The sequence below is a fragment of the Klebsiella sp. K47 genome (assembly GCF_051858335.1).
Classification (GTDB): domain Bacteria; phylum Pseudomonadota; class Gammaproteobacteria; order Enterobacterales; family Enterobacteriaceae; genus Klebsiella; species Klebsiella pneumoniae.
This window is the reverse complement of the sequence record NZ_JBPYUI010000011.1, coordinates 56,276-113,946: the sequence shown is the minus strand read 5'-3', so window position 1 is coordinate 113,946 and position 57,671 is coordinate 56,276. Positions and strand designations below refer to the sequence as shown.

Below are 57,671 nucleotides of genomic sequence, written 5' to 3'. Positions count from 1 at the left end.
GATGGCCTGATTGACGCCTCGGCGCAGAAGCCAGAGCTGATCATCGACGCCGCCACCCTGACCGGCGCGGCGAAAACCGCGTTGGGCAATGATTACCACGCGCTGTTCAGCTTTGACGATGCGCTGGCGAATCGCCTGCTGGCGAGCGCTCAGGCGGAAAACGAAGCCTTCTGGCGTCTGCCGCTGGCCGAGTTCCACCGCAACCAGCTGCCGTCCAACTTTGCTGACCTGAACAACACCGGCAGCGCGGCCTATCCGGCCGGCGCCAGCACCGCGGCGGGCTTCCTGTCCCACTTCGTGGAAAACTACCATCAGGGTTGGCTGCATATCGACTGTTCGGCAACCTACCGCAAATCTGCCGTTGAGCAGTGGTCGGCGGGCGCCACCGGGCTTGGCGTGCGTACCATTGCTAACCTGCTGACAGCTGAGTAATGGCCTTGCCGGGTGGCGCTGCGCTTACCCGGCCAGGAAAACCATATGCCCGCGTGGACGAATGGCCGCCGGGCAATTCATTGTGAAGTAGCCAAACTATGTCAGATACAAAAAATGAATTAGAAACCCTGCTGGAAAAAGCGGCGACTGAGCCCGCCCATCGTCCGGCATTTTTCAGCGCGCTGCTGGAGGCCACCGTCTGGGTGCCGGGCAGGGCAGCCGATGGCGAGCAGATTGTCGAAGATAGCACGCTGGATCTGCAGCATTGGGAAAAAGACGACGGTACCTCGGTGATCCCATTCTTTACCTCGCTGGAGGCGCTGCAGCAGGCGGTGGCGGATGAACAGGCCTTCGTGATGATGCCGGCCCGCACGCTGATGGCGATGACGCTGGGCGAATCGTTATTCCTCAACCCGAAGCTGCCGAGCGGCAAAGAGTTCACCCCACGGGAAATCAGCCATCTGTTAGGCGAAGAGGGCAGCCCACTGAGCACCCAGACGGTACTGGAAGGCGGCGAAGCGCTGCTGCTGTCTGAAGTCGCCGAACCGCCGGCGCAGATGGTCGATTCGCTGACCACGTTGTTCAAAACGCTGAAGACCGTCAAGCGGGCGTTTCTGTGCTCGATTAAAGAGCGCGCCGACGCGCCGGCCAACTTATTGATCGGGATTGAAGCGGAAGGGGATATTGAAGCCATTATCCAGACCACCGGCAGCGTGGCCACCGATACCTTGCCAGGCGACGAACCGATCGATATTTGCCAGGTGGTGGAAGGCGAGAAGGGCATCAGCCACTTTATGATTGCCCATATCACGCCGTTCTATGAAAAGCGCTGGGGCAGCTTCCTGCGCGATTTTAAGCAGAACCGCATCATCTGACAGCGGGGGCGGCAGCCCCCGCTGTTTCTTTCTGCTTCCAGTTCGAGGCACAAAAGCGGGGTGGCAAAAGCTAATGCAGGGCGGCAAAGATTCGCGGATAGGCAGACACCATGTGATAGAGGAGAAATCCCGTCACGCACAGTGTGACAATGCCGTTGAAGAGCGCCATATCCCCGCGCCAGGCCCGGCACCTCTCTTCGCCCAGCAGAGAACGTAGCGCTGCCACCAGCCCGCCGACCAGCATAAACGCCAGTAACACCCCTGCCATTTGCGCGATAACAATGTACCAGCCCAGCGGCGTATTCACGCCCCGGGCGCTCATCAGCGCGATCTGCGCCGGCAAAATCGTCTGGAACCCGAGGGTAAGTATCATGAGAAGACGCAGGTCCGCCAGCTGAGCGTCGAACGTGCGGGCCAGGCGCCGGGCGTCACGCAGGAGCAGCCCCCCTGACGCCACCGCCGCGGCAACGCTGATGTGCTGGAGAATAAAAATATATAACGCCAGGGTTCCGGATGGGACCCGGGACAAAAAGAACAGATTGCAAAAGACCATGACCAGCAGGCCAAATTTTGTGACCCAGGCACGGAATACCTCGCCGGGCCAGCGCCGGCTTGACGCTGGGTTATGCATCATCCACGCGGCAAGGGTAGACTTACCGTAACCGGGCGCGAGCAGCACCATCAGAAAACCCAGCAGCGCCTGATGGCAATAGGTGACTAACGGAACGTCTTCGAGAGTGACCCCGAGAAAGCGGGTATACACGGAGACTGGCGCAGGCACCAGGCTTAGCCATGTCCGGTTCCATTGCGGCCAAAAATAAAGGATCGCGCCGCCTGCCAGCAGGCCAGCTATACCTCCCAGCCAGGGAAGGCGCGGTGAATAAGCCGAATGTGGGTTAGAGACTAATGCCATTTTCACTCCTTGTGGTGACATCAGATTGGGATGGACTGGATGCGCTATCAGCCCTGAGGAATTCTGTACCAGTGCTCTGCCTCCCCATCAGGCAAAGCGAACTCGGCAGGAACAAGCCCTGCGGCAGCACAGAGTAACCGGTTTAGCGAGAAGCAGAAGAAAGTGGGAGAGAAAATCAGAAATTATTTAGTGACCGCGGAACGGGAGGCCCGCGGTCACGCCGTGTTTACGGAGCGGCAGGGGCCGGTTCAATCGGCAGATCGCTCCGCGCGCCCCATTCGCTCCAGGAGCCGTCATACAGGCAGACGCCGTTCACGCCAAGCGTGGTGAGCGCCAGCACGACCACCGCCGCCGTCACCCCCGAGCCGCAGCTGGCGATGATCGGCCGTTCAAAATCGACACCCTGACGTAAAAAGATGTCGTTCAGCTCGTCAACGGTTTTCAGTTCGCCGTTAATCACCAGATCCGTCCACGGTACGTTCAGCGCGCCGGGGATATGCCCGCGGCGCAGGCCCGGGCGCGGTTCGTCGGCCTGGCCGTTAAACCGGGCCGCCGGACGGGCATCGACAATCTGCGCCGATCCTTCATGGCTGACCAACAGGACGTCGGTCAGACGCTTAATTTGTTGAGGATCGAACCGCACGTCGAATTCCCCTTCGGCCACCTCCGGCATCCCTTGTTCCAGCGGCAGTTCGTCGCGCCGCCAGCCCTCCAGCCCGCCGGCCAGAATTGACACCTTCTCTACGCCAAAGGTGCGCAGCATCCACCACGCGCGCGGGGCGGAAAACAGATTGCCTTCGTCATAGACCACCAGATGCTTATCGCTGCAGACGCCCAGTTCGCGCATGGCGACGGCAAACGCTTCGGCCCGCGGCATCATATGCGGCAGCGGACTGGTGTGGTCGGATAGCGCCTCGATATCGAAAAACAGCGCGTTCGGCACATGGCCGGCGCGGTATTCCGCGGCCATATCCCGCAGGGCCTCCTGCCCGGCGGGCGCCATGCGGGCGTCGATAATCTGAATTTCCGGGTCATCAATATGTTCTGCCAGCCAGTCGGCAGCGACAAAAAACGAGGTGGACATAGGTGCCTCCGTTTTATTATTCATGACTGAATTGTCGGCGTTTTAGCTGGCGCTGACAAGTTAAGGACGCCAGAGTGGGGACGGCGTCACGGCACTTTTCTGATTAATCGGCAGAAACCCGCTTCGTCACTGTTGAGAAGCGCCGCCATAACGCATAATAAATGTGACAAATTGCATCAGGCTCATCGGCCGAGGGGTTAGAAGGATGAAACCATTTCGTTTAGCGGCGCTATCACTGGCGCTCCTTACCGCATTTTCATTAACCGGGTGTGATGACAGCGGTACACCGCAGGCCTCGGCCCCGGCGCCAGCCGCGGATAGCAACCCAGGCGCGACGGCAAAACCGGACCGCGCCCAGCTGGCGGCGCTGGCGGAAAAAAGCCAGGGTAAAGCGCTGACGCTCCTCGACGCCTCGGAGGTGCAACTGGATGGCGCCGCGACCCTGGTGCTGACGTTTTCCGTCCCGCTGCAGCCGGACCAGGATTTCTCGCGCAGCGTGCATCTGGTCGACAAGAAAAGCGGTAAGGTGGACGGTGCCTGGGAGCTGGCGCCGAATCTGAAAGAGCTGCGTCTGCGTCACCTTGAGCCAAAGCGCGAGCTGATTGTCTCAGTCGACCCGACGCTGACCGCCCTGAACAAGGCGACGCTCGATAAACCGTTTGAGAAGACCCTGACCACCCGCGATATCGCACCGAGCGTTGGGTTTGCCAGCCGCGGCTCGCTGCTGCCGGGCAACGTGGTCGCCGGGCTGCCGGTGATGGCGCTGAACGTCGATAATGTCGACGTTAATTTCTTCCGCATTAAGCCGGAATCGCTCTCCGCCTTTGTCAGTCAGTGGGAATACCGTAACTCGTTAAGCAACTGGGAATCTGATGAACTGCTGAAGATGGCGGATCTGGTCTACAGCGGCCGCTTCGATCTCAACCCGGCGCGTAATACTCGCGAAAAGCTGCTGCTGCCGCTGAGCGACATCAAGCCGCTCCAGCAGCCTGGCGTCTACGTGGCGGTCATGAACCCGGCGGGCCGTTATAGCTACAGCAACGCGGCGACGCTGTTTACCCTCAGCGATATCGGCGTCTCGGCGCATCGCTACCATAACCGGCTGGACGTTTTTACCCAGAGTCTGGAAAACGGCGCCGCCCAGTCGGGTATTGAGGTGCAGTTGCTCAATGCCAAAGGGCAGACCCTGGCGGAAGCGAAAAGCGACAGCCAGGGCCACGTCACCCTGCAAACCGATAAAGAAGCCGCGCTGCTGCTGGCGCGCAAAGAGGGGCAGACCACGCTGCTCGACCTCAAGCTGCCGGCGCTGGATCTGGCGGAATTCTCTATCGCAGGCGCGCCCGGCTTTAGCAAACAGTTCTTTATGTTTGGCCCGCGCGATCTCTATCGTCCCGGCGAAACGGTGATCCTTAATGCGCTGTTGCGCGATAGCGACGGCAAGCCGCTGGCGGAGCAGCCGGTGAAACTGGAGGTGGTTCAGCCAGACGGCCAGGTGATCCGCTCGGTGATGAGCAAACCAGTGAATGGCCTGTATCAGTTTACTTATCCGCTCGACAGCGGCGCGGCTACCGGCATGTGGCACATTCGCGCCAGCGCCGGCGACAACCAGCCGCGCGAATGGGATTTCCACGTTGAAGACTTTATGCCGGAACGCATGGCCCTGAACCTGACGCCGCAGGCCGCGCCAGTCGCGCCGGATGCCGACGTCACCTTTGGCGTTAGCGGCGCTTATCTCTACGGCGCGCCGGCCAGCGGCAACCAGCTGCAGGGCAAGCTGTTCCTGCGCCCGCTGCGCGACGCCGTCGCTGCGCTGCCGGGCTTCCAGTTCGGCGATATTGCGGAAGAAAACCTCTCCCGTAGTCTGGATGAAGTCCAGCTGACGCTGGACGAAAAAGGCCATGGCGAAGTGACTACCTCAAGCCAGTGGCAGGATAGCCATTCGCCGCTGCAGGTGGTGCTGCAGGCCAGCCTGCTGGAATCCGGCGGTCGCCCGGTGACCCGTACGGTTAAGCAGCCGATCTGGCCCGCCGAGGCGCTGCCGGGGATCCGCCCGCAATTTACGCTGAAGGACGTTTACGATTACCGCACCGATACCACCGTGAAACAGCCGGTGGTGGATGAAAACAGTAACGCCGCGTTTGATATCGTCTATGCCGACGTCAAAGGCGAGAAAAAAGCGATCTCCGGTCTCCAGGTGCGGCTGATCCGCGAGCGGCGCGACTACTACTGGAACTGGTCCGACAGCGAAGGCTGGCAGTCGCAGTTCGATCAAAAAGATCTGCAGGAGGGCGAGGAGTCGCTAGACCTGCAGGCCGGCCAGATCGGCAAAGTGAGCTTCCCGGTGGAGTGGGGATCCTATCGCCTGGAGGTGAAAGGACCGGACGACGTGGTCAGCAGCGTGCGCTTCTGGGCGGGCTACAGCTGGCAGGATAACAGCGAAGGCGCCGGCGCGGCGCGTCCTGACCGGGTCACCATGAAGCTGGATAAACCGAGCTATAAACCGGGCGACACCATCAGGCTGCACATCGCCGCCCCGGCGGCGGGTAAAGGCTACGCAATGGTGGAATCCAGCGAAGGGCCGCTGTGGTGGCAGGAAATTGACGTCCCGGCGGAGGGGATGGACCTGTCGATCCCGGTGGATAAAACCTGGAATCGCCACGACCTCTACCTCAGCACGCTGGTGGTTCGTCCCGGCGATAAATCCCGCTCGGCGACGCCGAAACGCGCGGTGGGCCTGCTGCATCTGCCGCTGGGCGATGAAAACCGTCGCCTGACGCTGGCGCTGGAGGCCCCGGACAAAATGCGCCCCAACCAGCCGCTGACGGTGAAAGTGAAAGCCAGCGTCAAAGAGGGCGAGGCGCCGAAACGGGTCAACGTCCTGCTCTCGGCGGTGGATAGCGGAGTACTGAATATCACCGATTACGCTACCCCGGATCCGTGGAACGCCTTCTTTGGCCAGAAGCGTTACGGCGCAGATATCTATGACATCTACGGCCAGGTGATCGAAGGGCAGGGACGTGTGGCCAGCCTGCGCTTCGGCGGCGATGGCGACGAGTTAAAACGCGGCGGCAAACCGCCGGTCAACCACGTGACGATCGTCGCCCAGCAGGCGCAGCCGGTGGTATTGAACGATCAGGGCGAAGGCACGGTGACGTTACCCATTGGCGATTTTAACGGCGAGCTGCGGGTGATGGCCCAGGCGTGGACGGCGGATGACTTCGGCAGCAGCGAAGATAAAGTGGTGGTGGCCGCCCCGGTCATCGCCGAACTGAACACCCCGCGCTTCCTCGCCAGCGGCGATACCACACGGCTGGCGCTGGATCTCAGCAATCTGACCGACAAACCGCAAACCCTGCAGGTACATCTTACCGCCAGCGGGCTGGTGACCTTGACCGATGGCCAACTGCCGCCGGTACAGCTGGCGCCGGGGGCGCGCAGCACGCTGTTTATACCAGTGAGCGCGCTGGCGGGCTTCGGCGATGGTCAGGTTAATGCCACCATCAGCGGCCTGAGCCTGCCGGGCGAAACCTTCGCCCCGCTGCAAAAACAGTGGAAAATCGGCGTGCGTCCGGCGTACCCGGCACAGACCGTCAACAGCGGCGCAGTGCTGCAGCCAGGTGAAAGCTGGCAGCCGCCGGCGGCGCAGAGCCAGGGCTTTGCCCCGCAAACGCTGCAGGGCCAACTGCTGCTCAGCGGTAAACCACCGTTGAATCTCGCCCGCTATATCCGCGAGCTGAAAGCCTATCCTTACGGCTGCCTTGAGCAGACCGCCAGCGGCCTGTTCCCGTCCCTGTATACCAGCGCGGCGCAGCTAAAGGCGCTGGGCATTAGCGGGGACAGCGACGAAAAACGCCGCGCGGCCATCGATGTCGGTATTTCACGCCTGCTGCAGATGCAGCTGGAAAACGGCGGCTTTGCGTTATGGGATAGAGAGGGGCCGGAAGAGTACTGGCTGACCGCCTACGCCATGGACTTCCTCGTGCGCGCCAGCGAGCAGGGCTATAGCGTACCGGTCAACGCCATTAATAAAGGCAACGAGCGCCTGCTGCGCTATCTGCAGGAGCCAGGCCTGATGACCGTGCGCTACAGCGACGACGCCCAGGCTAGCCGCTTTGCCGCTCAGGCCTATGCCGCGCTGGTGCTGGCGCGTCAGCAAAAAGCGCCGCTCGGCGCCTTGCGTGAAATCTGGAGCCGTCACGACCAGGCGCGATCCGGCTTGCCGCTGCTGCAGCTCGGCATTGCGCTGAAAACCATGGGCGATGCGCCGCGCGGCGACGCCGCACTGAAGCTGGCGGTTGCCACCCCGCGCCAGGATGAGAATCGTTGGCTGGGCGATTACGGTAGCCCGCTGCGCGATAACGCCCTGAAGCTGGCGCTGCTGGAAGAGAATAAGCTGCTGCCGGAGGTGCAAAATCAGCTGTTGAGCACGCTGTCGGAAGAGGCCTATGGCCAGCGCTGGCTGTCGACCCAGGAAACCAACGCCTTGTTCCTTGCCGGACGTACGCTGGCGGACCTGCCGGGCAGCTGGCAGGCGCAAACCTCGCTGCAGGCGGAGCCGCTGGCCGGCGACAAAGCGCAAACCCGCAATCTCGACGGCGATCGGCTGGCGGCGCTGCAGGTGAGTAATACCGGCAGTCAGCCGCTGTGGCTGCGTCTCGACAGCAGCGGCTATCCGCAAAGCGCGCCGCAGCCGGGCGGTAACGTCCTGGGGATTGAACGCACTATTTTCGATACCCAGGGGCAGCAGAAATCGCTGTCTTCACTGCGCAGCGGCGAACTGGTGCTCGTCAAGCTGGAGGTGACCGCCAAACGCAACGTGCCTGACGCGCTGGTGGTTGATCTGTTGCCAGCCGGTCTGGAGCTGGAAAACCAGAATCTGGCCAACAGCAGCGCCAGCCTGCAGGAGAATGGCGACGCGGTGCAAAACCTGCTTAACCAGATGCAGCAGGCGGATATTCAGCATATCGAGTTCCGCGATGACCGTTTCGTCGCTGCCGTCGCTGTCAATGAAGGCCAGCCGGTGACGCTGGTCTATCTGGCGCGGGCGGTGACGCCGGGCACTTATCAGGTCCCGCAGCCGCAGGTGGAATCGATGTATGCGCCGCAGTGGCGGGCGACAGGAGCGGCCAGCGGTCCGCTCACCGTGACGCCGTAAATGCGCGTATTGCCTCGGGTAAAACGCCGCTGGCGCTGGCTGGCGGCGTTTATTTTTCTGCTGTGGCTGGCGGTGCTGGCGGCCGATCGCCTGTGGCCGCTGCCGCTGCATGACGTCACGCCTGCCCGTGTGGTGGTGGCGGAAGACGGGACGCCGTTGTGGCGGTTTGCCGACGCGCAGGGCGTCTGGCGTTATCCGGTCACGCTCGCCGACGTGTCGCCGCGCTATCTGCAGGCGCTCATCCAGTATGAAGACCGCTGGTTCTGGCGCCATCCGGGGGTCAATCCCTTCGCGGTGCTGCGCGCCGCCTGGCAGGATCTTACTTCCGGGCGAGTTATCTCGGGCGGCAGCACGCTTACCATGCAGGTGGCACGCCTGCTTGATCCCCATCCACGCACCTTCGGCGGCAAGCTGCGCCAGCTGTGGCGAGCGCTGCAGCTGGAGTGGCATCTGTCAAAAAGCGACATTCTAACCCTCTATTTGAACCGCGCGCCGTTTGGCGGCACCCTGCAGGGGATCGGCGCGGCCAGCTGGGCCTATCTCGGTAAGTCGCCTGCCCGGCTTAGCTACGGCGAGGCGGCGCTGCTGGCGGTACTTCCCCAGGCGCCCAGTCGTTTACGTCCGGACCGCTGGCCGCAGCGGGCCCAGGCGGCGCGTGATAAAGTGCTTACGCGAATGGTCAGCCAGGGCGTCTGGCCGGAGCAGGCGGTAAAGGAAGCGATGGAGGAGCCAGTATGGCTGTTTCCGCGCCAGATGCCGCAGCTGGCGCCGCTTTTTTCACGCCGCGCGCTGGCGACCAGTCGTGATGAAAAGGTGGTGACGACTCTGGATGCCGGACTGCAGCGGCAACTGGAAGATCTGGCGCTGAACTGGAAATCGCGCCTGCCGCCGCGCAGTTCGCTGGCGATGGTCGTCGTCGACCACACGGATATGAAAGTTCGCGGCTGGGTAGGCTCGGCGGATATCACCGACGACAGCCGCTTCGGCCATATTGATATGGTCTCGGCGGTACGCTCGCCGGGGTCGGTGCTGAAACCCTTTATCTACGCGATGGCGATGGATGAGGGGCTGATTCACCCGGCATCGCTATTACAGGATGTGCCACGGCGTTTTAGCGATTATCGCCCCGGTAATTTCGACAGCGGGTTTCATGGCCCGGTGAGCGCCAGCGAGGCGCTGGTTCGGTCGCTGAATCTGCCGGCGGTGCAGGTGCTCGAAGCCTATGGACCAAAACGCTTTGCGGCTAATTTACGCAACGCCGGGCTGCCCCTGACGCTGCCCGCTGGCGCAGAGCCGAATCTGTCGCTAATCCTCGGCGGCGCCGGGGCGCGGCTGGAAGATATTGTCGCGGCGTACAGCGCCTTCGCCCGCCATGGCAAGGCGGCGCGGCTGCGCCTGAAGCCGAGCGATCCATTGACCGAGCGCGCGCTGATGTCGCCCGGGGCGGCATGGATCGTCCGGCGTATTTTGGCCGGCGAAGCGCAACCGGTTCCCGATGCCTCGCTGCCGCAGGCGGTGCCGCTGGCGTGGAAAACCGGCACCAGCTACGGCTATCGCGACGCGTGGGCGGTCGGCCTCAATGCGCGATATCTGATAGGCATCTGGACCGGGCGCCCGGACGGTACGCCGGTGGTGGGCCAGTTTGGCTTCGCCAGCGCCGTACCGCTGCTCAACCAGGTCAATAATCTGCTGCTGGCCCGCCCGGCGATGAGCCGCGGCGGGCTGCCGAGCGATCCGCGCCCGGCAACGGTCAGCCAGGGGACAATCTGCTGGCCTGGCGGGCAGGATCTGCCGGCGGGCGACAGCAACTGTCGTCGTCGCCTGGCCAGCTGGCTTTTGGATGCCAGCCAGCCGCCGACTCTGCTGCTGCCGGGGCAGGAGAGCGTACGCGGGATCCGCTTCCCGGTGTGGCGCAATGAACACGGCGAACGGGTGGCGGCGGATTGTCCCGGCGCTCGGGAAAGCCAGGTCGAAGTCTGGCCGCTGCCGCTGGATCCCTGGCTGCCGGCCAGCGAAAGGCGGCGCGCGCGCCTGGGACCGGCATCGGAGTCATGCCCGCCGTTACAGACTCAGGATACCGCGCCGCTGGTGCTGTCCGGCATCCGTGATGGGGCGGTGATAAAACGTCTCCCGGGTGAGGCGCGGGTGATGTTGCCGCTACAAACCAGCGGTGGGGAGGGGCGGCGCTGGTGGTTTATTAATGGCGAACCGTTAGAGGCCGCCGGCGCAAGAACCACGCTAATGCTGGATAAACCCGGCGAGTGGCAGTTGGTAGTGATGGATGAAGCGGGTCAGACGGCGGCCGCCAGCTTCACCCTGCAATAACCAGGGTGAATTTGTTGTTGGCAGTTTGTGTTTTCAATAATCATCTTATTTTAACAAAATGTTACCTTCATCCGTAGGCAGGGGCGGGGATGCTCATTATAATGCGCGCCAGGCCATACAATCGTATGTGCAACAACAGAACATTTAATTAGAGGTAATCATGGCTATTGAACGTACTTTTTCCATCATCAAACCAAACGCGGTGGCAAAAAACGTTATTGGCAGCATCTTTTCCCGCTTTGAAGCTGCAGGGTTCAAAATCGTCGGCACCAAAATGCTGCACCTGACCGTTGAACAGGCTCGTGGTTTCTATGCTGAGCACGAAGGTCGCCCGTTCTTCGACGGTCTGGTTGAGTTCATGACCTCCGGCCCGATCGTGGTTTCCGTTCTGGAAGGCGAAAATGCGGTACAGCGTCACCGTGACCTGCTGGGCGCCACCAATCCGGCAAACGCCCTGGCGGGTACTCTGCGCGCTGACTACGCTGACAGCTTCACCGAGAACGGCACCCACGGTTCCGACTCTGTAGAATCCGCTGCCCGCGAAATCGCGTTCTTCTTTGCTGAAGGCGAGGTTTGCCCGCGCACTCGCTAATCTCCTGCGTCTTTCACGCCACAGCATTGTTGGCTTCCTTCGCGCACCCCGGTCACATAGTTATCTATGCTCCCGGGGATTTGCGAACTCGCCGTCTCGCTGTGACCTGAAATACTTTGGAGATACAAACCTCGTCTTTTCGACCGTCGCGGCGTTGGCTGCGCGCGTTCACCCCGGTCACATAGTTATCTATGCTCCCGGGGATTAATGAGAGGCTCCTGCCTCTCACCGGAGGCCAGCCTACGGCTGGTCAAATTCGTTCCCGACGAATTTGTCACTTGCTTGCCGCCTTGCGACAAACGAAAAGCCTTAGAGGATTGAGCAGTCAGTTACAGATTTTTTTTCATTGCTTTGTGCAAACGTGGCAATGATGCGCCAGAATTTGTAGAATATAGCGCCCCTGGACGAGCAGTCGCTCTCCGGGGCGTTTCTTTTTCAACCCACCTGGGGCCATAACGTGTAATAACGAGGCCGGAAAATATTATGTCTGAACAAATTGTCACGCCTGATACCGCCGCTCTGACGGTGCCGAACAAAGATGCCAAAATCAACCTGCTGGATTTAAACCGTCAGCAGATGCGCGAGTTTTTCAAAAACATGGGCGAGAAGCCTTTCCGCGCCGATCAGGTGATGAAATGGATGTATCACTACTGCTGCGACGACTTTGATGAGATGACCGACATCAACAAAGTCCTGCGCAGTAAACTGAAAGAAGTGGCGGAGATCCGCGCCCCGGAAGTGGTTGAAGAGCAACGCTCAACCGACGGGACCATTAAATGGGCGATTGCCGTTGGCGATCAGCGCGTCGAGACCGTCTATATCCCGGAAGAAGACCGCGCCACCCTGTGCGTCTCCTCCCAGGTAGGCTGCGCGCTGGAGTGCAAATTCTGCTCCACCGCCCAGCAGGGCTTTAACCGCAACCTGCGGGTATCCGAAATTATCGGCCAGGTCTGGCGCGCGGCGAAGATCGTCGGCGCGGTGAAGACCACCGGCGTGCGTCCCATTACCAACGTAGTAATGATGGGCATGGGCGAGCCGCTGCTGAACCTCAACAACGTCGTTCCGGCGATGGAAATCATGCTCGACGATTTCGGCTTTGGCCTTTCCAAGCGTCGTGTGACCTTGTCTACCTCCGGCGTGGTGCCGGCGCTGGATAAACTCGGCGATATGATCGACGTTGCGCTGGCGATCTCCTTGCACGCGCCGAACGACACCATTCGCGACGAAATCGTCCCGATCAACAAAAAGTACAACATCGAGACGTTCCTCAACTCGGTGCGCGGCTATATTTCGAAGTCCAACGCCAACCAGGGCCGGGTGACCATCGAGTACGTGATGCTGGATCACGTCAACGACGGCACCGAGCACGCCCATGAGCTGGCGGCGCTGCTGAAAGATACGCCGTGCAAGATCAACCTGATCCCATGGAACCCGTTCCCGGGCGCGCCGTATGGCCGCAGCTCCAACAGCCGCATCGACCGTTTCTCCAAAGTCCTGATGGAGTACGGCTTTACGACCATCGTGCGTAAAACGCGCGGCGACGATATCGATGCCGCCTGCGGCCAGCTGGCGGGCGACGTCATTGACCGTACCAAGCGTACGCTGCGTAAGCGGATGCAGGGCGAAGCGATTGACGTAAAAGCGGTCTGACAAATGATGACCCGTGCAGCGCAGGCGGCACGGGTCATATTTATGGCCGATAGCCAGGCGAAATACGCTGATTCGGTGAATAATTACGGTGCGTTTTTGTCGACTTTGAGGCAGTATGTAGCGGCACAACAACCGCTTAGCATTCAATTTTGATTCGTCTCTGTGATCGCGCGGCTGACAGTCCTATACTGTGAGGCTGACGTAGCACAGATGTCTCGCGGCGCCGGCTTTTTCCCGCGCTGAACTTTAAATTTCACGTACCAGTAGTTGTAGCGAATGAATACTGAAGCCACTCAAGATCATCAAGAAGCAAACACCACGGGCGCGCGTCTGCGTCACGCCCGCGAACAACTCGGACTTAGCCAGCAAGCGGTGGCCGAACGCTTATGCCTGAAGGTGTCCACGGTTCGTGATATTGAAGACGATAAGGCCCCCGCCGACCTCGCCTCCACCTTCCTGCGCGGGTACATCCGCTCCTACGCTCGCCTCGTACATATTCCAGAAGACGAGCTGCTGCCGATGATGGCCAAGCAGGCGCCCATCCGCGCGGCGAAAGTCGCGCCAATGCAGAGTTTCTCTTTAGGCAAGCGCCGCAAAAAGCGCGACGGCTGGCTGATGAGCTTCACCTGGCTGGTGCTGTTTGTGGTTATCGGTCTGAGCGGCGCCTGGTGGTGGCAAGACCATAAGGCGCAGCAGGAAGAGATTTCGACTATGGCCGATCAGTCTTCCGCAGAGCTGAACGGCGGCGACGCCAACAGCCAGAACGTGCCGCTGGATACCAGCGCCCCTGCAGCCCCGACCGCCGATAGCGCCGCGAACAGCGCGCCAACCGATACCGCCAGCGCACCGACCACCAGCGCGCCGGCCCAGACGCCAGCAGATAATAACGCTGTCGTGGCGCCTTCCCAGGCCAATGTCGATACCGCGGGGACGACGCCGGCAGCTCCGGCTACCACCCCAGCCTCGCCGTTGCCGACCGATCAGGCGAACGTCACGACTCCGGCGGCGTCGGCGCAGGATCTGGTGATGAACTTTTCCGCCGACTGCTGGCTGGAAGTGAGCGATGCCACCGGTAAAAAACTGTTCAGCGGCCTGCAGCGTAAAGGCGGTAACCTGAACCTGAGCGGTCAGGCACCGTATAAGCTGAAAATTGGCGCCCCGGCCGCGGTACAGATCCAGTATCTGGGCAAGCCTGTCGATTTAAGTCGTTTTATCAGAACTAACCAGGTTGCGCGTCTGACCCTCAATGCCGAATCATCACCGGCGCAGTAACAGACGGGTAACGCGGGAGATTTTTCATGCATAACCAGGCTCCGATTCAACGTAGAAAATCTAAACGTATTTACGTTGGTAATGTGCCAATTGGCGATGGGGCTCCCATCGCCGTTCAGTCAATGACCAATACGCGCACCACCGATGTGGCGGCGACCGTAAATCAAATCAAAGCGTTAGAGCGCGTAGGCGCGGACATTGTCCGTGTCTCTGTTCCGACGATGGACGCTGCTGAGGCGTTCAAACTTATCAAACAGCAGGTTAACGTCCCGCTGGTCGCCGATATCCACTTTGACTACCGTATTGCGCTGAAAGTGGCGGAATATGGCGTCGACTGCCTGCGTATCAACCCGGGCAACATCGGCAACGAAGAGCGCATCCGCATGGTTGTAGATTGCGCTCGCGATAAAAACATCCCGATCCGCATCGGCGTCAACGCCGGCTCGCTGGAAAAAGATCTGCAGGAAAAATATGGCGAGCCGACGCCGCAGGCGCTGCTCGAATCCGCCATGCGTCATGTCGATCATCTCGATCGTCTGAACTTCGATCAGTTTAAAGTCAGCGTTAAAGCCTCCGATGTCTTCCTGGCGGTGGAATCCTATCGTCTGCTGGCGAAACAGATCGATCAGCCGCTGCATCTCGGGATCACCGAAGCGGGCGGCGCGCGCAGCGGCGCGGTAAAATCGGCGATCGGTCTGGGACTACTGCTGTCCGAGGGGATCGGCGATACGCTGCGCGTCTCGCTGGCGGCGGATCCGGTGGAAGAGATCAAGGTCGGCTTCGATATCCTCAAATCTCTGCGTATTCGTTCCCGCGGCATTAACTTTATCGCCTGCCCGACCTGTTCACGCCAGGAGTTTGACGTTATCGGTACGGTGAATGCTCTGGAGCAGCGTCTGGAAGATATCATCACCCCGATGGATGTTTCGATCATCGGTTGCGTGGTGAACGGCCCGGGCGAAGCGCTGGTCTCCACCCTTGGCGTCACCGGCGGCAACAAGAAAAGCGGCCTGTATGAAGACGGCGTGCGTAAAGATCGCCTGGACAACAACGACATGATCGACCAGCTGGAAGCGCGGATCCGCGCCAAAGCCTCGATGCTCGATGAAGCCCGTCGGATTGACGTTCAACAGGTTGAAGCAAAATAACGTGTTGGGAAGCGATACGCTTCCCGTGTATGATTGAACCTGCGGGCGCGAGGCGCCGGGGTTCATTTTTGTATATATAAAGAGAATAAACGTGGCAAAGAACATTCAAGCCATCCGTGGCATGAACGATTATCTGCCGGGCGAAACCGCTCTCTGGCAGCGCATTGAAGGCTCACTGAAGCAGGTGCTCGGTAGCTACGGTTACAGCGAAATCCGTTTGCCGATTGTAGAGCAGACCCCGTTATTCAAACGCGCGATCGGCGAAGTGACCGACGTGGTTGAAAAAGAGATGTATACCTTCGAAGACCGCAATGGCGACAGCCTGACGCTGCGTCCGGAAGGGACGGCGGGCTGCGTACGTGCCGGCATCGAACATGGTCTGCTGTACAATCAAGAACAGCGTCTGTGGTACGTCGGGCCAATGTTCCGTCACGAGCGCCCGCAGAAAGGTCGCTACCGCCAGTTCCATCAGATCGGCGCCGAAGTGTTTGGCCTGCAGGGCCCGGACATCGACGCGGAGCTGATTATGCTGACCGCGCGCTGGTGGCGTGAGCTGGGCATCTCCGAGCACGTCAGCCTGGAGCTGAACTCCATCGGTTCGCTGGAAGCGCGCGCCAACTACCGCGACGCGCTGGTGGCATACCTGGAGCAGTTTACCGATAAACTGGATGAAGACAGTAAACGCCGGATGTATACCAACCCGCTGCGGGTGCTGGACTCCAAAAACCCGGACGTGCAGGCGCTGCTCAACGACGCGCCGGCGCTCGGCGATTATCTTGACGAAGAGTCGAAAGCCCACTTTGCCGGCCTGTGCGCGCTGCTTGACGATGCCGGGATCCGCTACACCGTCAACCAGCGCCTGGTGCGCGGCCTTGATTACTATAACCGCACCGTGTTCGAGTGGGTGACCACCAGCCTTGGTTCCCAGGGCACTGTCTGCGCCGGCGGTCGTTACGACGGCCTGGTTGAGCAGCTGGGCGGTCGCGCTACCCCGGGCGTGGGTTTTGCCATGGGGCTGGAACGTCTTGTTTTACTGGTCCAGGCAGTGAATCCGGAATTTAAAGCCGATCCTGTTGTCGATATATACCTGGTAGCCTCCGGGACCGATACTCAGTCTGCTGCAATGCGTCTGGCTGAGCAGGTTCGCGATGCGCTGCCCGGCGTGAAGCTGATGACCAACCACGGCGGCGGCAACTTTAAGAAGCAGTTCGCCCGCGCTGACAAGTGGGGGGCGCGCGTCGCGCTGGTGGTCGGTGAATCAGAGATCGCTGACGGAAACGTGGTAGTGAAGGATTTACGCTCAGGTGAGCAAACTACCGTAACGCAGGAGAGCGTTGCCGCGCATTTGCGCACACTTCTGGGTTAATCTCCCGGGAATTATTAGTCAGGAGAAGGACTGCGTGGAAACTTTTAACAACGAGAACGATCAGGTCGATGCGCTGAAGCGCTTCTTTGCCGAAAACGGCAAAGCGCTGGCGGTCGGGGTGATTTTAGGGATTGGCGCGCTGGTTGGCTGGCGCTACTGGACCTCCCATCAGCAGGATACCGCCAGAGACGCGTCGCTGGCTTACGAGAAGGCGACTTCCGCGCTGAAATCGAATACGCCAGAAGTGCTGTCAGGGGCAGAGAAATTCGCGGCTGACAATAAAAATACCTACGGCGCCTTCGCCTCTCTCGAGCTGGCACAGCATTTTGTTGAACAGAACGATCTGCCGAACGCTGAAAAGCAGCTGCAGCAGGGGCTGGCGGCCGCATCTGATGATAATCTGAAATCGGTTATCAGTATGCGTCTGGCCCGCGTTCAGCTGCAAATGAAACAGGCTGATGCGGCGCTGAAAACCCTCGACAGCATCAAAGGTGAGGGCTGGACCGCCATTGTGGCCGATTTGCGCGGCGAAATTCTGTTGAGCAAAGGCGATAAGCAAGGGGCCCGTGCGGCGTGGGAAGCTGGCGTGAAAAGCGATGCTTCTCCTGCGCTCAGCGAAATGATGCGTATGAAAATGAATAATTTGTCCATCTGAGAGGGACTCGATGCAATTGCGTAAATTACTGTTGCCAGGGCTGCTTTCCGTTACCTTGCTGAGCGGGTGTTCGCTGTTTAATAGCGAAGAAGATGTGGTGAAAATGTCACCGCTGCCGACGGTAGAAAATCAGTTTACGCCGTCCACGTCCTGGAGCACCTCGGTTGGCGATGGTATCGGCGAATTTTACTCTAACCTTCATCCGGCCTTTGCCGACGGCGTAGTGTATGCTGCTGACCGTAAAGGCACCGTCAAAGCGCTGAACGCCGACGACGGCAAAGAGGTGTGGTCGGTGAATCTGGCGGAGAAAGATGGCTGGTTCTCGCGCACGCCAGCGCTGCTTTCCGGCGGGGTGACCGTCTCTGGCGGCCATGTTTATATCGGCAGCGAGAAAGCGCAGCTTTATGCGCTGAATACCAGCGATGGTACCGTGGCCTGGCAAACCCGTGTCGCCGGCGAGGCGCTGTCGCGTCCGGTGGTGAGCGATGGCATGGTGCTGGTGCATACCAGCAACGGCCAGCTGCAGGCGCTAAACGAGACCGATGGGGCCGTGAAGTGGACCGTTAACCTCGATATGCCGGCGCTCTCCCTGCGCGGCGAGTCTGCGCCTGCGACCGCCTACGGCGCGGCGATCGTCGGCGGCGATAACGGCCGCGTCAGTGCAGTATTGATGCAGCAGGGGCAGATGATTTGGCAGCAGCGTATTTCTACGGCCACCGGCCCGACGGAAATTGACCGCCTGAACGACGTCGACACGACGCCGATCATCGTTAACGGTGTGGTTTATGCGCTGGCTTATAACGGCAACCTGACCGCGCTGGACCTGCGTAGCGGCCAGATTATGTGGAAACGCGAGCTGGGTTCGGTGAATGATTTCATCGTCGATGGTAACCGTATCTACCTGGTTGACCAGAACGATCGCCTGCTGGCGCTGACCACCGACGGCGGTGTAACCCTGTGGACGCAAAGCGATCTGCTGCACCGTTTGCTGACCGCGCCGGTGTTGTATAATGGCAATCTGGTCGTCGGCGATAGCGAAGGCTACATGCACTGGGTTAATCCGGAAGATGGCCATTTTGTGGCGCAGCAGAAAGTGGACAGCTCCGGCTTCCTGACCGACCCGGTGGTTGCCGATGGTCGACTGCTGATCCAGGCGAAAGACGGTACGCTGTACGCGATTACGCGTTAATTACCGCTGTCGTGAGTGATTAAGAAACGGCCCCTGGCAGACAGGGGCCGTTTTGACTTTTTTAAAAACGTCGTTAAGACGATGTTGCTTAGTGATTGTATGAGGCATTTAACATGATACCTGTGGTCGCGCTTGTCGGGCGCCCTAACGTTGGAAAATCCACGCTCTTTAACCGCCTGACGCGCACTCGTGATGCGCTGGTTGCGGATTTCCCGGGGCTGACTCGTGACCGTAAGTACGGTCGGGCCGAAGTCGAAGGCCGCGAATTCATCTGTATCGATACCGGTGGTATTGATGGTACGGAAGAGGGCGTGGAAACCCGGATGGCGGAGCAGTCGCTGCTGGCAATCGAAGAGGCCGATGTGGTGCTGTTTATGGTCGATGCGCGCGCGGGCCTGATGCCGGCGGACATCGCGATCGCTAAACACCTGCGCTCTCGTGAAAAGCCCACCTTCCTGGTGGCTAACAAAACCGACGGCATCGACGTCGACCAGGCAATGGCGGACTTCTGGTCGCTCGGCCTGGGCGATATCTATCCGATTGCCGCTTCGCACGGCCGCGGCGTGACCAGCCTGCTGGAGCAGGCCCTGCTGCCATGGGTAGATGAGGTTAATCCGCAGGAAGAAGTGGATGAAGACGCCGAATACTGGGCGAAATTCGAAGCCGAGCAGAATGGCGAAGCGGAAGAAGAGCCGGAAGACGACTTCAATCCGCAGGATCTGCCGATCAAGCTGGCGATTGTCGGACGTCCTAATGTCGGTAAATCAACCCTCACCAATCGCATCCTCGGTGAAGATCGCGTGGTGGTCTACGATATGCCGGGCACCACCCGTGACAGCATTTATATCCCGATGCAGCGTGACGAGCGCGAATACGTGCTCATCGATACCGCTGGGGTGCGCAAGCGCGGGAAAATCACCGACGTAGTGGAAAAGTTCTCGGTGATCAAAACGCTGCAGGCGATTGAAGACGCCAACGTCGTGCTGCTGGTGATCGATGCTCGCGAAGGGATCTCCGACCAGGACCTCTCGCTGCTGGGCTTTATTCTTAACAGCGGCCGTTCGCTGGTGATCGTCGTTAACAAGTGGGATGGCCTGAGTCAGGAAGTGAAGGAGCAGGTGAAGGAGACCCTCGACTATCGTCTGGGCTTTATCGACTTTGCCCGGGTGCACTTCATCTCCGCCCTGCACGGCAGCGGCGTCGGCAACCTGTTTGAATCGGTACGCGAAGCCTACGACAGCGCTACGCGCCGCGTAAGCACCGCGATGCTGACCCGGATCATGAACATGGCGGCGGAAGATCATCAGCCACCGCTGGTGCGTGGCCGTCGCGTGAAGCTGAAATACGCCCACGCCGGGGGCTACAACCCGCCTATCGTGGTGATCCACGGTAACCAGGTCAAGGATCTGCCGGATTCCTACAAGCGCTATCTGATGAACTACTTCCGTAAATCCCTGGACGTGATGGGCACGCCAATCCGGATCCAGTTCAAGGAAGGGGAAAACCCGTTCGCTAACAAGCGTAACACCCTGACGCCGAACCAGATGCGTAAACGTAAGCGCTTGATCAAGCACATCAAGAAAAGCAAATAAGCTATCAGCAAGATTTACCCACCAACATGAATCCTTCAAAGCCCGCTCTGCCGGGCTTTTTTATTAAGGCCGATTGTAGCGACGCAACAACGCGCATGATTGGCATGTATATCTGCACGTATCCTATGAGATTTCTCATTTGCCAGCTTCGCTTGCTCAAGCAATTGTTTGAGTACGCTATGATAATATATACGCAGAAAGTTATCGCAATGATACGAGAGAAAACGCATCTGGATATATCGGAGAAAATCCACGGTGTCGCTCTTCTGTAATATGGGAGAAACTGGAGAGTCTACTTTATGGCTGAGTATTGTGGTAAATTGCGGTTCTTCCCAGGATGGGGAAATTAATCGGCAAGGAGCGATTATGTATTACAGCAATGTTGTCATCAGCTATTTACAGGCCAATAAAATTCTCGCAATGAAACTTGATCGCGCTGTTTCAGGCATAGAACAACGGGTTTCCGGTCAGGTTAAAACAATAGGTGCTGGCGTTACTCGAATCCTATATTATACATCCTGTTTTACTGATGAGTATCAGGATGTATGTAAAAAGCAGAAGAATGAGGATGTTAGATTTGCTAAAGGTATCTACCATCTTTTACAGCGTAAGAATATTGTATATGAAATGCTGAAAATATATTTTGAAGAAATATTTAAGCACAAAACAACAGAGCAGTTAGAGCATATTAAAAGAATTCTGATGGCTGTTAACATTCATATCGCTGCAGACTCTCTAACCAAATCTGGATTTGTTTTAGCTACGGCTACCTGTGTTTCGGTAGGCATGAAATTAAGCCTTGATATGGGAGCGATTGCTGGGCGTTCTGCGGGGGTCGCCGTTACAGTGGCTGGCATGTATGGCGTTGTGCAGAGGGCTGCAGATAGCGCTGAGCGTCTCCGAATCTGTTATCCTGCATTCTTTACTATACTATACGAACAAGAACTTGAAATGATGTATTTCCTGGTGGCGCCATTATTTGAACATGCCGACGCTTTTAAAGCCCAATGGGCTTCAGAGGCAGAGCTCGCTAATATCATCGAAAGAATGATTAGGTAGTGATGATGTCATTTATTAAAAGAGCGCTTTTGTGGTTGTTCCAGCAATTAATTTCGCTGTATGCCCCGCCACTTTGCATTGTCATATTTGCAGTGGTTTTTTTTCAAATTTTTCCTGAGGGGCCGGTTTGGCCTGTTGGTATATTCGCTGTACTTATGATTATTATCTTTGGGCGCTATGTGAAATGGTAATTCTAACGTTATTTATGATAAGGAAATTGTATGTCTACTCCCGCACATTTATGGCTTGAAGATGAAAACGGTTCGCCGATCATTGGAAGCTGCATGATGCCAACGCGTCTTGGATCTATTGAGTTAAAATCATTCTCTCATGGTATTACTATTCCAGTTGATCCAAGCTGGGGAAAACTGACAGGTACGCGAATACATCGTCCTGTGTCGATAGTGAAGGAATTCGATCAGACAACACCGCTTTTGTATCGTGCCGTGTGTGAGGGGCGCCCGATGAAGAAGGCGATTATAAAGATGTATCGCATTCTGGAGGCGGGCATTGAGGCCGAGTATTTCAACATCATCCTGGAGAACGTCAAAGTCACTACGGTTGCGCCGTATTTATCACCTACTGGTATGAGCAGTACCCACCTGGAAACGCTCGAGATGCGTTATGAGGCGATCACCTGGAAATACATGGACGGAAATATTTACTACTGCGACTCATGGAATGACCGTCGTTGTGCATGACTTCATTATATTCACGCAAAAAATGCCAGGTATCTCGTAGTAGGTACAATTTTATACATCAATTCAAAGTTGAAATTCATATTGGTGGGTTTTTGTGGCCGCCATGCCGGTAAATGTCAAAACCTTCCGCCATAATCCCGCGATACTTCGCCGGGAACAGAGCGGCTCAAAGGTGGACTTACTATGCAGATTGGTTTTATCGGCCTCGGCGCGGTGGTGGAAACCGCCTATTTACCGGCGCTGCGTCGCCTGGGGGACGTCATCGACCGCTGCCAGGGCTATGACCTGGACTGCAGCAGAGCGCTGCCGGGGATCCAGCGCTGTAGTTCGCTGTCGGCGCTGCTGGCCGAACCCCTGGATACGCTCTTCATTACCACCTCATCACTTCAGCATCTGCCCGTACTGGAGAGGGCGTTAACCAGCGGCATTTCTCGCATCGTGGTAGAAAAGCCGATCGTGGCCAACCTTGAGCAGGCCGCCCGGCTGCGGGCGCTGCTGGCGCCGCCTGAGCAGGCCGCGCGGGTGCTGGCTCTTGACCACTGGATGGCGCGAGGCGTTGCGCTGAACGCTCCTGGCCCGCTGTGGCGGGCGGAAGGGGAGGCCAGCGGCCTGCCTCCGCCGCACCTGTCAGCGCAGGATATCGTCTGGATCGAAGGTTATTTGCAGGAGCCAAGCGGCTTTAACAGCGCTGGTGAGCCGGTCGCACTCAATTTTGCCACCGGGGAGCTGGATACCCGGCAGCTGCGTCACCCTGATGGGGTGATCCTCGATATCGGCACCCATGTCCTGGCGATGCTCCGCGAAACCCTGCACGCCAGCGGAGGCGATACGGCGCTGAGCCTTTCCCTTCGGGTGGCGAAAGACCGCCTCGGCCATGACATTGCTCCTGGGGATACGAGCACTGCCGAGGGGGAGGCGCATCTGCAGGGAACCCTGGGCACTATCCCGCTCAATATCTGGCTCAACAAATACGCGGGTCCCGCGGGCGGGCAAAAGGGAATGCGGATAGGACTGCGGGACGGGCGAATAATTACCCTCGATCGCGCCCCTGAGGGCGAAGTGGTGACGCTACAGGACGGCGAGCGGGTGCAGCGCTGGACCCGGCCCGGGGCGATCTATACGCACTGTCTTGATGAGCAGATCCTCGGCGCGGATAATTTGTTTATCCGGGCGCCGGACAGCGTGGCCGGGCTAACGCAGCGTAGGCTTGAGGAAGTGGAATGGCTGCTCAGGTTGCAGCAGCAATTACGCGGCCCGCATTAAACCCGGAACATGATAAAATAGGTGCAGATAAACGTTGAAAGGAATGGTTATGGAACTTGATTGCCCTCTGTGCCACGCGCCGTTAGATGTCAAAGGCAGTAGCGCGCATTGCGCCCAGTGCGAAAGGGTGTTTGCCCTCGAGGCCCGCTGCCCGGAATGCCACCAGCCGCTGGAGGTGCTGAAGGCGTGCGGCGCGGTGGATTACTTTTGCCAGCATGGGCATGGCCTTATCTCGAAAAAACGGGTGGAATTTATTCCGCTGGTTTAGTGGGTGAAGGCTTTCTGGCCCGCGTTTTTTTCACCGGCGCGATCTGCTTCACTTCGCTTTCGACCCAGCCGTCTTTCAGGCGGGTGGTGAGCAGATCGCCGGTTTTGACCTGTTTTGTCTGCTTCAGCACCGTACCGTCGCTCACCGAGGTGACGCTGTAGCCCCGCGCCAGGGTGGCTAAGGGGCTCACCGCCTCCAGATGGGTCACCGCGTTGCCAAACCGTTCACGCCGCTCGCTGAGGCGGCCACGCATAATTTCCGCCAGCCGGTATTCCAGCTGCTGGATCCGCGACTGCGCGCGGTGGATCCGTGGCTGCGGGTTGTAGTGATTCAGACGCTGAACGGTGCGCTTTTGCCGCTGTTCTGCGCGCTTAAGCTGTGACTCCACGGCGATACGCATCCGCTGGCGCAGGCGTTCCAGGGCGGTCTGCTGGCGGGCCAAGCGCAGCTGTGGATGCTGTTGCTGCAGGCGATGGAACAGCTGGGTAAAACGGCGCTGGCGACTGGCGAGGAAATAGTCCATCGCCATTTCCAGCCGCTGCTGTCCGGACTGCAGCTGGCGCAGCAGCTCCTGCTGGTTGCGGCTGACGATTTCCGCGGCGGCTGAGGGAGTCGGTGCCCGCAGGTCGGCAACAAAATCAGCGATCGTGACGTCGGTTTCATGGCCGACGGCGCTGACGATAGGGATCTGGCTGGCGAAAATCGCCCGCGCCACCCGCTCATCGTTAAAACTCCACAGATCCTCCAGCGAACCGCCGCCGCGTCCGACAATCAGTACGTCACACTCCTGGCGCGCGTTGGCCAGCGCGATGGCGCGCACAATCTGCCCGGGGGCGTCGTCACCCTGGACCGCGGTTGGGTAGATGATCACCGGCAGCCCGGGATCGCGGCGCCTGAGGACATGGAGAATATCGTGCAGCGCGGCACCGGTTTTCGAGGTGATGACGCCGACGCAGTGGGCGGGAGAGGGGAGCGCCTGCTTATGTTTTTGCTCGAACAGTCCTTCCGCCGTTAACTGCGCTTTGAGCTGCTCATACTTCTGCTGTAATAACCCTTCGCCGGCGGGCTGCATGCTTTCGACGATAATCTGGTAGTCGCCGCGCGGCTCATACAGCGTGATGTTGGCGCGAACCAGCACCTGCTGCCCGTGCTGTGGGCGAAACGTCACCCGGCGGTTGCTGTTGCGGAACATCGCGCAGCGCACCTGGGCGTTATCGTCTTTTAAGGTGAAGTACCAGTGGCCGGAAGAAGGCTGGCTGAAGTTAGAGATCTCGCCGCTGATCCAAACCTGGCCCATTTCGCGCTCAAGCAGCAAACGCACCGTCTGATTGAGGCGGCTTACGGTAAAAATTGCGGGGGATTGAGAGGGTAACATGTGAGCAAGATCAAACTTTAAATCAGCAGGTTATTCAGTCGATAGTAACGCGCTCAGAGGGGATGGCAAGTATTATTTGCAAAAAAGGGTAGATGCAATCGGTTACGCTCTGTATAATGCCACGGCAATATTTATCCACCCTGGTCGAGATATTGCCCATGCTACGTATCGCTAAAGAAGCCCTGACGTTTGACGACGTCCTCCTCGTTCCCGCTCATTCTACCGTTCTGCCGAATACTGCCGATCTCAGCACTCAGCTGACGAAAACCATTCGTCTGAATATTCCTATGCTCTCCGCAGCCATGGATACCGTAACGGAAGCGCGTCTGGCTATTGCCCTGGCACAGGAAGGCGGCATCGGCTTTATTCACAAAAACATGTCCATCGAGCGCCAGGCGGAAGAAGTTCGTCGCGTGAAGAAACATGAGTCCGGCGTGGTCACCGACCCGCAGACTGTTCTGCCGACGACCACTCTGCGTGAAGTGAAAGAGCTGACCGAGCGCAACGGTTTCGCCGGCTACCCGGTGGTTACCGAAGAAAACGAGCTGGTTGGCATCATCACCGGCCGCGACGTGCGTTTCGTCACCGATCTGAACCAGCCGGTCAGCGTCTACATGACGCCGAAAGAGCGTCTGGTCACCGTTCGTGAAGGCGAAAGCCGTGAAGTGGTCTTCGCTAAGATGCACGAAAAACGCGTTGAGAAAGCGCTGGTCGTGGATGAGAGCTTCCACCTGCGCGGCATGATCACCGTCAAAGACTTCCAGAAAGCAGAACGTAAACCGAACGCCTGTAAAGATGAGCAGGGCCGTCTGCGCGTAGGCGCGGCGGTCGGCGCTGGTGCCGGCAACGAAGAGCGCGTAGACGCGTTGGTAGCGGCAGGCGTTGACGTTCTGCTGATCGACTCCTCGCACGGTCACTCAGAAGGCGTTCTGCAGCGTATCCGTGAAACGCGCGCGAAATATCCTGACCTGCAGATCATCGGCGGCAACGTTGCCACTGGCGCAGGCGCACGCGCGCTGGCGGAAGCCGGCTGCAGCGCGGTGAAAGTGGGCATCGGCCCGGGCTCCATCTGTACTACCCGTATCGTCACCGGCGTGGGTGTGCCGCAGATCACTGCTGTTTCCGACGCGGTGGAAGCGCTGGAAGGGACCGGTATTCCGGTTATCGCTGACGGCGGTATCCGTTTCTCCGGCGATATCGCCAAAGCGATCGCCGCCGGTGCGGCGGCGGTGATGGTTGGCTCCATGCTGGCGGGTACCGAAGAGTCCCCGGGTGAAATCGAACTCTATCAGGGTCGCTCTTACAAATCCTACCGCGGGATGGGCTCCCTTGGCGCGATGTCCAAAGGCTCCTCTGATCGCTATTTCCAGAGCGATAACGCCGCTGACAAACTGGTGCCGGAAGGTATCGAAGGCCGCGTGGCCTATAAAGGCCGCCTGAAAGAGATCATTCACCAGCAGATGGGCGGTCTGCGTTCCTGTATGGGTCTGACCGGCTGTGGTACCATTGATCTGCTGCGTACCAAAGCTGAATTCGTACGCATCAGCGGTGCGGGCATTCAGGAAAGCCACGTTCACGACGTGACCATCACCAAAGAGTCCCCGAACTACCGTCTGGGCTCCTGATTTCTTCGCCCGACCTTGCGTCGGGCGATTTATTTACTCTGTTTCACTTGCCTCGGAATTAGCGTCAATGACGGAAAACATTCATAAACATCGCATCCTCATCCTCGACTTCGGGTCTCAGTATACTCAGCTGGTGGCGCGTCGCGTGCGTGAGCTGGGCGTCTACTGTGAGCTGTGGGCATGGGATGTCACGGAAGCACAGATCCGCGAATTTAATCCAAGCGGCATCATTCTTTCCGGCGGCCCGGAAAGCACCACCGAAGAGAACAGCCCGCGCGCGCCGCAGTATGTGTTCGAAGCCGGCGTGCCGGTATTTGGCGTCTGCTACGGCATGCAGACCATGGCGATGCAGCTGGGCGGCCATGTAGAAGGTTCTAACGAGCGTGAGTTTGGTTACGCACAGGTTGAAGTGGTTAACGACAGCGCGCTGGTGCGCGGTATCGAAGATTCCCTGACCGCAGACGGCAAACCGCTGCTGGACGTGTGGATGAGCCACGGCGACAAAGTGACCGCCATCCCAGCGGACTTCGTAACCGTCGCCAGCACCGACAACTGCCCGTTCGCCATTATGGCCAACGAAGAAAAACGCTTCTACGGCGTGCAGTTCCACCCGGAAGTGACCCACACCCGTCAGGGAATGCGTATGCTGGAGCGCTTCGTGCGCGACATCTGCCAGTGCGAAGCGCTGTGGACCCCGGCGAAAATCATTGACGACGCCGTTGAGCGTATCCGTCAGCAGGTTGGCGACGACAAAGTGATCCTCGGCCTCTCCGGCGGTGTGGACTCTTCGGTGACCGCGATGCTGCTGCACCGCGCTATCGGCAAAAACCTGACCTGCGTATTCGTGGACAACGGTCTGCTGCGCCTGAACGAAGCGCAGCAGGTGATGGAGATGTTCGGCGACCACTTTGGCCTGAACATTGTTCACGTTGAAGGCGAGCAGCGTTTCCTCGACGCGCTGGCGGGTGAAAGCGATCCGGAAGCGAAGCGTAAAATTATCGGTCGCGTTTTCGTGGAAGTGTTCGACGAAGAAGCGCTGAAGCTGGACGACGTCAAATGGCTGGCGCAGGGTACCATCTACCCTGACGTTATCGAATCTGCCGCTTCCGCCACCGGTAAAGCGCACGTCATCAAATCTCACCACAACGTGGGCGGCCTGCCGAAAGAGATGAAGATGGGCCTGGTTGAGCCGCTGCGTGAGCTGTTCAAAGACGAAGTGCGTAAGATCGGCCTGGAACTGGGCCTGCCGTACGACATGCTCTACCGTCACCCGTTCCCGGGCCCCGGCCTTGGCGTGCGCGTGCTGGGCGAAGTGAAGAAAGAGTACTGCGACCTGCTGCGTCGTGCGGACGCTATCTTCATCGAAGAGCTGCACAAAGCTGACCTGTATAACAAAGTCAGCCAGGCGTTCACTGTGTTCCTGCCGGTTCGTTCCGTCGGCGTGATGGGCGATGGCCGTAAATACGACTGGGTGGTTTCCCTGCGTGCGGTGGAAACCATCGACTTCATGACCGCGCACTGGGCACACCTGCCGTACGATTTCCTCGGCCGCGTCTCCAACCGTATCATCAATGAAGTGAACGGTATCTCCCGCGTGGTGTATGACATCAGCGGCAAGCCGCCAGCAACGATTGAGTGGGAATAATCCCCGGCGTTAGCTGAATGAAACGAAACCCTCTGTGTTTACAGAGGGTTTTTTTATAGCTGCTACATTAAGGTCTCCCACCTGACGGCAAGCGCTAATCGCGCATATATTGATGCATCTGGGCCGCCGACATGTCCCACTGGCTTCCTTCAAACGGGGGCATATAGCTGCCATCATCTTCGCCAATCTCAGCGGCAGTGAGCTGATTGAGTTTATCGTTCATAGTCATTAACAGATCCCGGTATTTCTCTGGCTCCCGGGCGAGGTTATGATTTTCTTCGGGGTCGTTAACCAGATCGAAAAGTTCAACATCATTATTCTCCAGCAGTTCGGCCAGGGTAGCAGGAATATGATGCTGCTTGAGCGAAAAGTAGCGGGCAAATTTATAGTGTCCATCGTTGATCATACGGATCCCTGAGCGATGGGAAAAATCAGGATGGAGTGACGCGATCGCTTTTTTAAATTGATCGTGCGGGAGTTTTTCTCCAGCCAGCTTTCTGAATTTTGCCGTGTATTGCGCATCCATATACAGGATCATGCCGTAACAATAAAGCGAACCCGGACGCAGCGCATTTAAGCCCGCTTGCTCAGGATGCGCCAGTAATGGGCTCATATCCCGGCCTTTTCTGCCCTCCAGGACTTTCTCTCGCAGCGAGCGATCGCGTCCAGTCAGACCAATCAGGGTCGGTACTAAATCCAGATGATTGGTCAAACTGTTGCAGCGGATATTTCCCGGATACGCCGGATGGCGAATGATCATCGGCACATGGATCTGCTCTTTGTACACCGAGGAACCTTTACCATGCATCTGGTGGGAGCCACCGAGTTCCCCATGGTCGGCGGTAAAGACGATAATCGTATTTTGCGTCAGCTGCAGGTTATCCAGCTCATTGAGAATCGCCTCAAGATGCAGGTCATTGTCGCGAATACAGTTGAAATAATAATCCAGTAATTTGCGCCAGCGCCGGTCTTCATCGGGGAACTGTCCCTCCATCACCGCCCTGGCATTCTGGTACTCTTTATGGGCGGCAGGTCTGCCAGGCTCATCGAGCGACTGATGGCGGTTTGCAGGCAGCGGATAGTCTGGCCAGCTTTGCTGATAGATTTGGTTGTGCGGGGGTTGGGTTGGCAGCAGGGTGTGGTTTTCTTTATCCATTGGCCCTTTCCACTGCACCTGCTCACCATGCTCATCGGTGTCGATAAACATGACATCGTGGGGGTTAACCAGGTTTACTGCCGCGAACCAGGGCTTATTTTCATCATTCAGCGGGCGGCCGGTGTTACGTAGCCAACTAATGGTCTGCCCCGTGGTGACTGAATCAAAGAAATAGCCGCCCTTACTTTTCCCGATGACATCGCCAATGCCGTGATAATCAGAGAAACCATACTTTTCCATAATTTCATGCAGTCGCGGCGTCGGGATCTCGCCCAGGTCCATTTCTTCTACCGATTTACCAGCGACCGGCTGATCGATCTCCCGGGTAAGATGCCATTTACCTTTATACGCCGTGTAATAACCCAGTTCACGCATCATATGGCCCACGGTACGTAATTCCGGGTCCAGATCGTAATTCATCCAGGGGAAGCCAAGATTATCAAACATCCGGGTGTGCGGCATATGGAGCCCGGTGTACATGACAGAGCGCGATGGCGTACAAACGTTGGCCGTGTTCTGATGATTGGTAAAAGTGATACCCGTTTTCATCAGGCGTTCCCGGCCCGGCACCGGAAAGGGATACCGCTCGAAATAACGTTTCTGATCGCATGTTATTAGTAAAATATTGTAGCCTTCGGGCAGTGTGTCAGGGATTTCGCCGGTGAAAGGAATATCCCATGCCGCTTTCGGGGCGGCATTATTTTGTGCGGCGTTTCCCGTCTCTGGTAACAGGCTCACGACAGCGGTAATCCCCAGACCTTTGAGGAGATCGCGGCGATTTCCATCTATTTTATTTGGTTCTTTCATCTTCAGACTCCGTTAATTGTAATATATTTTGCCGAATCTCCGGGATAAGACTCATAATGAGCGCGGGCGGCTGGCAATTTAATAAAAGCCTTCTCATGACGTTCATATAGGGCGTGATATGGCCGAAAAAGGTTAAATAGCCGCTGCACAGGTAATTCTGTGCTTCGTCGTCATGGATGGTAAAACGGTGTTTAGGGCATCCTCCATGGCAGGCAAAGCGCCAGTGGCAGCCCTGACAGCGGGCAGAGAGTTGGCCCTTTTGCTTCCCGAACTGTTGCTGAAATGGCGAGCTCGCCATCGCTGCCATAGCATCTTGCTTCAGATTACCCAGCTTATATTCCGCTGAGACAAAGTGATCGCAGCTGTAGACATCGCCGTTTTGCTCCACCAGTAAACTCTGCCCACAGACAGGCTGCATGGTGCAGAGCGTGGCGGGCTGGCCGGCCCATACGCCGAGCAGATTATCAAAGTACTGGATAAACACCCTGCCAACATCGTTTTCCAGCCAGTCGTCGAAAACACTGCACAAAAATTTGCCCCAGCCCTCAGGGGTAATTGACCAGGGAGCAGGGGAGTCAACGAGAGGAATAAACTGGAGATGGTGAAGGTTTAGCTCGCGGCTCAGGCAGCGATAGAGACTTTTCCCCTGGCTTGCAGACTGGCGGCTGACCACCACCATGGCATTCACCGGAACGTCATGCTGCTGCAGGCAGCGTATGGCCTGCACAACTTTTTCCCAGGTGGGTTTTCCGCAGCCCGTCGTACGCCAGGTGTCGTGGAGTGACGCAGGGCCATCAATGGATAATCCGACCAGAAATCCATGACGACGCAAAAAACGAGCCCATTTATCGTTCAGCAAGATGCCGTTGGTTTGCAGGCTGTTGGCGATGATTTTGTTACCACGGTAACGCTGCTGGAGCTCGACCACCTTTGCAAAAAAATCCAGCCCGCATAAGGTAGGCTCACCGCCCTGCCAGCAAAACTCGACGTTTTGCGAGGGGGTCGATGAAATGGTGTTGTGAATGTACGCTTCCAGCGTGAGGTCGTCCATGGTGGCATACCCTGGACGCGGAACCTCGTTTTCCAGATAGAAACAATACCGACAGGCCAGATTGCATCGATTGCCGCCGGGTTTTGCTACGGTATTAAAATTAGCGCTCATTCTTTGCTATTCTCGAACGTTTTCGATGAGGAAGAGAGTAAAGCTAATTGTGTTACCGGAGGTGTGGCTAATGTTACCGATGGCGACTGGCTTTATTTTTTGGATCATTATGCAAGCGAAAAATACAGGCGGTATCGTTATTTTTCGCAGGTGACAGCATGCCCTGCTATTCTCTTAAAAATTTCATCATTGATTTAGTGAATGTATTTTCATTAAAAATTTATAATATGAATAATGCTTGCCATATGGCTATAAACGCAGGCGTAAATTATCAAGGGCGTAGTGATCCACGTTTACTCTTCAGCAAGGTTGTTTTTGGCTATCGGTTGGTCAACGGCCGCTGCCGGATATTCTACATTACGTTCATCCTGCGCCTTACCCGCCTCGCGCACCATCGCCAGCGCCAGTCCGGCAACGATCAACGTTAACCCGGTGGACACCCACATTCCGCCGATAATGCCCAGCCGGTGGTTCAGCCATGCGTAGGCAAAGGGTGAAACAGCTGCCATCAGTTGCCCGGGGATCAGCAGGAGACCCGTGCGGCTGGCGTAGCTTTCTGCGCTAAACAGCGCCAGCGGCAGCGTCGCTTTGACAATCGTCACCAGCCCGTTAATCGCGCCATAGCCCAGCACAAACCCGGCTGCGCATCCGGCATAGGTCGTGCTGCTCAATCCAAGGAGAAAACAGAGCGGCATGGCGAGCGCAGTAAAACGCGTTAGCGTGAGTGAGGTGACCCGGGGACCGGCCAGCACTTCCCCCAGCCGGGCGCCGGTCTGGCCGAATCCCCACAGCACACCGACGGCAACCGGCAGACCAAAGTGGCTGATAAACTCCGGCAGATGGGTAGAGGTACCGTTAGAGATGAAGGTGATCAGCGCAATAAAGATCGCGTAACGCGCCCCGTTACGCCGGTCGCCCTCTGCTGTCGCTGGCGAGGCTGGTGATTTCGCCGCTGAATTGAGCCGCTGGCGAGGCAGTTGATAACTCAGCCATGCGCTCAGCAGGCCAAACAGCGCATAGATCCGCAGGGCATTCTGCCAGGGCATGATGGTTAATAACGCCTCGCCCAGCGGCCAGAAGAGGGCAGAGGCCAGACCGCCAGCGAGAGTGATATGAGAGATAGTTTTCCGCGCCTGCTGACCGTACAGATTCACCACTGCGGCGAACAGCGCATCATACAGTGAGAGCCGCATGCCGATGCCGGTCAGCAGCCAGGCGCCGTACCAGCCGGCCAGCGAAGGGCGCCAGGCCATCATGGCGCAGCTGGCGGCTATCAGTAAGGTACCGCTGGTGACCACCAGCCTTCCGCCAAAGCGAGCCAGCAGCCTGGCAACGAACGGGGAGACAGCGGCCATCATCAGCATCGCAAGCGTCAGGCCGAGATAGATCTGCGGCAAGGACCATCCTTTGTCGGCGGCGATAGTCCCGGCAAAGGTGCCGGGCATATAAAAAGAGATCCCCCAGTTGATGAGTTGCTGACCGCCCGCGGTGAAGGCAAGGCGTCGGGGAATAGCGTTTATTTCCATGGTTTTTCATTCCGTTAAGACAGTTGTCCTGAGCATACCCGGCAGGCTATTGTTCTGGCAGAGCGGCCACCTTATGCGCGGTATAAGAGAAACTTTTATGACAACACTGAACCTGGGAAATCTGGCGACCTTCCGGCTGGTCGTACAGCGCGGCAGCTTTTCTGCCGCCGCCGACGCGCTGGGGATCTCCCAACCTGCCGTCAGCCTGCAGGTACGTCAGCTGGAGCAGTTTTTACAGACCAGGCTGCTGGAGCGAACCGGACGTGGGATCAAGGCGACGGCGGCGGGAATGGCATTGCTGGCCCACAGCGAGCAGATCGATCGGGCGGTGAATAGCGCGGTGCAGTCGGTCAGCGCATTCAGTCAGGAGGTTAATGGATCGTTGACGCTGGGGACCGGCGCGACGGCCTGCATTCATCTTCTTCCACCGCTGCTGCAGCATCTTCGTCAGCAGCACCCGCTGCTGACGGTGGGGGTGACCACCGGCAACACGCTGGATATCGTCCGCGCGGTGGAAGAAAACCGGCTCGATCTCGGGCTGGTCACGCTGCCCGTGCAGGGGCGCAGTCTGGCGGTGACTGCGATGTTAGATGAGGAGTTCGTGACCATCTATGCCAGCCGCGAGACGGAGATGCCGGCGGTTTATACTCCCGCCGAGCTGCAGGCGCAGCCGCTCATTGCCTTCGAGGCGGGTAGCGGCACGCGGGATCTGATTGACCGCTGGTTCCGCTCGGCGGGACTGGCGGTGACGCCGGTAATGCAGTTGGGGAGCATCGAGGCGATTAAGCGCATGGTGCGGGCAGGGCTGGGCTACAGCATCGTGCCCCGCATGGCGGTGGAGCGGGTGGAGGATCGCGACGGATTACGCATACACTCGCTGGCGCCGCGGCTATACCGACAGCTGGCGGTAGTCATGCGTCAGGACAAAATTGTGACAAAAGGTATCGCTGAAATGCTGCGCCTGCTGCATACCGTGCGCTTATAAATCGCCGACGGCAAAATTACCGCATCAAAGACAGTACTTCAGCAGCGAGCGGCTCTGCCTGCGGAGTGTGGCGCTTGCAGTATTAGAATCAAAGGATTACTCGCGGGGGGAGGGCTCGACGGTGAGCGATGACTCCTGCGACGCTTTTTTATCCTGATGATGGTACCAGGCGCCGATGGAGGAGTAGACAAAGCGTCCAAAGAAGAAGAGAAAGCTGATAAGCAGTACGATACGGGTCATGCGACGGTTAAATCGATGTCGTTTACGCATACTGGGTGCCTGACTCACAAAAGGATCCTTGAAGTATACCCGAAGATGGGCGATGGGGGTATTAAGGCACAGGAACGAGATGGGGTCAATTGATGCAGATGTAAAAGTGCGGCAGTGAAAACATTAATTAATGTTATATAAGATAATCGTCGTATTTACATGCTCACTTTATTAGCCGTGAAATGTCGGGAAAAATAAGATTTATTAATGTTGGCGTCAGCATTTGTTGATTTATATCAATAGTCTCCTTCTCTTGGCCACTAAAATCAGCGGACGTTACCGTATCGTTATTATTTACGCGGTCAGCATGGGTGGTTGGATGCCTGCCTGAATATGCCTCGCGGGAGCAGAGGCACTCTGTAGAGCACCTATGAATTTATTAAAATACTATCAACAATATCGCGACAAGTGGTGGGCTTTACCGCTCGTTCTGCCTGCGCTGTTATTACCGGTCGCCAGATGGGCGAATACCTACACCATGCTCAATGGTCATATGGTATTTTTGTATTATCTTCCCCTGGCGCTGGTGCTCAGCCTGATGATGTTTTTTGGTTGGGCGGCGATCCCTGGCATTATTATTGGCCTGCTGTTAACTCTGGCCCACGGCATGATGCTTGAGCAGTCCATCGGTGTACTGTTCCATTTCCTTATCCCCTGCGTGCTCTGCTGGGGCGGCTACCGCATTTTTGTCCCCCAGCGTCAGCAGGTCTCACACGGCAACGTCCGACTGATGCCGCATCGTCTGTTCTGGCAAATGCTGCTCCCCTCGGTCATTTTTCTGATTTTGTCACAGATTGCCGAATATCTTGGACTCCATCCGCGCACAACGGAAATGACCGGCGTTACGCCATTTAGTTTACGTTCATTAATCACCTTTCAGGCGCTAATGGTAGGGTGCCTGACCGGCATGCCGCTGTGTTATTTTGTGTTAAGGGTCATTCGTAATCCTTTTCATTTACGCGGCTTTATTTCTCAGGTTCGCTTACAAATTGATCCAAAAATAAAAAAAATTGAAATCATTTGCTGGGCGACGGTATTAATTCTGCTACTGTGGCTATTATTGATGCCGCTTAATGATAGCAGCACCATATTTAGTACGAATTATACGTTGTCATTGCTGATGCCGGTGATGCTCTGGGGTGCCATGCGTTTTGGCTATCGCTTTATCTCACTGATCTGGACGCCGGTGCTGATTGCCGTGATCCATTTTCATTACCGTTACTTACCAATTTACCCAAGCTATAACACCCAGTTGGCGATCACCTCATCAAGCTATCTGGTATTCTCGTTTATTGTCGCCTATACGGCGATGCTGGCGACACAGCAGCGGCTGATCTACGCTCGCGTCCGGCAGATGGCCTTCCTCGACCCGGTGGTTCATATGCCGAACTTGCGGGCGCTGAGCCGGGCGCTCAACGGCACGAGCTGGTCGACGCTCTGTTTTCTGCGCATTCCTGAGCTTGAACTGCTGGGGCGCCACTATGGGGTACTTTTGCGAATCCAGTATAAGCAAATGCTGGCGAACCACCTGAGAACGCTGCTGCAGCCCAACGAAGCGGTATATCATCTTGCCGGTCACGATTTAGTGTTCCGTCTCAATAGCGAAGGGCACCAGGCGCGCATTCACTTAATTGACCGCTCCCTGCGACAGTTCCGTTTCCACTGGGACGGGGTCCCCCTGCAGCCGCGGATCGGCATGAGCTATTGCAACGTTCGCTCGCCGGTCAAGCATCTGTATTTACTGCTTGGCGAGTTGAACACCATTGCCGACATGTCGTTAGCCAGCGGCCATCCGGAAAATTTACAGCGCCGCGGCGCGGGCCATGTTCAGCAGGATCTGAAAGATAAAGTCGTGATGATGAACCGCATTCTCAAAGCGCTGGAACATGACCATTTTGTCCTGATGGCGCAGCCTATCCAGGGCATTCGCGGCGATCGCTATCATGAAGTGCTGGTGAGGATGGAAGGGGAGTCGGGTGAGCTAACGGGGCCAAACGAGTTCTTGCCGGTGGCGCACGAGTTTGGGCTGTCCACGCGGGTGGACCAGTGGGTTATTGAGCATACGCTGGCCTTTATGGACGCCAACCGGCGGGCGCTGCCTGGTCTGCGGCTGGCGATCAATCTTTCTCCGGTGTCGCTGAGCCGCAGCCAGTTTCCTCAGGAGGTCGAAGCGCTGCTGCAGGCCTACAACATTGAGCCATGGCAGATTATTTTCGAGCTGACCGAGAACTACGCGCTCAGCAATCCCGAGCTGGTCTGCCAGACTTTAGAGCATCTGCGGGCGCTGGGCTGCCGGGTGGCGATCGATGATTTTGGTACCGGCTACGCCAGCTACGCCCGGTTAAAAACAATGAACGTCGACATTCTTAAAATCGACGGCAGTTTTATTCGCAATCTGCTTGCCAGCAGTCTTGATTACCAGGTCGTGGACTCTATTTGTCGTCTGGCGCGTATGAAGAACATGCAGGTGGTGGCCGAATATGTGGAGTCGCCGGAAATACGTCAGGCGGTCATCACGCTGGGGATCGATTATATGCAGGGCTATGATATCGGGGTACCGGTACCTCTGACGCAGTTGGCGGAGGAGATGACCGGCTGAGCAGCAAAAAGCCGGGCGTAAGCGCCCGGCTCGGTTGATAGCCAGAGATACGATCAGGCGTCTGGCTCTTCTTCAGCAATCTTCAGCATCCATTCCGGCACGCCTTCCCAGTACTGTTGCTCTTTTTCCAGATCCAGCAGCACCAGCGCATTCTGGCTAAACCAGTTGTGCGGAAACGTCAGCGTCCAGTGGTGAGCTTCCGTCTGCAGGCGCAGCGTCGGCGGCGTAGTGGTAGCCTGACGCTGGTTATTCAGCAGTACGCCCAGGCGCAGTAGCTGAATTAGCGGCAGAAACTGCTTTTTCCTGAATAGCGTAAAGCGCGGCAGATCGTCGAGCTTGATCGCTTTGCGATGATAGCGTACGAGGGTGGCCATCAGCATCTGCTGCTCCTGATTGAAGCCCGGCAGGTCGCTATTTTGGAGAATGTAGGCCGAGTGACGATGCATGCCGCTGTGGTTGATATTCAGCCCTACCTCATGGAGCATCACCGCCCATTTCAACAGCGCCGCGAGGTGCGGATTGGCCAGCTTGGGATTCTGCTCCTGCCACTGCTCCAGCATCTGGGTGGTAGTTTCCAGTACCCGGCGCGCCTGTTCGCGATCGATGTTGTACTGATTTGCCAGACTCTGTGCCGTGCGGCTACGAATATCCTGGTGGCGGAAGCGGCCTTCCATCTCGTACAGGACACCTTCGCGCAGCGCGCCATCGGACAGACGAAGTTCTTTGATGGCCAGCGCGTCAAACACACCGCAGAGGATCGCCAGCCCAGGCGCAAAGACCGCTTTACGGTCTTCTGAGAGACCGGGCAGACTGAGCGCGTCGAAGTTTTTATGCTTCAACAGCTCATTTACCAGCATCTCGAGGCGCTCCGGCGTAATAAATCCGTCCTTCTCGCCCATCGCCACCAGCACTTCCTGGGCGGCTTTAATGGTGCCGGAGGCGCCCAGCGCTACGGTCCATCCCTGAATACGGAACTGCCAGGCCAGCGTCTCCAGTTTCTGCACCGCCGCCAGGCGCGCGCGCTGGAAGTTCTCTTTATTGATAACGCCGCCAGGGAAATAGGCCTGCGAGAAGCTCACGCAGCCCATGCGGCGGCTTTCCACCAGGCGGGGCTCAAAATCTTCGCCAATGACCAGCTCGGTTGAACCACCGCCGATATCAATCACCAGCTTGCGGCCGCGCTCCGGCTGCGTGTGCTCAACGCCCATAAAAATCAGGCGCGCTTCTTCATTACCGGAGATGATCTCGATTGGGTAGGGGATCACTTTTTCCGCGCGTTTAAGAAACTCCGCCGCGTTGGTCGCCTGACGCAGCGTATGCGTCCCGACGATACAGACGCTGGAGGGGGAGAACCCCTGCAGGCGTTCGGCAAACAGCGACAGGCAGTTCAGCCCACGGGTCATGGCTTCTTCGCTCAACACCGAGTTTTCATCGAGGCCATCGGCCAGATGTACGCGCTGTTTCAGGCGTCCGATGATCTGCATGGCGCCGTCGACGACACGGGCGATCACCATATGAAAACTGTTCGAACCAAGGTCAACCGCAGCGAACTCCTGCGGCCGAGGGGTGTTATCGTTTATTGGCATAGGTTAGTCGGGTTGTTCGAGTGATTTGAGATAATCGTAAATCGCCATTTGCGCGCGCACTTTACGGCGATTGCCGCGCGGCACATAGCGGTTACTCAGTTCTTTATCAAGATAGCGCGCTTTTACCGTATCGTTGAACAGGATATCAAAAATATCCAGCACCCGCTGCTTCAGACGCGGATCGAGCAGCGGAGCGGCAACTTCGATGCGATAATCGATGTTACGCGTCATCCAGTCGGCAGAGGAGAGCCAGACCTGTTTATCGCCACCGTTTTCAAAACAGTAGACCCGGTCGTGCTCGAGGAAACGGTCCACAATACTGATGACGCGGATATTTTCGCTGATACCTTCCAGACCCGGGATCAGCGAGCACATGCCGCGGATCAGCAGATTAACCGGCACGCCGGAGCTGGAGGCGGCATACAGTCGGTCCACCAGACCTTTATCCACCAGATTGTTCAGCTTCAGCGTAATCCCGGACGGTTGCCCGTTTTGCGCATTGGCGATCTCGCGATCGATCATCTCATACAGCAGACGACGCGAGTTCTGCGGCGACACCAACAGGTAGTCGAAGCTAACCGGACGATAGGGGTTCTCGATAAAGTTAAACACCCGGCGGACTTCATTGGTAATGCGCGCATCGGCGGTTAACAGCGAATAGTCGGTGTAGATCCGCGCCGTCTTCTCGTTAAAGTTACCGGTGCCGATGTGGGCGTAGCGCACCACCTCATCGCCTTCTTTACGCGAGATAAGGAACAGCTTGGCGTGGATCTTCAGACCTGGCGCAGAGAAGATAACGTGGACTCCCGCTTCCGTCAGGCGTTTCGCCCAGTGAATGTTAGCCTCTTCATCGAAGCGCGCCTGCAGCTCCACCACTACGGTGACTTTCTTACCGTTGTGGGCGGCGTGGATCATCGCGTCAATAATGCGCGAATCCTTGGCCACGCGGTAAATGTTGATTTTGATCGCCAATACGCTGGGGTCGAAGGAGGCCTGACGCAGCAGCTCCAGCACGTGCTCAAAGGTGTGATAGGGATAGTAGAGCAGCACGTCGCGTTCGCGAATGGCGTCGAAGCCGTTGCGGAATTTATCAAACCACAGATGACGCAGGCGCGGCATGGGCTTATTGACCAGATTGGCCTTACCGACGTTCGGGAAGCCGATAAAGTCTTTAAAGTTGTGATAGCGGCCGCCCGGCAGCATTGAGTCGTAGTTGGAAATGGAGAGCTTATCGCGCAGCATTTCGACCATCGCATCCGGCATATCGCGCTGGTAGACGAAGCGAACCGGCTCGGCGGTCAGGCGCTGCTTGAGGCTGGAGGACATCAGCTCCATCAGGCTCGACTCCATCTCATGCACCAGATCGTACTCGGCGTCACGGGTCATCTTCATCGAGTAGGCGTTCAGCGCATCGTAATCAAAGAAGCCTTTAAAAATATCGTCCAGGCAATAGCGCAGGATGTTATCCAGGAGGATCATTGGCTTGCGGCGACGCGGCGCTTCCGGCGGCAGGTTCACGAAGCGCGGCACTTTATCCGACGGTATTTCCAGCAGAGCATAGTTGATGTTTTCCCCGCGGATAATCTCCACCGCCAGATAGGTGTAATCATCTTTCAGGAACTGCACGAGGTCCGTTTCGCGGTTGATCAGGATCGGCGAGATATGCTGGCGTAAATACTGCTTGAAGTAGTTGCGCAGCCAGGCCTGCTGATTGACGGACAGCTGGCGCTCGTTGATCAGGAAGATCTGGTTACGCGCCATCTCCAGCAACAGTTCATTATACAGACTATCGAATTCCTGATCGGCCTTCAGAACGCGGGCCTGAATTTTGCCTAACAGGTGGCGAGAATGGGCGGTACTGCCTTGTTCTTCACTGATAATAATCCGGCGCTTCAGCTCAGCGAAGCGCACTTTGTAAAACTCATCCAGGTTGTTGGAGTAAATACCTAAGAAGCGCATGCGCTCAATCAGCGGGTTACTCTTGTCCGCCGCTTCCTGCAGCACGCGTTCGTTAAAAGACAACCAGCTGAGTTCTTTTTCGATGTATAGCTTTTCCTGGCCCATTACCGCTCACACTCCGTTTTACTCACAGGACGTAGACTATTATGACGAATTTTTCTGCATAGCGATTTACTGTGTCACAACAATATGACAGTAAGAAGAATTATTTCTGTGAGATGTTTGATTAGTAAACACTTTTAATTAAAAAAAGCCCCGCGATGTGCTCATGCGGGGCTGGTTGTTCATTCGTCGGCGGCATAGCCCTGCGGGGGAAGCTGTCGCTCATCCAGCCAGGCGTGGTTGCCTGCCATGCGCAGACGTCCATCGACGAACCAGCTGATGACCAGCGGATAAATGGCATGTTCCTGGGCCTGAACCCGCGCCGTGATTTCCTCCTCGCTGTCGCCAGCGAAGACCGGCACCTTGGCCTGCAGGATAACCGGCCCACCGTCCAGCTCATCGGTGACGAAGTGCACCGAGGTACCGTGCTCCTCGTCACCGTTCTCCAGCACCTGACGATGAGTATGCAGGCCAGGATACTTCGGCAGTAGCGAGGGATGGATGTTCAGCAGACGTCCCTGATAGTGGCTGACGAACGCCGGGCTAAGGATACGCATATAGCCTGCCAGCACCACCAGATCCGGGGCGTAGGCGTCGATTTCATGCATCAGCTGACGATCGAACGCTTCCCGGTCGGCAAACTGACTTTGCGCCAGCGCATGGGCCGGGATGCCGGCCAGGCGCGCGCGCTCAAGGCCGAACGCATCAGCCTTGTTACTGAATACCGCACGCAGGGTGCCGTTTATCTGTTTCCGGCCGCAGGCGTCGATGATCGCCTGCAAATTGCTGCCGCTACCGGAAATCAGCACCACGATGTTTTTCATGCAATGACCACACGCTGTTCGGAATCGGAGGCTTTGATATACCCGATTTTCCACGCGTTTTCACCTTTGTCATTCAGCAGGGCAATCGCTTTGTCCGCTTCCGCTGCCGGCAGGGCGATAATCATCCCTACGCCGCAGTTAAAGGTACGGTACATTTCATGCTGGCTGACGTTACCGGCGGTTTGCAGCCAGTTGAAGACGGATGGCCACTGCCAGGAGGACTCATCGATGATCGCCTGGGTGTTATCCGGCAGCACGCGCGGAATGTTTTCCCAGAAGCCGCCGCCGGTCAGGTGGGCAATAGCGTGGACATCAACGCTGGCGATCAGATCAAGCACCGATTTCACATAGATGCGGGTTGGCGCCAGCAGATGGTCGGCCAGCGGTTTACCGTCAAGGTCGGTAGTTTGTGGGTCAACGCCGCTAACCTCAATGATCTTACGCACCAGCGAATAGCCGTTAGAGTGCGGGCCGCTGGACGCCAGCGCCACCAGCACGTCGCCATCGGTCACTTTGCTGCCGTCGATGATTTCTGATTTTTCCACTACCCCGACGCAGAAACCCGCCACGTCGTAATCTTCGCCGTGGTACATCCCGGGCATCTCTGCGGTTTCACCCCCGACCAGCGCGCAACCGGACTGCAGGCAGCCTTCGGCGATGCCGTTGATGACGCTGGCTGCGGTATCGACGTCCAGTTTACCGGTGGCGTAATAATCCAGGAAAAACAGCGGCTCAGCGCCCTGAACCACCAGGTCGTTCACGCACATGGCGACCAGGTCGATACCGATGGTGTCGTGACGCTTCAGATCCATTGCCAGACGCAGCTTGGTACCGACGCCGTCGGTGCCGGAGACCAGTACCGGCTCGCGGTATTTCTGCGGCAGTGCGCACAGCGCGCCGAATCCGCCCAGTCCCCCCATCACTTCCGGGCGACGGGTTTTCTTCACCACGCCCTTAATACGGTCGACGAGAGCGTTGCCTGCATCAATATCCACGCCGGCATCTTTATAGCTGAGAGAGGTTTTATCGGTCACTGCGAAGTCTCCACGCGTTTGCGGTAAGCAAGAAAAATCGGCGCAATTCTAACAGGGAAAGCAAACGTTTGCGAGCCTGCTTTACAGTTGGCGTAAAACCGCTGATGAATGGTTAAATTTGATACTGCTCACGAAAATGAAACCGGGTACAGTCTGGTGCTTGCCTCTACGTAAAGGAATCCTCATTATACGACTGAAACCGGTTTCCTTGTTGGTTTGCCACGCATTTTGTCGGTGATTGACGCGGGTCAGGAGAGGGATGAATGAAGATTGCGGCATTTGATATCGGTGGCACCGCGTTAAAGATGGGCGTGATGACCCGCGACGGCAGGCTGCTGGAAACCGCCAGGCAGTCAATCAATGACAGCGATGGCGATCGGATCTTACAGGCAATGCTGTCGTGGCTGGCGGCCCATCCGTCGTGTGAAGGAATAGCCATCAGCGCGCCGGGCTATATCGATCCGCACAGCGGTCTTATCACCATGGGCGGCGCTATCCGTCGATTTGATAACTTCGCCATGAAATCGTGGCTCGAGACGCGAACCGGGCTGCCGGTCTCGGTGGAAAACGACGCCAACTGTGTGCTGCTGGCCGAGCGCTGGCAGGGCAAAGCGGCGGAGATGGCCAATTTTCTGGTGCTCACTATCGGTACTGGCATCGGTGGGGCGATTTTCTGCCAACACCAGCTGATCAACGGGGCGCGTTTTCGTGCCGGCGAATTCGGCTATATGCTTACCGACCGTCCCGGCGGACGCGATCCTCGTCGCTATTCAATGAATGAGAACTGCACTCTGCGGGTGCTGCGCCATCGCTATGCGCAACATATTGGCGCGCCGCTGGATAGCGTGACAGGCGAACTGATTTTCGACCGCTATGACGCCGGCGACCCGGTTTGTCAGCGTCTGGTCGCCGAGTTCTTCAATGGCCTGGGCCATGGCCTTTATAACCTCGTCCATATATTCGATCCGCAGACCATTTTTATCGGTGGCGGCGTTGTGGAACGCCCAGGATTTCTGACGCTACTGCGCCAGCATCTGGCCTGGTTCGGCATTGCCGACTATCTCGATACCGTCAGTCACGGTAACGATGCCGGCCTGATTGGCGCGGTTTACCATTTTAATCAGCTGTATCGTTCGCCAGACGACGATCGACATTAGGGAGAGACTATGTCCGGATTTAAAGCAGGTTTTCTGTGGGGCGGCGCGGTCGCAGCGCATCAGTTAGAGGGCGGCTGGCAGGAGGGCGGCAAGGGGATCAGCGTGGCGGATGTGATGACCGCCGGCGCCCACGGCGTGCCGCGGGAAATTACCGACGGCGTGGTGGCCGGGAAAAACTACCCGAACCATGAGGCGATCGATTTTTATCATCGTTATCCACAAGACCTGGCGCTGTTTGCCGAGATGGGCTTCAAATGTTTTCGCACCTCGATTGCCTGGACGCGTATTTTCCCGCAGGGCGATGAGCTGGAGCCCAACGAGGCTGGCCTGCAGTTTTATGATGATCTGTTCGACGAATGCCTGAAACACGGCATTGAGCCAGTCATTACGCTGTCGCATTTTGAAATGCCTTATCATCTGGTCACCGAGTACGGCGGCTGGCGCAACCGCAAGCTAATCGACTTTTTCGTGCGCTTTGCCAGGGTCGTCTTCACCCGCTATCAACATAAAGTGAAGTACTGGATGACCTTTAACGAGATCAACAACCAGGCCAACTTCCATGAGGACTTTGCCCCCTTCACCAACTCCGGTTTGAAATATTTGCCGGATGAAGACCGGGAACCGGTGATGTACCAGGCCGCGCACTATGAGCTGGTGGCCAGCGCCCTGGCGGTGAAAGCGGCGCGCGAGATCAACCCGGCGCTGCAGATTGGCTGCATGATCGCTATGTGCCCCATCTATCCGCTGACCTGCGCCCCGGACGATATGATGATGGCGATGAACGCCATGCACCGCCGTTACTGGTTTACCGACGTCCACGTGCGCGGTCGCTATCCGCAGCATCTGCTCAACTATTTTGCCCGCCGCGGCTTTACTCTGGATATCACCGAAGCCGATCGTCAGGCGTTAACCGAGGGCTGTGTCGACTACATTGGCTTTAGCTACTATATGTCGTTCGCTACCAAAGCCACCGAAGACAACCCCTTGCTTGATTATGATGAAACCACCAGCCTGGTCTCCAACCCGTACGTCAAAAAGTCGGACTGGGGCTGGCAGATTGACCCGGTCGGCCTGCGCTATTCGCTGAACTGGTTCTGGGATCACTACCAGCTGCCGCTGTTTATTGTCGAAAACGGCTTTGGCGCGATTGATGTCCGCGAAGCGGACGGCAGCGTCAATGACCAGTATCGTATCGATTATCTCTCCGCTCATATCGCGGAGATGAAAAAGGCGGTGGTCGAGGATGGCGTCGATCTGATGGGCTACACCCCCTGGGGCTGTATCGATCTGGTTTCCGCCGGCACGGGGGAAATGAAAAAACGCTACGGCTTTATTTATGTCGATAAAGATAATGAAGGCAATGGCACGTTGGCACGCAGCCGGAAAAAGTCCTTTGCCTGGTATCAGCAGGTAATTGCCAGCAACGGGGAGAACCTGTCGTAGTCGGGTGGCGCTAACGCTTAACCGACCTACAATACACGTAGGCCCGCGTAAGCGTATGGACTGCACCCCGCACCCAAGCCGGAGCCTCGCCTCCGGTTTTTTTGTCTCTAAATCACTTTGCTTGATATACGTCAAGCAAGATGGGTATGGCACAATCCGCAAAAAGCGGTATAATCCCGCGATTTTTTTTGTGGCTGCCCCTCAGAGGAGAAAGAGAATGAAGATTGTGGAAGTCAAACACCCACTCGTCAAACACAAGCTGGGCCTGATGCGCGAGCACGACATCAGCACCAAACGCTTCCGTGAACTCGCCTCAGAAGTGGGCAGCTTACTGACTTATGAAGCCACCGCCGATCTGGAGACTGAGAAAGTCACTATTGAAGGCTGGAACGGTCCGGTGGAAGTCGAGCAGATCAAGGGCAAGAAAATTACCGTTGTGCCTATCCTGCGCGCTGGCCTCGGCATGATGGAAGGGGTGCTGGAGCACGTGCCAAGCGCGCGTATCAGCGTGGTCGGTATCTATCGCAATGAAGAAACCCTCGAGCCGGTGCCTTACTTCCAGAAACTGGTGTCTAACATCGATGAACGTATGGCGCTGGTCGTTGACCCGATGCTGGCCACCGGTGGGTCGATGATCGCCACTATCGATCTGCTGAAAAACGCCGGCTGCACCAGCATCAAGGTGCTGGTGCTGGTGGCGGCGCCGGAAGGGATTGCCGCGCTGGAGAAAGCCCACCCGGACGTTGAGCTGTACACCGCCTCTGTCGATAAGGGACTGAACGAGCACGGGTATATCATTCCCGGTCTCGGCGATGCCGGCGACAAGATTTTTGGAACGAAATAAAATATACCGCGAAAAAAGCCGACTTTGAGAGTCGGCTTTTTTTTGAATAAAAGTAATCCACAGCAAATAACAGACGACTCTCAGAGGAATACACTATGACGCGCCGTGCCATCGGGGTGAGTGAAAGACCGCCGCTTTTACAGACAATCCCGCTTAGTTTGCAACATCTGTTCGCCATGTTTGGCGCAACGGTACTGGTGCCTATTCTGTTCCACATTAACCCGGCCACCGTCCTGCTGTTCAACGGCATCGGTACGCTGTTGTACCTCTTTATCTGTAAAGGCAAAATTCCCGCTTATCTGGGATCAAGCTTCGCTTTTATCTCCCCGGTGCTGCTGCTGTTGCCGCTGGGCTACGAAGTGGCGCTGGGCGGCTTTATTATGTGCGGCGTGCTGTTCTGCCTCGTCTCCTTTATTGTCAAAAAAGCCGGTACCGGCTGGCTGGATGTGATGTTCCCGCCGGCAGCGATGGGCGCCATCGTGGCGGTTATCGGCCTCGAACTGGCGGGCGTGGCGGCTAATATGGCCGGGCTGCTGCCGGCCGACGGCCAGTCACCGGACAGTAAAACCATTATTATCTCGATGGTGACCCTGGCGGTGACGGTGTTCGGATCCGTGCTGTTCCGCGGCTTCCTGGCGATTATCCCGATCCTGATCGGCGTGCTGGTGGGCTATGCGCTGTCGTTTGTGATGGGCGTGGTCGATACCACCCCGATTGCCGAGGCGCATTGGTTCGCGCTGCCGACTTTCTACACTCCGCGCTTTGAGTGGTTTGCTATCTTCACCATACTGCCCGCCGCGCTGGTGGTGATTGCCGAGCACGTGGGGCATCTGGTGGTGACCGCCAATATCGTTAAGCGCGATCTGATCCGCGACCCGGGCCTGCATCGTTCGATGTTTGCCAACGGCCTGTCGACGATCGTTTCCGGCTTCTTCGGTTCGACGCCCAACACTACCTACGGTGAAAATATCGGCGTGATGGCGATTACCCGGGTCTACAGCACCTGGGTAATCGGCGGCGCGGCGATCATTGCGATTCTGCTCTCCTGCGTCGGCAAACTGGCGGCGGCTATCCAGATCATCCCGGTGCCGGTGATGGGCGGCGTTTCCCTGCTGCTGTACGGGGTGATCGGCGCCTCGGGGATCCGCGTACTGATTGAATCGAAGGTGGATTACAGTAAAGCGCAGAATCTGATCCTCACCTCCGTGATCCTGATCATCGGCGTTAGCGGCGCTAAAGTGCACATTGGCGCCGCCGAGCTGAAAGGGATGGCGCTGGCGACTATCGTGGGCATCGCCCTCAGCCTGATTTTCAAGCTTATTAGCGTCCTGCGTCCGGAAGAGGTGGTCCTCGACGCGGCGGATAGCGAAGAGTTTAAATAACGATCGCCTGACCGGGCGGCGATCCCGCCCGGTTCTCTCCTGACCTAAATCTGTGGTAAACTCTTCGCGTTTTTCTGTAAGCCTATGTTGAGGTCCATCTGAACGCACCGGCACAGCTCTCTTTGCCACTGTATCTTCCTGACGACGAAACCTTCGCGAGTTTCTGGCCGGGTGATAATCCTTCCCTACTTGCCGCCCTCCAGAACGTACTGCGCCAGGAACACAGCGGGTACATTTATATCTGGTCACGTGAAGGGGCAGGTCGTAGCCACCTGTTACACGCCGCCTGCGCGGAGCTTTCCCAGCGCGGGGATGCGGTAGGCTACGTGCCGCTGGATAAACGGACGTGGTTTGTGCCCGAGGTGCTGGAGGGGATGGAACAGCTGGCGCTGGTGTGCATCGATAACATCGAGTGCGTCGCCGGCGATGAGCCCTGGGAGATGGCCATCTTTAATCTCTATAACCGGATCCTGGAATCAGGCAAAACCCGGCTGCTGATCACCGGCGATCGGCCGCCGCGGCAGCTGAATCTTGGCCTGCCGGATCTGGCCTCACGGCTGGACTGGGGGCAGATCTATAAGCTGCAGCCGCTGTCGGATGAAGACAAACTGCAGGCGCTACAGCTGCGCGCCAGACTGCGCGGCTTCGAGATGCCGGAAGATGTGTGCCGCTTCCTGCTGAAGCGGCTGGATCGCGAGATGCGTTCGCTGTTTATGACCCTCGATCAGCTGGATCATGCCTCGATTACCGCTCAGCGCAAGCTGACGATCCCCTTCGTGAAAGAGATCCTTAAGCTTTAGTCCGCCAGGGGAGTCAGCTCCTGCTCCGTCAGCCCGGTCAACCGGGCGACCAGGTCGCGCGGAAGGCCGCTGTGCAGCATAGCGACAGCGATGCGCTGCGCCTCTTCTTTCCGTCCTTCCTGACGGCCTTGCGCCAGGCCCCGCTCCAGCCCCTGTTGTTCCAGATATTCCGCAATCGTCATCAACGTCTCCTTATGCTGCGGCGTACGTAACGCCAGCTCGCGAATGAATTTAATCGGCTCGCGCGTGTTGCCTGCCTGTACCAGATAGTGCATCAGGGCTTGTACCTGCGATTCCGTCGCCAGTCCAGTCAATAATAATTCGCTCAGCTTGTCGAGGAGCTGCGCCAGATCGCGTTGTCGAATATGTTTTTGCAGTAACTCCAGCGTTGCCATGCGCTGGTGGGTGGCAATCTCGTCATCCGGAATGACGGTTATGTCCGCCAGCGGAAACGCCCCGTGATAAAGGTGGCCGGCCAGCTCCGGAGCGACGAATTCATCGAGCCAGCGCAGAGAGAACGGATAGGGGCTCACCAGACCGTGGTAGAAGAGAACAGGGATCACCAGCGGCAGGCGATCGTGGCCGGCATCGAGATGGCGCTGCATGGCGGCGATGGCGTAGCGCATCAGACGAAAGGCCATATGCCGGTCGGGCGTGCTCTGGTGTTCGATAAGCGCATAAATATAACCGTCGCCCGCCGTGGTTTTCAGGGAATACAAAATGTCGGCGTAAAAGGGACGCAGATCGTCTTCGACAAAATGCCCGGACTCGAGATGCAGTGTACGCAGATCGCACACTTTAAGCAGCGTCTCGGGCAGATACAGCTGCAGGAAATCACGGGCGGTATCGGGATGGGAGAGGTAGGTCTTAAACACGGCGTCATGGGGCGTGGAGGTCGGCTTTTTCATGTTCATCCGTCCAGTGGATTGAGCGATGGATGAACAGTAGCACCGTCCGGCGGGCGGGAGATATTGGCGTGAAAGATCTGGAATCGCCCACGTAAAAAAAGCGCCGCGCAAGCGCGGCGCGGGTGAGTTAGCTTACGATCTCAAGAACCTGTTCCGGCGGGCGGCCAATACGCGCCTGGCCGCGGCTGACGACGATAGGGCGCTCGATGAGTTTCGGATTGTCGACCATCGCCTGTATCAGCGCCGCGTTGCTGAGAGCCGGGTCGGCCAGATTGAGCGATTTATACAGATCCTCTTTCTGGCGCATGAGCTCGCGGGGGCTCTCCATACCCAGCAGCTGCAGCAGCTGGCGCAGCGTCCCGGCATCCGGTGGCGTCTCAAGATAAAGCACCACCTCAGGATCGATGCCGCGGCTCTGCAGCAGGCTCAGCGTTTCGCGGCTCTTGGAGCAGCGTGGGTTATGGTAAATTTTTACCGCGTCGGTCATGGGGTCTCCTTACATTTTTTGATAGGGACGGAAGCGAGCCTGCAGATCGCGTAGCTGATCGATACGGGCATCGTAACGTGCCTGCTGCAGGCTACCGAGTTTCACCTGCGAGCTGGCGCTGCTGAGCAGGGAAATCGCCTGCTCCAGCTGGCCGACCAGCGCCATGCTTTCAGCCCGCGCCGCCAGCTCCTGATCGCGATTGCCCAGCGCGCCTTCCGCCTGGGCCAGCAGGTCCCAGCCGTTGCCATCCTCTTTATAGGTAAAGGTATACCGGTTCAGAATGGTCGCCGCTTCCCCGGGCTGCCCGCCCTGCAGCAGGGCGTTGGCCAGGTTCAGCTGCAGCACCGGATTAGTACGCAGCTCGCGGGCGTTTTTAAGGCGATTGATGGCGTCGCTGGTTTTCTTCTGTCCGAGGTCGATATCAGTGGCCAGATCGAGATACCAGGCATTTTGCGGGTCGGCGTTGAGCAGCGGCTGCAGCGTTTTGCGTGCCTGGTCAAAGTTATTGCTTTCCATCGCCAGCAGAGCGCGACCATACTGGGCGGCATGCTGTTGGCGGATATTGCCTTTATCCCAGGCGTTCAGCAGATCGGTGCCCAGCTTGTTGTCGCCGTTGGTGTACATCCCGAGGGTACGCGCCTTCGCCAGATAGAAGTCCGCCGAGGACTGTACCACCACCGGGCGCATCTGGTTGGCGCGGTTACGGGCATCGGCCAGTCGGCTTTCCGGCAGGGGGTGGGTGAGCAACATTTCCGGCGGTCGCGTCGAGTAGCGCGACTCGTCAAGCAGTTTACCCATAAACATCGGCATAGCCTGCGGGTCGAAACCCGAGCGCTGCAGAACCTGAATGCCAATCCGGTCGGCTTCTTCTTCGTTCTGGCGGGTGAAGCTGATCATACCCTGCTGAGTACCGGCCAGCGTCCCGGTCAGGGCCGCCATTCCGGCCTGCGGGCTGGCCATCGCCAGCAAAATTGAACCCAGCGCGCCGACCCAGGTCAGCGGCGCGTTGCGCTTCTGATCTTCCATCGCGCGGGCGAGATGCCGCTGCGTCACGTGGGAGATTTCGTGCGCCATGACAGAGGCCAGTTCGCTCTCGTTATCAGAGTAGCGGAACAGGGCGGAGTGGAGGACCACATTGCCGCCGAAGAAGGCGAAGGCGTTGATCTGGTCGTTATTAATCAAATAGAAGTGGAACGGGGTACGCACCGAGTTGGCGTGAGCCACCAGACGCATACCCAGCCCGTTGATATATTGCACCAGCAGAGGGTCGTTGATCAGCGGCGCGCTACCGCGCAGTTGGCGGACGTAGTAATCCCCCATCTGCATTTCCTGACCGATTGACAGCGTGCTTCCTGCGGAGGTTCCCATGTCCGGCAGGGTATCTGCGGAGTCAGCAATAGCAGGACCTATCGAACCCAGCGTCAGCGACGCGATCGCGGTCGCCACCAGCGTTTTCTTCAACTGCCTGAACATAACCTCTGTCCTGTAATGTGGGTGTGCCAGTTTGACCGATTGTGCGGCGTAATGTTCCCTGGCCGCATCCCAGCGAGTTTAGCTGGCGTTGGCCGCCTTGAAAATATGTTCTTCATGGCGGAGAACGGTTTGACTGCGGCGCATCAAAAAGCGAAGTCTTTTTTGTGACATTTCGATACAATTCCCCGGATTGTCGCCGCTTGGCCCTTCAGGGAAGGTTTTATGCTTGAGATGTTAATGCAGTGGTACCGCCGTCGATTCAGCGACCCTGAGGCGATAGCGCTGCTGGTTATTTTGCTTGCCGGTTTCGGCATTATGTTCTTTTTCAGCGGCCTGCTGGCCCCGTTGCTGGTGGCTATCGTGCTGGCCTATCTGCTGGAGTGGCCGACCGTTCGTCTGGAGCGCATCGGTCTGTCGCGCACCTGGGCCACCTCGCTGGTGCTGATCCTCTTTGTGGGCATCCTGCTGTTGCTGGCCTTTGTGGTGCTGCCGGTAGCCTGGCAGCAAGGGATCTACCTCATCCGCGATATGCCGGGCATGCTAAATAAGCTCTCTGATTTCGCCGCCACGCTGCCGCGGCGCTATCCGGCGTTAATGGATGCCGGCATTATCGATGCGATGGCGGAAAATATGCGCACCCGGATGCTGACGGTGGGCGACTCGGTGGTTAAGTACTCTCTGGCCTCGCTGGTGGGGCTACTCACCCTAGCGGTCTATCTGGTGCTGGTGCCGCTGATGGTCTTCTTCCTGCTGAAGGATAAAGAGCAGATGCTCAACGCGGTGCGCCGCGTTCTGCCGCGCAATCGCGGGCTTGCCGGGCAGGTGTGGAAAGAGATGAACCAGCAGATCACCAACTACATTCGCGGCAAGGTGCTGGAGATGATTGTCGTCAGCGTCGCCACCTGGATAGGCTTTATCCTCTTTGGCCTCAACTACTCGCTGCTGCTGGCGGTGCTGGTGGGCTTCTCGGTGCTGATCCCCTATATCGGCGCGTTTGTGGTGACCATTCCGGTGGTGGGGGTGGCGCTGTTTCAGTTTGGCGCTGGCACCGAGTTCTGGAGCCTGTTTGCGGTCTATCTGATTATTCAGGGGCTGGACGGTAACCTGCTGGTTCCGGTGCTGTTCTCGGAAGCGGTCAATTTACACCCGCTGGTGATTATCCTGTCGGTGGTGATCTTTGGCGGACTGTGGGGATTCTGGGGCGTCTTCTTCGCCATTCCGCTGGCCACGCTGATTAAAGCAGTGGTGCATGCCTGGCCGGATGGTTTGGCGGTCGACGACTAAGGCAATGAGAATAAAAAAAGACGCCGGGCGAGGGCTTCCTCTCCCGGCGTCTTGCTTTGCATCAGGCGTTTTCTTTCAGCCAGTTCAGCACCACGTCGTGGTGATTGCTGGTTTTGAAATCATCAAAGACGTGTTCGATTTTGCCATCGGCATCGATGAGGAAACTAATCCGGTGGATCCCGTCGTAGGTTTTCCCCATAAAGGATTTTTCGCCCCAGACACCAAACTGCTCGCAAACCTGATGGTTTTCATCAGACAGCAGCGTAAAGTTCAGCAGCTCTTTTTCGGCGAAACGGGAGAGTTTTTCCGGTTTATCGGTGCTGATGCCCAGCACTTCAACGCCGGCTTTTTTCAGGTCGTCCATATTATCGCGCAAGCCGCACGCCTGTACGGTGCAGCCCGGGGTCATGGCTTTCGGGTAAAAATAAACCAGGACACGTTGTCCCTGGAAGTCGGTTAAATTTACTTCCTCGCCGTCCTGGTCCGGTAAGCTAAATTTCGGTGCGATATCACCGGCTTTCAGTGGGGTCATGGGTTAAACTCCATCCTGTTCATCATGCTGTGAATAATTAACGATGTTAATACTGCCTTGTGCGTTCAGTTCTGTACATAGGGCTTTGAACGCTTGTTCGATATTTGCTGCATTTTGCGTCGCAGGACTGTGGGCAGTTATCTGGATAAAAAGCTGCGCGGAATCGCCGTCTCCCGGCTGCGTGCGGGACACCAGCTCCGCAATATTCATATTCCATGTATCGCACAGGGCAGTAAAGCGCTCGATGATATGCGGTGAGTCCGGCACCTCAACCTGGACCCAAACGGTGTTTGGCATGGCCTGCGGCGGGCGCGCAGTGGTGCGTTTCATCACGATCAACAGCTCCAGCTCCGCGCCTTTCAGCGGCAGAGTTGATTCGATCAGGTTAATCGCATTCCACGACCCGGAAAGCAGCATGATAAACGTAAACTCATCACCGAGCATGGCCAGCCGGCTGTCTTCGATATTACAACCGCAGCTGCTGACGTGGCGAGTGATCGTATTCACGATGCCGGGACGGTCAGCCCCCAGGGCGGTAATAACCAGATAGTGTTGTAATGAGGCTGTCAAACCTGTTCTTCCTTTAAAAAGGTGAGGTAACATTAGGAAAGCATAAAAAAAACCGCCATACAACATCCCTGATGGCGTCGGGTCTCTTGCTTTTATTACAGCTCCAAACGTAACATTGAGAATCTTGTCGCACTTCTGCTCTGAGGATGGCCCATGTTCACGGGAAGTATTGTAGCGCTTGTCACGCCGATGGATGAAAACGGTAATGTCTGCCGGACAAGCCTGAAAAAACTGATTGATTACCATGTCGCCAACGGAACCTCGGCGATCGTTTCGGTAGGGACTACCGGTGAATCCGCAACGCTGAGCCATGAAGAGCATGGCGACGTGGTGATGATGACGCTGGAGCTGGCCGACGGGCGTATTCCGGTTATCGCTGGAACGGGAGCCAATGCAACCGCAGAGGCGATTAGCCTGACCAAACGTTTTAACGATAGCGGTGTTGTTGGCTGCCTGACGGTCACTCCTTATTATAACCGTCCGACCCAGGAAGGCCTGTTCCAGCACTTTAAAGCTATCGCCGAACATACTGACCTGCCGCAAATTCTGTATAATGTGCCGTCCCGTACCGGTTGCGATATGCTGCCGGAAACCGTTGGCCGTCTGGCGGAAATTAAAAATATTGTCGGTATTAAGGAAGCAACAGGGAACTTAAGTCGCGTTCACCAGATCAAAGAGCTGGTTTCAGACGACTTTATTCTGCTGAGCGGTGACGATGCGACCGGTATGGACTTCATGCAGCTCGGCGGCGTAGGCGTGATTTCTGTCACGGCCAACGTGGCGGCGCGCGAAATGGCCGACATGTGCCGTCTGGCGCTGGCGGGTCAATTTGCCGAAGCTCGTGCGATTAACCAGCGTCTGATGCCACTGCATACAAAATTATTTGTCGAACCCAATCCTATCCCGGTGAAATGGGGATGCAAGGCGTTGGGTCTTGTGGCGACCGATACGCTGCGCTTGCCGATGACGCCTATCACCGATCATGGTCGTGAAGCCGTCACTGCCGCGCTGAAGCATGCCGGTTTGCTGTAAAGTTTAGGGAGATTTGATGGCTTACTCAGTACAGAAGTCGCGCCTGGCGAAGGTTGCGGGTGTTTCGCTGGTTCTACTCCTCGCGGCCTGTAGTTCTGACTCGCGCTATAAGCGTCAGGTGAGCGGTGATGAGGCCTATTTACAGGCATCACCGTTGAGCGAACTTCATGCGCCGGCGGGGATGATCCTGCCGATTCAGGTGGGTGATTACAATATTCCGGTGGCTAACAGCACCGGCGCGGTCGGTAAAGCGCTGGACATTCGTCCGCCGGCGCAGCCGCTGGCGCTGGTGAGCGGTGCGCGGACCCAGTTTAACGGCGATACCGCGACGCTGATGGTCGAGAACGGCCGCAGCGGTTCGCTGTGGGCACAGGTCACCAGTATACTTCAGTCGAAGAACTACGTTATCGCCAAGCGCGATGATGCGAGCCAGACGCTGAACACCGACTGGGTTGAGTGGAACCGTCTTGATGAAGATCAGCAGTATCGCGGTCGTTATCAAATCTCCGTCAAACCGCAGGGTTATCAGCAAGCGGTGGTCGTTAAGCTGGTGAATCTGGAGCAGGCGGGTAAACCGGTTGCCGATCCGGCGTCTCTGCAGCGCTACAGCACCGCTATGCTGAACGTCATTTCGGAAGGCCTTGACATGAATGCCACCAGCGCCCAGAACGCCGCCCAGCGCAGCGCGGGGGCCACCTTCGACGTGCAGAGCGCCGCCGACGATACCGGCCTGCCGATGCTCGTTGTTCGCGCGCCGTTTAACCTGGTGTGGCAGCGTCTGCCGGGCGCCCTCGAGAAAGTGGGGATGAAAGTGACCGACAGCACGCGCTCTCAGGGCAGCATGGCGCTGACCTATAAGCCGCTGTCTGACAGCAGCTGGCAGGAGCTGGGCGCACGTGACCCGCAGCTGGTCTCCGGCGACTACAAACTGCAGGTCGGCGACCTCGATAACCGCAGTAGCCTGCAGTTTATCGACCCGAAAGGCCACACCCTGACGCAGTCGCAAAATGACGCCCTGGTAGCCGTATTCCAGGCCGCATTTAACAAGTAATCAAAAGGGCTGGAGCAATCCGGCCCTTTTTCATGTATAGTGACGCAAACGTGTGCGTGGCCATATAATCCTGTAAATCGCCGCGTTAAGGCTGCTCCAGTCGCCTGACTGCAGTTCGCCCCGCAAGCGTACAGCATCCGCTCCAACGCCCGTTGCAGGATGTTATGTAAGACCGACACGTCATTTTTTGGCTCAATATCACTGGAGTAGTGAAAGATGAAAAAGCAAGCTGAGTTGTATCGTGGTAAGGCGAAGACAGTATACAGCACCGATAATCCGGACCTGCTGGTACTGGAATTCCGTAACGATACGTCAGCAGGTGATGGCGCGCGCATCGAGCAGTTCGATCGTAAAGGCATGGTGAACAACAAATTCAACCATTTCATTATGAGTAAACTGGCAGAAGCGGGCATCCCTACCCAGATGGAAGCGCTGCTCTCCGATACCGAATGTCTGGTGAAAAAACTGGATATGGTGCCGGTAGAGTGCGTGGTGCGTAACCGTGCGGCAGGCTCGCTGGTAAAACGTTTAGGCATTGAAGAAGGTATCGAGCTGAATCCGCCGCTGTTCGACCTGTTCCTGAAAAACGATGCTATGCACGATCCGATGGTCAACGACTCCTACTGCGAAACCTTCGGCTGGGTGAGTAAAGAGAATCTGGCGCGGATGCGCGAGCTGACCTACAAAGCCAACGACGTGCTGAAAAAACTGTTCGATGACGCCGGTCTGATTCTGGTGGACTTTAAGCTGGAGTTTGGTCTGTTCAAAGGCGAAGTGGTGCTGGGCGACGAGTTTTCGCCGGACGGCAGCCGCCTGTGGGATAAAAACACCCTCGATAAAATGGACAAAGACCGCTTCCGCCAGAGCCTTGGCGGCCTGATCGAAGCCTACGAAGAAGTGGCTCACCGCCTGGGCGTTAAGCTCGACTAACCCGCCCGCCGCCAGAAGATGGCCTCATCTTCTGGCGTCTCTTGCTGTTTCCTGTGGTAATCCTGCGCTGAACCGCCTACGATCTCTGCTATTGATACATAACAGGGAATGAGGTGCTTATGCGCTGGCAAGGGCGTCGCGAAAGCGACAATGTTGAAGATCGACGTGGACAATCAGGCTCGCCGTTTGGCGGCGGCGGGGGCGGCGGCTTCCGTCTGCCGAGCGGGAAGGGCGGCATTGTATTGCTGATTATTGTGCTGGTGGCGGGCTACTACGGCGTGGATTTGACCGGCATGTTGACCGGCGAACCGATGCCGCAGCAGCAGACCTCCACGCAGCGCTCCATCAGTCCGAAAGACGATGAAGCGGCGAAGTTTACTTCCGTCATTCTGGCTACCACCGAAGATACCTGGGGGCCGATCTTTGAAAAAATGGGCCGCCAGTACCCGCAGCCAAAGCTGGTGCTCTACCGCGGCGCGACCCGTACCGGCTGCGGCACCGGTCAGTCGGTGATGGGCCCCTTCTATTGTCCTGCCGACAGTACGGTCTATATTGACCTGTCATTCTACGATGAGATGAAAAATAAACTGGGCGCCGACGGCGACTTTGCCCAGGGGTACGTCATTGCTCATGAAGTGGGTCATCACGTACAAAAACTGCTGGGCATTGAGCCGAAGGTCCGCCAGCAACAGCAGCATGCCACGCAGGCCGAAGCCAACCGCCTGTCGGTTAAGATGGAGCTGCAGGCAGACTGCTTCGCCGGCGTCTGGGGTCATAATATGCAGCAGCAGGATATTCTGGAAACTGGCGATCTGCAGGAGGCGCTGAACGCCGCCGAGGCCATCGGCGACGATCGTCTACAGCAGCAGAGCCAGGGACGCGTGGTGCCGGACAGTTTTACCCACGGCACCTCGAAACAGCGCTACACCTGGTTCAAACGCGGTTTCGATAGCGGCGATCCGGCGCAGTGCAATACCTTCGGCAGCGCGCTGTAATCGTCCCCCATGATGGACGCGCTGCTTAACCTCACCGCGCAAATGGCGCGGGAGGGGATCCGTCGCCTGCTGGTGCTCAGCGGCGATGAGAGCTGGACGCTGCAGCAGGCGCAGGCGCTACGGGAGAGGCTCGGCGGCGATGGCCTGTGGGTTGGCCCCGAGCCGGTTTCTGCGCCCTGCGTGGCGCCCGGCGCGCTGAAAACGCTGCTGGGGCGGGAAGTGATGCACGCCTTTTTCGATGCCCGGCGCGGGTTTGATGTGGCCGCCATGGCGGCCCTGAGCGGCACGCTGCGGGCGGGAAGCTGGCTGGTGCTGCTGACGCCCCCCTTCGCCGACTGGCCGACCCGGGCGGATGAGGACTCTCTGCGCTGGAGCGATACGCCTGACCCTATCGTTACCCCTAACTTTGTTCACCGCTGCTGTCGGCAGTTTATCGCCGATCCGGAGGTGTTGCTCTGGCGGCAGTCGGACCGGCCACGTTTCCCGCTGACCGCCCCGCGTCCAGACTGGCATCCCGCCGATGGCCGCCCGCAGGCCGAGCAGGCGGCAATCCTTGAGCAACTGATACGCCTGCCGCCCGGTATCGCGG

General features: G+C 57.4%; 48 protein-coding genes (2 of these 48 running past the window's edge). 32 read left to right on the top strand and 16 right to left on the bottom strand.

From position 1 onward, the window contains the following. Nucleotides 1–432: the 3' portion of an aminopeptidase PepB gene (gene pepB / locus RRF55_RS13020; RefSeq protein ID WP_004185110.1), read on the top strand. Its footprint begins 855 nt before the window's first position; 432 of the gene's 1,287 nt are visible here — the last part of the coding sequence; the start codon falls outside the window, past its left edge; its stop codon occupies nucleotides 430–432. A 98-nt stretch (nucleotides 433–530) separates the two neighbouring features. Next, entirely contained in the window at nucleotides 531–1,307 is a 777-nt protein-coding gene (gene sseB, locus RRF55_RS13015; protein WP_032103694.1) for an enhanced serine sensitivity protein SseB, read from the top strand. A 70-nt stretch (nucleotides 1,308–1,377) separates the two neighbouring features. Here the strand turns inward: sseB and RRF55_RS13010 are convergent, their stop codons facing one another. Together RRF55_RS13010 and sseA are read right to left on the bottom strand one after the other, a co-directional pair. Next, on the bottom strand, nucleotides 1,378–2,220 hold the full coding sequence (locus RRF55_RS13010) for a hypothetical protein (RefSeq protein WP_021463547.1): 843 nt from the start codon (nucleotides 2,218–2,220) through the stop codon (nucleotides 1,378–1,380). Nucleotides 2,221–2,446: 226 nt separating this feature from the next. After that, nucleotides 2,447–3,304 (bottom strand): 3-mercaptopyruvate sulfurtransferase, encoded by an 858-nt coding sequence (sseA, locus tag RRF55_RS13005; RefSeq protein WP_002913950.1) that lies wholly within the window; start codon nucleotides 3,302–3,304, stop codon nucleotides 2,447–2,449. A gap of 205 nt (nucleotides 3,305–3,509) precedes the next feature. Here sseA and RRF55_RS13000 point away from each other — a divergent pair, with 205 nt between their 5' ends. The 14 genes from RRF55_RS13000 to RRF55_RS12935 all read left to right on the top strand — a co-directional run bounded on the left by RRF55_RS13000 (nucleotide 3,510) and on the right by RRF55_RS12935 (nucleotide 23,539). Continuing rightward, nucleotides 3,510–8,459 (top strand): alpha-2-macroglobulin family protein, encoded by a 4,950-nt coding sequence (locus RRF55_RS13000; protein WP_023280409.1) that lies wholly within the window; start codon nucleotides 3,510–3,512, stop codon nucleotides 8,457–8,459. Further along, nucleotides 8,460–10,784 carry a peptidoglycan glycosyltransferase PbpC gene (gene pbpC / locus RRF55_RS12995; protein WP_032415367.1) on the top strand — a complete coding sequence of 775 codons (2,325 nt, stop codon included), beginning with the start codon at nucleotides 8,460–8,462 and terminating at the stop codon, nucleotides 10,782–10,784. 160 nt (nucleotides 10,785–10,944) lie between these two features. Continuing rightward, nucleotides 10,945–11,376, top strand: a complete 432-nt coding sequence (gene ndk / locus RRF55_RS12990; RefSeq protein ID WP_004144312.1) for a nucleoside-diphosphate kinase — start codon at nucleotides 10,945–10,947, stop codon at nucleotides 11,374–11,376. Nucleotides 11,377–11,859: 483 nt separating this feature from the next. Then, on the top strand, nucleotides 11,860–13,026 hold the full coding sequence (locus RRF55_RS12985) for a bifunctional tRNA (adenosine(37)-C2)-methyltransferase TrmG/ribosomal RNA large subunit methyltransferase RlmN (protein ID WP_002913894.1): 1,167 nt from the start codon (nucleotides 11,860–11,862) through the stop codon (nucleotides 13,024–13,026). A 276-nt stretch (nucleotides 13,027–13,302) separates the two neighbouring features. Next, the gene (rodZ, locus tag RRF55_RS12980) at nucleotides 13,303–14,298 is read left to right on the top strand and encodes a cytoskeleton protein RodZ (protein ID WP_004149336.1); all 996 of its coding nucleotides are present in this window, start codon (nucleotides 13,303–13,305) and stop codon (nucleotides 14,296–14,298) included. 26 nt (nucleotides 14,299–14,324) lie between these two features. Next, entirely contained in the window at nucleotides 14,325–15,446 is a 1,122-nt protein-coding gene (gene ispG / locus RRF55_RS12975) for a flavodoxin-dependent (E)-4-hydroxy-3-methylbut-2-enyl-diphosphate synthase (protein ID WP_002913892.1), read from the top strand. Between the two features lie 91 nt (nucleotides 15,447–15,537). Continuing rightward, a complete protein-coding gene (gene hisS, locus RRF55_RS12970; protein WP_004149335.1) occupies nucleotides 15,538–16,812 on the top strand; it encodes a histidine--tRNA ligase in 1,275 nt (424 codons plus the stop codon). A gap of 34 nt (nucleotides 16,813–16,846) precedes the next feature. Then, nucleotides 16,847–17,467, top strand: a complete 621-nt coding sequence (locus RRF55_RS12965; protein ID WP_002913890.1) for a YfgM family protein — start codon at nucleotides 16,847–16,849, stop codon at nucleotides 17,465–17,467. A gap of 10 nt (nucleotides 17,468–17,477) precedes the next feature. Further along, on the top strand, nucleotides 17,478–18,656 hold the full coding sequence (gene bamB, locus RRF55_RS12960) for an outer membrane protein assembly factor BamB (RefSeq protein WP_002913889.1): 1,179 nt from the start codon (nucleotides 17,478–17,480) through the stop codon (nucleotides 18,654–18,656). A 113-nt stretch (nucleotides 18,657–18,769) separates the two neighbouring features. Continuing rightward, entirely contained in the window at nucleotides 18,770–20,248 is a 1,479-nt protein-coding gene (gene der, locus RRF55_RS12955) for a ribosome biogenesis GTPase Der (protein WP_004144309.1), read from the top strand. Between the two features lie 366 nt (nucleotides 20,249–20,614). Beyond that, nucleotides 20,615–21,307, top strand: coding sequence for a hypothetical protein (locus tag RRF55_RS12950; protein WP_032438070.1), 693 nt, complete (start codon nucleotides 20,615–20,617; stop codon nucleotides 21,305–21,307). Between the two features lie 221 nt (nucleotides 21,308–21,528). After that, nucleotides 21,529–22,008: an Hcp family type VI secretion system effector gene (locus RRF55_RS12945; RefSeq protein ID WP_032444743.1), complete on the top strand. Its 480-nt coding sequence runs from the start codon at nucleotides 21,529–21,531 to the stop codon at nucleotides 22,006–22,008. 183 nt (nucleotides 22,009–22,191) lie between these two features. Beyond that, the gene (locus RRF55_RS12940; RefSeq protein ID WP_032415359.1) at nucleotides 22,192–23,271 is read left to right on the top strand and encodes a Gfo/Idh/MocA family oxidoreductase; all 1,080 of its coding nucleotides are present in this window, start codon (nucleotides 22,192–22,194) and stop codon (nucleotides 23,269–23,271) included. A 49-nt stretch (nucleotides 23,272–23,320) separates the two neighbouring features. Further along, nucleotides 23,321–23,539, top strand: a complete 219-nt coding sequence (locus RRF55_RS12935) for a zinc ribbon domain-containing protein (protein WP_004201901.1) — start codon at nucleotides 23,321–23,323, stop codon at nucleotides 23,537–23,539. Here RRF55_RS12935 and xseA read toward each other — a convergent pair. Next, the gene (gene xseA / locus RRF55_RS12930; protein ID WP_004149333.1) at nucleotides 23,523–24,914 is read right to left on the bottom strand and encodes an exodeoxyribonuclease VII large subunit; all 1,392 of its coding nucleotides are present in this window, start codon (nucleotides 24,912–24,914) and stop codon (nucleotides 23,523–23,525) included. The two genes, RRF55_RS12935 and xseA, sit on opposite strands and share 17 nt — an antisense overlap. Before the next feature lie 158 nt (nucleotides 24,915–25,072). On the opposite strand from xseA, the gene guaB reads away from it, so the two are divergent. Then, a complete protein-coding gene (gene guaB / locus RRF55_RS12925) occupies nucleotides 25,073–26,539 on the top strand; it encodes an IMP dehydrogenase (RefSeq protein WP_004151980.1) in 1,467 nt (488 codons plus the stop codon). Between the two features lie 67 nt (nucleotides 26,540–26,606). Next, on the top strand, nucleotides 26,607–28,184 hold the full coding sequence (gene guaA, locus RRF55_RS12920; protein ID WP_004151979.1) for a glutamine-hydrolyzing GMP synthase: 1,578 nt from the start codon (nucleotides 26,607–26,609) through the stop codon (nucleotides 28,182–28,184). 94 nt (nucleotides 28,185–28,278) lie between these two features. On the opposite strand, the gene RRF55_RS12915 is transcribed toward guaA, so the two are convergent. The 3 genes from RRF55_RS12915 to RRF55_RS12905 form a co-directional block, all read right to left on the bottom strand. After that, complete coding sequence (locus tag RRF55_RS12915) at nucleotides 28,279–30,147, bottom strand: sulfatase-like hydrolase/transferase (protein WP_130974931.1); 1,869 nt, start codon at nucleotides 30,145–30,147, stop codon at nucleotides 28,279–28,281. Beyond that, the gene (locus tag RRF55_RS12910; RefSeq protein WP_044245193.1) at nucleotides 30,131–31,309 is read right to left on the bottom strand and encodes an anaerobic sulfatase maturase; all 1,179 of its coding nucleotides are present in this window, start codon (nucleotides 31,307–31,309) and stop codon (nucleotides 30,131–30,133) included. The genes RRF55_RS12915 and RRF55_RS12910 overlap by 17 nt, the downstream gene beginning before the upstream one ends. Nucleotides 31,310–31,602: 293 nt before the next feature. Further along, a complete protein-coding gene (locus RRF55_RS12905; protein WP_044245190.1) occupies nucleotides 31,603–32,835 on the bottom strand; it encodes an MFS transporter in 1,233 nt (410 codons plus the stop codon). A 73-nt stretch (nucleotides 32,836–32,908) separates the two neighbouring features. On the opposite strand from RRF55_RS12905, the gene RRF55_RS12900 reads away from it, so the two are divergent. Further along, nucleotides 32,909–33,820, top strand: a complete 912-nt coding sequence (locus RRF55_RS12900) for a LysR family transcriptional regulator (RefSeq protein ID WP_162879776.1) — start codon at nucleotides 32,909–32,911, stop codon at nucleotides 33,818–33,820. Between the two features lie 96 nt (nucleotides 33,821–33,916). Here the strand turns inward: RRF55_RS12900 and RRF55_RS12895 are convergent, their stop codons facing one another. Continuing rightward, nucleotides 33,917–34,090, bottom strand: coding sequence for a YfgG family protein (locus tag RRF55_RS12895; RefSeq protein ID WP_004174861.1), 174 nt, complete (start codon nucleotides 34,088–34,090; stop codon nucleotides 33,917–33,919). A gap of 370 nt (nucleotides 34,091–34,460) precedes the next feature. On the opposite strand from RRF55_RS12895, the gene RRF55_RS12890 reads away from it, so the two are divergent. Beyond that, nucleotides 34,461–36,689 (top strand): sensor domain-containing phosphodiesterase, encoded by a 2,229-nt coding sequence (locus RRF55_RS12890; RefSeq protein ID WP_021469752.1) that lies wholly within the window; start codon nucleotides 34,461–34,463, stop codon nucleotides 36,687–36,689. 53 nt (nucleotides 36,690–36,742) lie between these two features. Here RRF55_RS12890 and ppx read toward each other — a convergent pair whose 3' ends face one another. From ppx to purM, 4 genes are all read right to left on the bottom strand, one after another. Continuing rightward, complete coding sequence (gene ppx / locus RRF55_RS12885; RefSeq protein WP_002913839.1) at nucleotides 36,743–38,275, bottom strand: exopolyphosphatase; 1,533 nt, start codon at nucleotides 38,273–38,275, stop codon at nucleotides 36,743–36,745. A gap of 3 nt (nucleotides 38,276–38,278) precedes the next feature. Next, nucleotides 38,279–40,339: a polyphosphate kinase 1 gene (ppk1, locus tag RRF55_RS12880; protein ID WP_002913838.1), complete on the bottom strand. Its 2,061-nt coding sequence runs from the start codon at nucleotides 40,337–40,339 to the stop codon at nucleotides 38,279–38,281. Nucleotides 40,340–40,518: 179 nt separating this feature from the next. Then, nucleotides 40,519–41,160 (bottom strand): phosphoribosylglycinamide formyltransferase, encoded by a 642-nt coding sequence (gene purN / locus RRF55_RS12875; protein ID WP_004145656.1) that lies wholly within the window; start codon nucleotides 41,158–41,160, stop codon nucleotides 40,519–40,521. Further along, on the bottom strand, nucleotides 41,157–42,194 hold the full coding sequence (purM, locus tag RRF55_RS12870) for a phosphoribosylformylglycinamidine cyclo-ligase (protein WP_002913836.1): 1,038 nt from the start codon (nucleotides 42,192–42,194) through the stop codon (nucleotides 41,157–41,159). Before purM ends, purN begins: the two co-directional genes overlap by 4 nt. Nucleotides 42,195–42,457: 263 nt before the next feature. Between purM and bglK the strand changes: the two genes are divergently transcribed. From bglK to RRF55_RS12845, 5 genes are all read left to right on the top strand, one after another. Then, nucleotides 42,458–43,351: a beta-glucoside kinase BglK gene (gene bglK / locus RRF55_RS12865; RefSeq protein ID WP_021312780.1), complete on the top strand. Its 894-nt coding sequence runs from the start codon at nucleotides 42,458–42,460 to the stop codon at nucleotides 43,349–43,351. Nucleotides 43,352–43,360: 9 nt separating this feature from the next. After that, complete coding sequence (locus RRF55_RS12860) at nucleotides 43,361–44,794, top strand: 6-phospho-beta-glucosidase (RefSeq protein ID WP_004174870.1); 1,434 nt, start codon at nucleotides 43,361–43,363, stop codon at nucleotides 44,792–44,794. A gap of 217 nt (nucleotides 44,795–45,011) precedes the next feature. Next, nucleotides 45,012–45,638 (top strand): uracil phosphoribosyltransferase, encoded by a 627-nt coding sequence (upp, locus tag RRF55_RS12855; protein ID WP_002913827.1) that lies wholly within the window; start codon nucleotides 45,012–45,014, stop codon nucleotides 45,636–45,638. 95 nt (nucleotides 45,639–45,733) lie between these two features. Beyond that, nucleotides 45,734–47,020 (top strand): uracil permease, encoded by a 1,287-nt coding sequence (uraA, locus tag RRF55_RS12850; RefSeq protein WP_002913824.1) that lies wholly within the window; start codon nucleotides 45,734–45,736, stop codon nucleotides 47,018–47,020. A gap of 98 nt (nucleotides 47,021–47,118) precedes the next feature. Further along, a complete protein-coding gene (locus RRF55_RS12845; RefSeq protein WP_020947395.1) occupies nucleotides 47,119–47,820 on the top strand; it encodes a DnaA inactivator Hda in 702 nt (233 codons plus the stop codon). On the opposite strand, the gene RRF55_RS12840 is transcribed toward RRF55_RS12845, so the two are convergent. From RRF55_RS12840 to bepA, 3 genes are all read right to left on the bottom strand, one after another. Beyond that, nucleotides 47,817–48,728 (bottom strand): Rpn family recombination-promoting nuclease/putative transposase, encoded by a 912-nt coding sequence (locus tag RRF55_RS12840; protein ID WP_002913812.1) that lies wholly within the window; start codon nucleotides 48,726–48,728, stop codon nucleotides 47,817–47,819. The two genes, RRF55_RS12845 and RRF55_RS12840, sit on opposite strands and share 4 nt — an antisense overlap. 127 nt (nucleotides 48,729–48,855) lie before the next feature. Further along, a complete protein-coding gene (arsC, locus tag RRF55_RS12835; RefSeq protein WP_002913810.1) occupies nucleotides 48,856–49,215 on the bottom strand; it encodes an arsenate reductase (glutaredoxin) in 360 nt (119 codons plus the stop codon). A gap of 9 nt (nucleotides 49,216–49,224) precedes the next feature. Next, nucleotides 49,225–50,688 carry a beta-barrel assembly-enhancing protease gene (bepA, locus tag RRF55_RS12830; RefSeq protein WP_032415302.1) on the bottom strand — a complete coding sequence of 488 codons (1,464 nt, stop codon included), beginning with the start codon at nucleotides 50,686–50,688 and terminating at the stop codon, nucleotides 49,225–49,227. 51 nt (nucleotides 50,689–50,739) lie between these two features. On the opposite strand from bepA, the gene RRF55_RS12825 reads away from it, so the two are divergent. Together RRF55_RS12825 and RRF55_RS12820 are read left to right on the top strand one after the other, a co-directional pair. After that, nucleotides 50,740–50,856: a hypothetical protein gene (locus RRF55_RS12825; RefSeq protein ID WP_004221267.1), complete on the top strand. Its 117-nt coding sequence runs from the start codon at nucleotides 50,740–50,742 to the stop codon at nucleotides 50,854–50,856. A gap of 54 nt (nucleotides 50,857–50,910) precedes the next feature. After that, entirely contained in the window at nucleotides 50,911–51,972 is a 1,062-nt protein-coding gene (locus RRF55_RS12820; protein ID WP_002913806.1) for an AI-2E family transporter, read from the top strand. A gap of 61 nt (nucleotides 51,973–52,033) precedes the next feature. On the opposite strand, the gene bcp is transcribed toward RRF55_RS12820, so the two are convergent. Continuing rightward, nucleotides 52,034–52,504, bottom strand: a complete 471-nt coding sequence (gene bcp / locus RRF55_RS12815; RefSeq protein ID WP_002913805.1) for a thioredoxin-dependent thiol peroxidase — start codon at nucleotides 52,502–52,504, stop codon at nucleotides 52,034–52,036. 3 nt (nucleotides 52,505–52,507) lie between these two features. Further along, on the bottom strand, nucleotides 52,508–53,074 hold the full coding sequence (locus RRF55_RS12810; protein ID WP_002913804.1) for a glycine cleavage system transcriptional repressor: 567 nt from the start codon (nucleotides 53,072–53,074) through the stop codon (nucleotides 52,508–52,510). Nucleotides 53,075–53,227: 153 nt separating this feature from the next. On the opposite strand from RRF55_RS12810, the gene dapA reads away from it, so the two are divergent. The 5 genes from dapA to RRF55_RS12785 form a co-directional block, all read left to right on the top strand. Then, nucleotides 53,228–54,106 (top strand): 4-hydroxy-tetrahydrodipicolinate synthase, encoded by an 879-nt coding sequence (gene dapA / locus RRF55_RS12805; protein WP_002913803.1) that lies wholly within the window; start codon nucleotides 53,228–53,230, stop codon nucleotides 54,104–54,106. Between the two features lie 16 nt (nucleotides 54,107–54,122). Further along, nucleotides 54,123–55,157, top strand: a complete 1,035-nt coding sequence (bamC, locus tag RRF55_RS12800; RefSeq protein WP_002913802.1) for an outer membrane protein assembly factor BamC — start codon at nucleotides 54,123–54,125, stop codon at nucleotides 55,155–55,157. Nucleotides 55,158–55,373: 216 nt separating this feature from the next. Further along, nucleotides 55,374–56,087, top strand: a complete 714-nt coding sequence (purC, locus tag RRF55_RS12795) for a phosphoribosylaminoimidazolesuccinocarboxamide synthase (RefSeq protein WP_002913801.1) — start codon at nucleotides 55,374–55,376, stop codon at nucleotides 56,085–56,087. A gap of 119 nt (nucleotides 56,088–56,206) precedes the next feature. Then, nucleotides 56,207–57,082, top strand: a complete 876-nt coding sequence (gene ypfJ / locus RRF55_RS12790; RefSeq protein WP_002913800.1) for a KPN_02809 family neutral zinc metallopeptidase — start codon at nucleotides 56,207–56,209, stop codon at nucleotides 57,080–57,082. A 9-nt stretch (nucleotides 57,083–57,091) separates the two neighbouring features. Further along, a protein-coding gene (locus RRF55_RS12785; protein ID WP_064153611.1) for a tRNA(Met) cytidine acetyltransferase TmcA crosses the window boundary here: on the top strand, nucleotides 57,092–57,671 show its start. 1,424 nt of this gene lie beyond the right edge of the window; 580 of the gene's 2,004 nt are visible here — the first part of the coding sequence; it begins with the start codon at nucleotides 57,092–57,094; its stop codon lies beyond the right edge, outside the window.

Coding starts and splice junctions, on each gene's coding strand:
- sseB (WP_032103694.1), top strand. CDS start 531: ATGTCAGATACAAAAAATGAATTAGAAACCCTGCTGGAAAAAGCGGCG.
- RRF55_RS12940 (WP_032415359.1), top strand. CDS start 22,192: ATGCAGATTGGTTTTATCGGCCTCGGCGCGGTGGTGGAAACCGCCTAT.
- bcp (WP_002913805.1), bottom strand. CDS start 52,504: ATGACCCCACTGAAAGCCGGTGATATCGCACCGAAATTTAGCTTACCG.
- RRF55_RS12890 (WP_021469752.1), top strand. CDS start 34,461: ATGAATTTATTAAAATACTATCAACAATATCGCGACAAGTGGTGGGCT.
- bepA (WP_032415302.1), bottom strand. CDS start 50,688: ATGTTCAGGCAGTTGAAGAAAACGCTGGTGGCGACCGCGATCGCGTCG.
- RRF55_RS12935 (WP_004201901.1), top strand. CDS start 23,321: ATGGAACTTGATTGCCCTCTGTGCCACGCGCCGTTAGATGTCAAAGGC.
- ispG (WP_002913892.1), top strand. CDS start 14,325: ATGCATAACCAGGCTCCGATTCAACGTAGAAAATCTAAACGTATTTAC.
- xseA (WP_004149333.1), bottom strand. CDS start 24,914: ATGTTACCCTCTCAATCCCCCGCAATTTTTACCGTAAGCCGCCTCAAT.
- der (WP_004144309.1), top strand. CDS start 18,770: ATGATACCTGTGGTCGCGCTTGTCGGGCGCCCTAACGTTGGAAAATCC.
- bamB (WP_002913889.1), top strand. CDS start 17,478: ATGCAATTGCGTAAATTACTGTTGCCAGGGCTGCTTTCCGTTACCTTG.
- guaB (WP_004151980.1), top strand. CDS start 25,073: ATGCTACGTATCGCTAAAGAAGCCCTGACGTTTGACGACGTCCTCCTC.
- purC (WP_002913801.1), top strand. CDS start 55,374: ATGAAAAAGCAAGCTGAGTTGTATCGTGGTAAGGCGAAGACAGTATAC.
- ndk (WP_004144312.1), top strand. CDS start 10,945: ATGGCTATTGAACGTACTTTTTCCATCATCAAACCAAACGCGGTGGCA.
- RRF55_RS12950 (WP_032438070.1), top strand. CDS start 20,615: ATGTATTACAGCAATGTTGTCATCAGCTATTTACAGGCCAATAAAATT.
- RRF55_RS12895 (WP_004174861.1), bottom strand. CDS start 34,090: ATGCGTAAACGACATCGATTTAACCGTCGCATGACCCGTATCGTACTG.
- rodZ (WP_004149336.1), top strand. CDS start 13,303: ATGAATACTGAAGCCACTCAAGATCATCAAGAAGCAAACACCACGGGC.
- sseA (WP_002913950.1), bottom strand. CDS start 3,304: ATGTCCACCTCGTTTTTTGTCGCTGCCGACTGGCTGGCAGAACATATT.
- RRF55_RS12910 (WP_044245193.1), bottom strand. CDS start 31,309: ATGAGCGCTAATTTTAATACCGTAGCAAAACCCGGCGGCAATCGATGC.
- RRF55_RS12945 (WP_032444743.1), top strand. CDS start 21,529: ATGTCTACTCCCGCACATTTATGGCTTGAAGATGAAAACGGTTCGCCG.
- RRF55_RS12860 (WP_004174870.1), top strand. CDS start 43,361: ATGTCCGGATTTAAAGCAGGTTTTCTGTGGGGCGGCGCGGTCGCAGCG.
- ypfJ (WP_002913800.1), top strand. CDS start 56,207: ATGCGCTGGCAAGGGCGTCGCGAAAGCGACAATGTTGAAGATCGACGT.
- dapA (WP_002913803.1), top strand. CDS start 53,228: ATGTTCACGGGAAGTATTGTAGCGCTTGTCACGCCGATGGATGAAAAC.
- RRF55_RS13000 (WP_023280409.1), top strand. CDS start 3,510: ATGAAACCATTTCGTTTAGCGGCGCTATCACTGGCGCTCCTTACCGCA.
- RRF55_RS12915 (WP_130974931.1), bottom strand. CDS start 30,147: ATGAAAGAACCAAATAAAATAGATGGAAATCGCCGCGATCTCCTCAAA.
- RRF55_RS12985 (WP_002913894.1), top strand. CDS start 11,860: ATGTCTGAACAAATTGTCACGCCTGATACCGCCGCTCTGACGGTGCCG.
- RRF55_RS13010 (WP_021463547.1), bottom strand. CDS start 2,220: ATGGCATTAGTCTCTAACCCACATTCGGCTTATTCACCGCGCCTTCCC.
- uraA (WP_002913824.1), top strand. CDS start 45,734: ATGACGCGCCGTGCCATCGGGGTGAGTGAAAGACCGCCGCTTTTACAG.
- upp (WP_002913827.1), top strand. CDS start 45,012: ATGAAGATTGTGGAAGTCAAACACCCACTCGTCAAACACAAGCTGGGC.
- bamC (WP_002913802.1), top strand. CDS start 54,123: ATGGCTTACTCAGTACAGAAGTCGCGCCTGGCGAAGGTTGCGGGTGTT.
- ppx (WP_002913839.1), bottom strand. CDS start 38,275: ATGCCAATAAACGATAACACCCCTCGGCCGCAGGAGTTCGCTGCGGTT.
- RRF55_RS12905 (WP_044245190.1), bottom strand. CDS start 32,835: ATGGAAATAAACGCTATTCCCCGACGCCTTGCCTTCACCGCGGGCGGT.
- RRF55_RS12820 (WP_002913806.1), top strand. CDS start 50,911: ATGCTTGAGATGTTAATGCAGTGGTACCGCCGTCGATTCAGCGACCCT.
- guaA (WP_004151979.1), top strand. CDS start 26,607: ATGACGGAAAACATTCATAAACATCGCATCCTCATCCTCGACTTCGGG.
- RRF55_RS12900 (WP_162879776.1), top strand. CDS start 32,909: ATGCGCGGTATAAGAGAAACTTTTATGACAACACTGAACCTGGGAAAT.
- purN (WP_004145656.1), bottom strand. CDS start 41,160: ATGAAAAACATCGTGGTGCTGATTTCCGGTAGCGGCAGCAATTTGCAG.
- bglK (WP_021312780.1), top strand. CDS start 42,458: ATGAAGATTGCGGCATTTGATATCGGTGGCACCGCGTTAAAGATGGGC.
- ppk1 (WP_002913838.1), bottom strand. CDS start 40,339: ATGGGCCAGGAAAAGCTATACATCGAAAAAGAACTCAGCTGGTTGTCT.
- RRF55_RS12825 (WP_004221267.1), top strand. CDS start 50,740: ATGTTCCCTGGCCGCATCCCAGCGAGTTTAGCTGGCGTTGGCCGCCTT.
- RRF55_RS12840 (WP_002913812.1), bottom strand. CDS start 48,728: ATGAAAAAGCCGACCTCCACGCCCCATGACGCCGTGTTTAAGACCTAC.
- pbpC (WP_032415367.1), top strand. CDS start 8,460: ATGCGCGTATTGCCTCGGGTAAAACGCCGCTGGCGCTGGCTGGCGGCG.
- arsC (WP_002913810.1), bottom strand. CDS start 49,215: ATGACCGACGCGGTAAAAATTTACCATAACCCACGCTGCTCCAAGAGC.